Here is a 57,671-nt window from a genome sequence, read left to right as displayed (position 1 = left end):
GGAATCTGTAAAAGGTTCTCGGATTTTAATCTGCGTTTATTTCCATCCATTTGTGAAATAATGAAAGTACTGTGAAAATCGAGAAATACATAGGAGGGTTTTGGATGCATAATCATGATATATTAATTCGATTAAGATATGCGCTGGATATTAAAGATAAAGATATGGTTGAGATATTTAAACTCGGGGAGATTGAAGTGACAAGAGAAGAAGTCATGCAGATGCTCACAAAACCAAAAGATGATTATTATGATGAATATGATGAATTTGATGATGATATGGATGAAGCTGAAGATGGGGTAAACTGCAATAACATGATGCTAGAGTCCTTCTTAAATGGTTTGATCATTTTTAAACGAGGGAGACAAGAGCCAAAACCTGGTCAGCCTCAAAGTCAGGCACCGGCTGTAAAGAATAAGGAAAGTGTGAATAATATCCTTCTGAAGAAACTGAAAATAGCATTGACATTAACAAGTGAGGATATGATTGATATCTTGGAAGATGCAGGAGTCATGATAACCAAAGGGGAATTAAGCGCTATATTAAGAAAAGTGGGTCATAGGAATTATAAAGAGTGCGGGGATCGATACGCCAGGAATTTCCTAAAAGGATTAACTTTGAGATATAGGGGATAAGGGTTCTGTAACCTCATGATATTTAGGCCTTGATTTCGTGAAAAGCACTTTTCCGATTTCAGGGTCTTTTTCTATTCGAAAACATTAGAAAGTGAGAAATAATTTGAAAACAGAAGGCATCCCTTAGACACCTTCTGCACATTCATACAAATTGATTAACCTCTTAAAAAGTCTGGTTTTGCGAAATGGGGGTTGGGATAATTATAGAAGCCTTCTCCTGCTTCTCTTCCGATTTTCCCTTTATCGATATACTCTGTTTTCAATAAGTTAGCCAGCTTTTCAAACTCTGGATCACCTGTCGCTTTCGCTTTTGCAAGTGAAATATTATAAGCGGTATTGATTCCTACCACATCTAAAATGGCGAAAGGTCCAAGCGGTGCTCCTGTTGCGACCATCCACGTTTTATCGATGGTTTCCGTATCAGCCACTCCTTTTAATAAGAGCATTTGGGCAGCATCCAAAAGAGGAACCAATAAGGAATTCAAAATATAGCCTGGCTGCTCTTTATGTAAAGGCAGAGGAACCATTCCAATCGCTTTGGCAAATTCAATCACTTCATCGAACACTTCATTATCCGTTCCTGGATGTTTCATGATTTCTGCGGTATTGTTTTTCCAGATTTCATTAGCGAAGTGTAAAGCCAGGAATTTTTTTGGACGGCCTGTCGCTTCGGCAAATTGGCTTGGTAATAATGTAGAAGAGTTCGTGGCGAAAATTGTTTTTTCAGGAGCAACTTTTCCTAACTCCGTGTAAAAATCCGTTTTGATTTGAACCACTTCTGGAATCGCTTCGATCACAAGGTCAGCTTCGGCAACTGCCACAGATAAATTACTGTGGAAAGATATGCGGGCATAAGCAGTATTAAGATCTTTCTCAGTAGCGCCTATGTCTTCTTTATAGTATGGCTTCAAATTAATGATCCTATCTTTTGCACGTTCTAATGCTTCATCATTGATATCATATACTGACACGTTGAGCCCTTTGAATGCGGTTTGAAATGCGATCTGACTTCCTAAAACGCCGCTGCCGGCAATCGTGATGTTTTTATAATTCACAGCCATTCTCCTTTATTTCTTTAAATATCTCTTCTTGTTAATTATTTCACTTATCTTGAAAATAGATGCAGGAATAAACTTGATATAGTTTTTTTCCCTTTAAAAGAACGGATAAACACGCATATAGGCAGACCGTTTTTAGTGGTTTATATCATTCGTTTATGGGAAGAAGAAACATAGAGAAGCATGATAGGAGGAATGAAAGATGGCCAAAACAATTTTCATTACTGGAGCGGGCAGCGGGCTTGGAAGAGGAGCTGCACTCGGGTTAGCAAAGCAGGGGCACCGTGTAATCGCCACAACGGAAATCACTTCCCAGAAAACGGATCTTATGAGGGAGGCGCAGGAACGGGGCTTGGATATGGAAGTCTTCAAATTGAATATTGCAAATGAACGTGATCGAGCAAGAATTGATAATCATGATTTTGATGTATTTGTTGCAAATGCGGCGATCAATGAAGGAGGACCGCTCGGAGAAATGCCGATGGACCGATTCAGGGCAATCTTCGAAGTAAATGTTTTTGCTACACTTGAATCCGTTCAGTTTGCTGCAAGAAAGCTGATCAAAAAAGGAAAAGGGAAAATCGTGTTCTTAAGTTCAATGGCTGGGACCATCACGACACCATACGGAGGTCCGTATGCAGCAACCAAACATGCCATCGAGGGAATGGCATTAACCTTGAAGGATGAGCTGGAGGAGTTTGGGGTGCAGGTTGCGACCATCAATCCGGGTGCCTACAATACCGGTTTTAACGACAGGGCAGCTGAGGAAAAATGGAAATGGTTCGATGAAGAAAAGAATTTTACAAGGGCAGAGGATATGAAAAAGCAAGAAAAGGGATTAAAGAACCAATTCGATCCGGATGACATGATAGAGAAGATGATCGAAATCATCCCGGCTGACCACCATAAATTCCGAACGGTCCATCCCGAGAAAACGGAAAAACAGATGAAGGAGACCGAAAAGGAAAGGTGGGATATGGAAATCTGATTTAGCCTGAAGGTTATGGAGCACTACTGTCCTAGGAGCAGTGCGTTAGAGGGGTAATTTGTAAGTTGTGCATGAATTGTGGACAAAGGAAAAGAAATAGGGAAAATCCTTATTCTTATTCTCTTTCTCCCATTCTTTTGCATGGCTTTTTGTTTTTTTGATCTCTCTAAGTGAGACTTAATTGTATCCGAGCTGATCAACAGCTCTTTTTTATTGTTGTAATGGACTTAAGGGTCCATTAGTACAATGTAAAACAGACAAAAAAAGAGGATGATTAATCCCCTTAGTTTACTTGTCTTCATTTGTTTGTTCATCAGGTTTTTGGACGATTTCTTTTAGTTCCCCAATGTCACCTTTTGCATTGATAATCTCAAAAATCTCATTTAGGCCTTCTGAGGTTTTTTCATCTTCTGTTTTCACTATATCCCTCCTTAGTGGTTATTTGTTAATGTCTCCAAAAAACAGAAGATAAAACATCGTTCACATTGAAAATTGATGAGGATTTTCACCTCGTATTTCCGTTGATATAAGCGCATTTTAAGCGGATGTTTATTGTAAAACTACAAAAAATCCGATTTTTTTGTCCGCACAATATGGACAACGTTAAAATTATCTATTATTATGATTGTTATAACTCTTAGTATAAAGGGATTTAGGTTGATCTTGTGTGTGTTTTTGGAGAAGACACATGTATTTTCAGAAAAAAGGAAATAAATACAATGTTTTTTAAATAGGGGTAAAATATTCTACATTTATTCCAGCCATCAATGAGGGGGTATATTAAATGTCAAGTGAAGTATTAAATCAATTTTTGAAAGAAAATTTGGAAGATTTAAAAGAAAAGGGACTATACAACGTAATTGATCCGGTGGAAGGTCCAAACGGTCCGGTAATCACCATTGCAGGCAGGAAGTTAATTAATTTATCATCGAATAACTATTTAGGATTAGCAACAGATCGACGATTAATAGAGGCTTGCATAGAAGCGACGAAAACATATGGTGTCGGAGCCGGAGCCGTACGTACAATTAACGGAACATTGGATATTCACGTCAAATTAGAAGAAAAGCTTGCAGAATTTAAACATACAGAAGCCGCCATTGCTTATCAATCTGGATTTAACTGTAATATGGCAGCGATTTCAGGAGTGATGGATAAACATGATGCCATTCTTTCAGATGAACTGAATCATGCTTCAATCATTGATGGATGTCGATTATCCAAGGCGAAAATTATTCCCTTTATCCATTCCGACATGGACGATTTACGGACAAAAGCACGCCAAGCAAAGGAGTCCGGATTGTATAACAAAGTCATGATCATTACTGATGGAGTTTTCTCGATGGACGGGGATATTGCCAAGCTTCCTGAAATTGTGGAAATTGCAGAAGAGTTTGACTTAATCACGTATGTTGATGATGCACATGGATCGGGTGTATTGGGTAATGGTGCGGGAACGGTAAAACATTTTGGGTTATCGGATAAAGTGGATTTCCAAATTGGAACATTATCCAAAGCCATTGGTGTTGTTGGAGGCTATGTAGCAGGAAAGAAAGATTTGATTGATTGGTTAAAGGTGAGAAGCCGTCCATTTTTATTTTCAACGGCTGCCACACCGGGAGCAGTTGCAGCTAGTATAGAAGCCATCGAGATTTTGATGAGTAGCTCAGAACTTCAAAATAAGCTGTGGGAAAACAGCGATTACTTGAAAAAAGGCCTAAAGGAATTAGGGTTTGATATCGGGGAGAGCGAAACACCGATTACGCCTTGCATCATAGGGGATGAAGCAAAAACGCAGCAATTCAGCAAGAGGCTGAATGAAGAAGGTGTGTATGCTAAATCCATCGTATTCCCTACCGTTCCAAAGGGTACAGGAAGAGTGAGGAATATGCCTACTGCTGCTCATACAAAAGAGATGCTGGACCGTGCAATAGCCATTTATGAAAAAGTGGGAAAAGAGATGTCGATCATATAAGAGATTGCTTGTTTCAGAGTTTAAAACATAGGGAGGGATTTTTGATGAAAAAGGTACTGGTAACGGGGGCTTTAGGTCAAATTGGTTCAGAACTTACGCTGAAAATGAGAGAGATTTATGGAGCTGACAATATCATTGCAACAGATATTCGAAAAACGGACAGCGATGTTGCCCTATCAGGTCCATTTGAGATTTTAGATGTTACAGATGAAAAAGCGATGTTTAACATGGCAAAAAAACATGAAGTGGATACAATTATACATTTAGCCGCTTTATTGTCAGCAACAGCTGAAAAGAAACCTCTTTTAGCTTGGCATTTAAACATGGGCGGATTGGTCAATGCTTTGGAATCGGCACGGGAACTCGATTGCCAATTATTCACACCTAGTTCGATTGGTGCGTTTGGCCCAACCACTCCTAAAGATTGGACACCGCAAGACATCATTCAACGGCCGAATACGATGTACGGGGTGAATAAAGTATCCGGAGAGTTATTATGTGATTATTATCATCATAAATTTGGGGTTGATACGAGGGGGCTTCGATTCCCGGGACTGATTTCGTATGTCACACCTCCTGGCGGTGGAACTACCGACTATGCAGTTGAAATTTACTATGAAGCGATTAAAAATAAGCGATATACTTCTTACATTGATAAGGGAACGTATATGGATATGATGTATATGCCTGATGCTTTAGCTGCCATCATTAATCTAATGGAGGCAGATGCCTCAAAATTAAAACATCGCAATTCTTTCAATGTGTCAGCCATGAGCTTTGATCCGGAGCAAATTGCTGCCGAGATTAAAAGGCATATTCCGGAATTTATCATGAATTATGAGGTCGATCCTGTAAGACAATCCATTGCTGATAGTTGGCCGAATACAATAGATTCAACTTGTGCAAAGGAAGAGTGGGGATTCAAGGCGGAATATGATTTAGAGAAAATGACGAATGATATGTTATTGAAGCTGAGATTAAAGTCCCTTTTAGTAACAGCATGAATTAACCTGCCTGCCGAATAAAAGAGTTGCAATACTCTTTTATTCGAGTTATTTTATACAGAGGAATTTTAACGCTTAAGGGGTGGGCTGTTATAAACGATAAAAAGTAAGCGCTTTCTATCACACCTTGAACATAATTAAGATATACATGAAATTTGATAGTAATCTTTCTAACTGTCAATTAAGAGTGAAGAATGATTTTATGAGGCAGCTTTAAGAAAGATTCAAAAAAGTGGAGCCTGCTATATCATTTCTATACTAAATAGGGAGTGTATTAAGCATCTTGCATTAAATTTCGACTATTAGTAGTGTAGGGGGAAATGGAATGGCAAACAAAGATTTGAATAGGGACTTGAAAAGTCGTCATATTCAGATGATCGCTTTGGGCGGAACGATTGGTGTCGGCTTATTTATGGGTTCAGCCAGCACGATTCAATGGACAGGTCCGTCAGTGATGTTAGCTTATGCGATCTCTGGGATATTTATATTCTTAATCATGCGTGCAATGGGGGAAATGTTGTATTTAGAGCCAAGTACAGGTTCATTTGCAACATTTGGTTATAAGTACATTCATCCATTGGCAGGGTATATGACTGCATGGAGTAACTGGTTCCAGTGGGTTATTGTCGGGATGGCAGAAATTATTGCAGTGGGGACGTACATGCAGTACTGGTACCCTGATCTCCCGGGTTGGATTCCAGGTTTAATCGCAATGTTGATTCTTGGAGCAGCGAACTTAATTTCAGTTAAATCCTTTGGGGAAATTGAATTTTGGTTTGCACTGATTAAAATCGTAACGATCATATTAATGATCGTTGCAGGATTTGGACTTATTTTCTTTGGAATCGGTAATGGAGGGGAAGCCTTAGGATTATCGAATCTTTGGGAACATGGTGGTTTATTTACAGGTGGTTGGAAGGGCTTCTTCTTTGCTCTCTCACTGGTGGTTGCCGCTTATCAAGGTGTAGAATTAATCGGGATTACGGCTGGTGAAGCAAAAAATCCTCAAGAAACGATAACCAAAGCGATTCAAAGTACCATTTGGCGTATTTTAATTTTCTATATCGGTGCGATTTTCATTATTGTAACCGTTTACCCTTGGGATCAATTAAGTGCGATTGGCAGTCCATTTGTTGCTACTTTTGCGAAAGTTGGTATCACCGCAGCAGCTGGAATCATTAATTTTGTCGTAATTACGGCTGCTATGTCAGGCTGCAATAGTGGTATTTACAGTGCAGGACGCATGCTTTACACATTAGGGATGAATGGCCAAGCGCCAAAATTCTTTGCGAAAGTATCTAATAGCGGTGTACCTTTATTCGGTACGTTCGGAGTGATAGTCGGATTAGCAATTGGGGTTGTTTTAAGTTATATTGCACCAGAAAATTTATTTGTGCATGTATATAGTGCGAGTGTACTTCCTAGTATGATTCCTTGGTTTGTCATTCTGATCAGCCAAATCCAATTCAGGAAGATTAAAAAAGCTGAAATGCACAATCATCCATTCAAAATGCCTTTTGCACCTGTTACAAACTACCTGACCATCGCTTTCTTGATCATGGTATTAATCGGTATGTGGTTTAATGATGACACACGTATATCACTAATGGTCGGAATAGGTTTTCTGGCTATCGTTGCAATTAGTTATTTCGCTTTTGGAATAGGCAAGCGTGTACAAGCCGATGCTCAGACAATGGCTCAGAAGGAAGATAAAGTGGGTTAATCCATCATTCACTTTGGGTTTTGCAAAGGGTTGCTTCGGCAGCCCTTTTCCAATGAAACTAAAGGGCAGCTTAGTTAACAAGAGATGATAAAATGATAGTTGAAGATGAAAGTTGTGCCATAGATATTGCTTGTTGGATATATGAGGTGTATAGTGTGACCTTGGATATCCCGAGAAGCAACTGAAAACAGTAAGTAAGGTTCTTGTTGAGCCCCTTGTTTAATTAACAGCTTTCTGGGCTATGGTGATTGGGGTCAGTGTACGTTTCCGCCAAAGTTTAGCGTAAGTTAACTGCGATGTGATTACTTCTTAAGATAGAATGTTAAAAATCATCAGAAAAGGAGACATTGACAATGACCACTTCAAAAAAGAATTTGAGGACTTGCGAAAAGGGTCACAAATACTATAAATCCAGCGACTGTCCGACCTGCCCTGTATGTGAACAAGAACGCAAACCTGACACCGGATTTCTTTCGTTGCTTTCGGCACCAGCCAGACGCGCATTGGAAAACAATGGGGTAACCTCTTTACATCAGCTATCAACATATAGTGAAAAAGAGATTTTGAAGTTTCACGGTATGGGACCAGCTTCTTTACCTAAACTTAGGGATGCTCTGGAGACAGGTGGGTTATCATTCAAAGATTAACCACCTAGAATGTTTAATCATGCAGGAACGCCCTTTATGCCTGCTGGTTCCATACATTCAATTTCTTTCATCAAGTCATAGGGTCTTTATGTAAATAAGGGATCAGGAACATCTTTTTTATGGTCATCATCCTTGTTAAACTGATAGTAACTCTAAAAAGTGAGGTAACGAAAAATCATGAGTTCCTATACTCCCTATTATGAATTCAATCGAAAAAAGTGGGCATCTTTGCGAAACCATACCCCTCTTCCTTTAACTGAAGAAGAATTGGATAACTTAAAAGGAATTAATGAAGAAATATCCATTCAGGAAGTAGAAGAGGTCTACTTGCCCTTGACTCGTTTAATCAATTTATATGTTGAAGCATCTCAGCAGCTTAATACAGCCACTTCTTCCTTTCTAAAAACTGATGTTAAAAAAGTACCTTATATCATTGGAATTGCAGGGAGTGTTGCTGTAGGAAAGAGTACGACAGCAAGGTTACTTCAGACCTTATTATCTAGATGGGATAATCATAGAAACGTAGGTCTGGTCACTACCGACGGTTTTTTGTACCCCAATGATCTATTAGAAGAAAAAGGACTGATGAAAAGAAAAGGGTTTCCTGAAAGTTATGATACGCAAAAATTAATTAACCTAATCGGGGATGTAAAAGCAGGAAAAAATAAAGTGGAAGTTCCAATCTACTCACATTTGAAGTATGACATTTTGCCAAATGAAGTGCAGACTATCTGTAATCCGGATATTTTAATAGTGGAAGGTATTAATGTTCTTCAAGTTGATAAGGAAAATCAAGTATTCGTCAGTGACTTTTTTGATTTCTCACTTTATGTAGATGCAGACGCAAATGACATAGAGCGGTGGTATGTTGAAAGGTTCCTATTACTTCAAAAGACCGCGTTTCAAAGTCCCGAATCCTATTTTCATCGTTATATTGACTTGTCTAAAGAACAAGCCATTAAACAAGCGACCCAAATTTGGGAAGAAATTAATTTGAAAAATTTACATGAAAATATACTGCCGACAAAAGGACGGGCAAAACTCGTTTTAACAAAAGGCCCAGATCACAAAGCTGAAAATATCTATTTGCGAAAATGATAACTTAAATAATGTTTTCTTATAATAACAATAAAGGATAAAATTTCATTTATAAGGGACTATGCAATAAGTCTTAAAATTAGGAATATTTTCAATGACCGTACCTAATATTGGTTTAATTATCAGTAATTATTGGTATTGTTATAATATCTAATTATTGGGTGAAATTTATGATCCAAGTTAAAAAGGTAGTAGTTTGGCAATTTCAGGAAGGGCATTATTTTTTCGGGAAATGGTTACAGAAACTTCTAATTCCACTTCCGATATTGTCAATAAATGTGTATTTCCGTTACTTTTTCTGATGTGTCAATATTATTTCGCTAACAGTTTCTTCCTTCAATAAAGGGAAGTTGCTGAAGAAATCTTTTTCTTCGACTATCATGGCGGATAAGTTTAAGCTAATTTCTTCACAAAATCAATTTTCTAACAAAAAAAGTAATAGTAGAATATTTTAATCTATGAAATAATGATAATAGATTATGATATAGTTATAAGGAGACAGAAAAGGTGTGTTCCTAGTTCATGCCTGGCTTTTGGTTACACCTAAACAGGAGCGCCTACATCTTTTTTGCAAATATAGGGGATAAGGAAGGTTATAATGAGCAACATACAGAAACAAACAGACGTTATCTTAATTGGCGGCGGAGTCATGAGCGCGACTTTGGGATCATTACTGAAAGAGTTAGCACCGGAATGGGAAATCAAAGTATTTGAGAAGCTTGCAAACGCAGGAGAAGAAAGCTCTAACGAATGGAATAATGCGGGTACGGGACATTCTGCACTGTGCGAGCTTAACTATACATCCGAAAAATCTGACGGATCTATAGATATTAGCAAAGCAATTAAAATTAATGAACAGTTCCAAGTTTCATTGCAGTTTTGGTCGTATCTTGTAAACTGTAAGCTGATTGATAATCCGCAAGACTTTATCATGCCATTGCCTCATATGAGTATGGTACAAGGGGATAAAAATGTAGCGTTCTTAAAGAAACGTTTTGAAGCACTGTCAAAAAATCCTCTGTTCCAAGGTATGGAGTATTCCGATGACCCAGCAAAACTGATGGAATGGATTCCACTTATTATGCAAGACCGTCCATCGAATGATTCTATAGCGGCAACAAAAATTGATTACGGTACAGACGTTAACTTTGGTGCTTTAACACGCATGTTGTTTGACCATCTAAAGACTAAAAACGTCGATATCAAATATAAACATAGTGTTGATAATGTTAAACGTGCCAGCGATGGCTCATGGGAATTAAAAGTGCGTAATGTCGATACTGGCAGCGTAGAACGCCATAATGCTAAATTCGTCTTTATCGGAGGCGGGGGCGGAAGCTTGCATTTACTGCAAAAATCCGGTATTCCTGAAGGGAAACATATCGGCGGATTCCCAGTAAGCGGATACTTCATGGTATGTAATAATCCTGAAGTTGTTGAGCAGCATCATGGAAAAGTATACGGAAAGGCTAAAGTTGGCGCACCGCCAATGTCTGTTCCGCATCTTGATACACGTTTTATCGACAATAAAAAATCGTTGCTATTTGGACCATTTGCGGGCTTCTCACCGAAGTTCCTAAAAACAGGTTCAATGTTCGATTTAATAACTTCCGTAAAACCGAATAATGTTTTAACTATGTTGGCGGCAGGAGCAAAAGAAATGCCATTGACAAAATACCTGATCCAGCAGGTTATGTTATCGAAAGAACAGCGCATGGAAGAGTTACGGGAATTCATCCCGAACGCTAAGAGCGAGGATTGGGATTTAGTAGTAGCTGGCCAACGTGTACAAGTCATCAAGGATACTGCTGAAGGCGGCAAAGGTACACTTCAATTTGGTACGGAAGTTGTCAGTGCATCCGATGGCTCGATTGCAGCATTGCTAGGTGCATCTCCTGGTGCTTCAACTGCTGTTCACGTTATGCTTGAGGTAATTAATAAATGTTTCCCGCAACGTATGAAAGAGTGGGAACCGAAAATTAAAGAAATGATTCCTTCTTATGGAGAATCACTCATGCAAAATCCAGAGCTTCTGCACAATATTCAAACTTCAACTTCAGAGACTCTTGGTCTGAGCAAAAAAAAAGAGCTAGTTTATAGTTAATTTTTGGATGTGGAAGCAACATTGAAATTAAAAACAACAGAACCTTTAATCGATCTTTGATTGAAGGTTCTTTTTTGTCTTGAAGCTTACTCAATTAATGGTGCTTACTTGTAGACAAACTCGATGAAAATTGAGTTTGTCTACATTTTTTTATGCGAAATCTTTTGGGATGCATTAATTGCAACCCTCAGTTTGTAGGCAAAAGGGTTCTATCTAAAGGTTAAAACTAAGTTGATTGGAGCGGGTGTTCGAGACTCATGCTTAGAAAAGCGCGTCTAGGGGAAATGCCCTTCGTTCCAATCAACGTCCAAATTGTACAAGCGCTTCTAATGTTTATCTGAATTTATTTGGGAAATGGTCTCTTTATCACAAATGACGAAAAGCTGTGCATCGTCAGGAATTCGTTCATCTAATTTTTGGTTTATGTTAAGATCACCGCGATCTGCTACCAGTGTGGCTCCTTTATTAAGAAGATCTATGAACGCATCACGATAGGTTCGCCATTCTTCTTGTTTAGAAATCTCATACATGGTTTCTTCATACTTTTTGCTCATAAGTTCAGAATACATATGGATGACTCCATGAGAAAATAATGACCGTACTGCGGCGTGGGAGATCATTTCTTGTGTAGGAATAAACTCATCCACCTGTACACGCTCGAATAAACGAATATGCTTTTGATTGATCACTTCGGCGGTGACATGAATGGATGTACTCGTTTTTTCCTCAATGGCCGTTATGGCAGTGGCGACCAATAATGTCTTTCCATCGACGAGTAACGGGTCTTTTGTAGCATAATTATCTTGTGTTATTTGGTCAGCAAAAATGATAACGCCTTTTGCTCTAGGCAGATTTGCACGGAATAATGTTTCTTCATCGGTAGCATCACCGCGAACATAAAACAGACGCTCCTCCAACATGGGGGCTTTTTCCAAGTTATCAATGATTACAATATCAATGGTTTCATCAGATTTAAAAATTTCTTGGAGTGCTGCTTTTGACTTATCACTCCATCCAATTAGAATGATATGATTTTTACCTGTATATTTCATTTTTCCACCAACTTTACGTTTTTCGATAAGATATACAGATTTAATGATTTTTCCAATGAAAAGACTAACAAGCCCGATACCCGTGATGTAAAGACCAATGGTGAATGCTTTTCCAAGGTCGGTGACCGGCGCATAGTCTCCAAAGCCAACCGTAGCAAGCGTTGTAAGAACCCAGTAAACTGAGGTTAAATATGACTCGAACGTCTGTGGCTCTATAGAATAAGCAACATACGCAGCAACCAATATGTATAAAATGGCAAATGGAATAAAGATTCTACCTCTTAATTTAATCAGGTAATATATTATTTTTTTTACCGTAATCCTCATCATACCCATCCTAGTCTTCAAGTCATCATCAATTAAATTTTATAATTCCCCAATTTAACAATTAATTAAACGTAAGTTTGTCATCCCTAATAAGAAATCCCCCTTTAGTTACATAAGAAAAAAACAAATCAATTAACATTTGAACGCTCAAAAACTAGAATATGACCGCCCTCTAATGGTCTTGTTTTACAGGTATCGATGGCATGTCGGCTATTTTTAAAGTGAAGGTTTCCATATACTTTTTTGATTTTCATTCACTGAAATAATATTGGGGTAAACATCCATAAAAATTATTTAAAGAAAATAATGTATATTCTAAAAATTCATATTATAATACTTTATTCTTATGCTATATTATAGGGAGAATTATTTATTATCACGTATAATCTAAGAATTGGAGTGATTTGAATGAAGAAACTTGGTTTATTGAGTATGTTTTTTATTCTAACTATCTTTATCTCGGCTTGTGGAACCAATGAAGAAAAAAGTGCAGGTGAGGAAAAGGAACCTGAAAAGGTATATAAAATTGGTGTGGATACGACTTATCCTCCTTTTGAATTTAAAGAGGGGAACGAATATAAAGGTATTGATATAGAATTGATCAATGCAATCGCGAAAGACCAGGATTTTAAAATCAAATTGTCTCCGATGGATTTTGGCGGAATCATTCCGGCTATGCAAGCCAATCAGCTTGATGTGGCCATTGCGGGCATGAGCATTACAGAGGAAAGAAAAAAGGTAGTGGATTTCTCAACACCGTATTTTGATGCAGGATTAACAATAGTTGTTAAAAAAGATAATACAAGCACTAAAACTGTTAAAGACCTTAAAGGAAAAACCATTGCAGTCAAAAAAGGGACAACAGGTGCTAAATATGCACAGGATAATGCTACGGAACTAGGAATTAAAGTAGTTCAATTCAATGATAGTCCAGCGATGTTCCAGGAAGTGGCCAACGGTAATGCGGATGCTCTTATAGAAGATTACCCGGTTATCTCCTATGCCATCGCCCAAAAAGATCTTGGGCTGAAAATCGTAGGTGACCGTTTGAATGGTGACCAATATGGAATTGCTGTATTGAAGGGGCAGAACAAGGATTTATTGAAGAAAATAAATGATGGTCTGGCCAATCTGAAAAAAGACGGCACGTATGATGAAATTATTAAAACGTATCTTGGTGAATAAACAATAGAGTAAAGCTCGGTAGGCGCGCTTATGGCGCGCTTTCTTTTTTAAAGGGGTGAAAGAAATGGATATAATTGTTGCGGCATTGCCAATTTTATTAAAAGGACTTCAGGTGACACTTTATATCTTTGTGATTGCCATTATCCTAGGTTTTTTGATTGGTTTACTGGTCGCTTTGCTGCGACTTGCCCCCATCAAGATCTTGAACTGGATTGCAAAGGTTTATGTGGATGCGATACGAGGGACACCGTTCATCGTGCAGTTGTTCTTTATCTATTTTGGTGTGAATTCACTGAATTTGATTTCTTTGGACAGTACAACAGCTGGAATAATTACCGTTGCCATCAATGCAGGGGCATATTTTGCTGAAATAATAAGGGCGGGGATACAATCCATCGATAAAGGACAAACGGAAGCCGCAAGATCGATCGGGTTCACGGGTACTCAAACAATGAGGTATGTCGTGCTGCCGCAAGCCTTTAGAAGGATGCTGCCTACGATTACGAACCAATCGATCATCAGCTTGAAAGACACTTCGCTATTATCCGTCATTGGTATAGCCGATTTAACCCAGCAAGGTCAGATTCAAGCTTCGGCAACCTTTGAAGCATTCAAGATTTGGCTGGCCGTTGGTGTGATTTACTTTATCATCATCTATTTGTTAACCCTAATTGCTAATTTCATAGAAAGGAGGGTACAAGTTCGATGAGCATCATTACTGTAAAAAACCTGAGAAAATCATTTGGAACTGTCGAGGTTTTAAAAGATATTAATGCAGAAGTGCAGGAAAAGGAAGTAATTTGCGTAATAGGCCCTTCTGGATCTGGAAAGAGTACATTCCTGCGTTGCCTGAATCTCCTTGAGGAAGTTACGGGCGGTGAGGTGGTCATTAACGGACATGATATAACCGATCCTAAAAGGAAAATCAATATAAACAAAGTCCGGCAAGAAGTTGGAATGGTTTTTCAACATTTCAATTTATTTCCCCATAAAACCGTCCTTGAGAACATAACATTGGGCCCTATTAAAATTCGTGCCACCGAGAAAGCGGAAGCAGGAAGGTTGGCGCTTGAGTTATTGGATAAGGTTGGTCTTAAGGAAAAAGCAAATAGCTACCCAGGGGAACTTTCCGGCGGACAAAAACAGCGGGTCGCCATCGCAAGGGCATTGGCGATGAATCCGAAGATCATGCTATTTGATGAACCGACTTCGGCCCTTGACCCTGAAATGGTCGGCGATGTTTTGGAGGTAATGAAACAACTTGCCCAGGAAGGCATGACAATGGTCGTCGTTACGCATGAAATGGGCTTTGCCCGGGAAGTCGGGGACCGGGTCATATTCATGGATGGAGGGTATATCGTGGAAGAAAATGAGCCGAATGAATTATTCGGTAACCCTCAGCACGAAAGAACGAAAGCATTCTTGAGCAAAGTGCTTTAATGGGATGACCGTTAAAGACCATGGTACATCATGAATGAAATTGTGCATGAAGTGTGGGAAAGGAATGCGGGAAATGAGGGGCAACCCAAACGCATCAGCCTTTTCCTTATCTTTGTGCATGACTTTTTTGTTTTTTAGAGCAGGAGTCAGTCAGGCATGTTTATTAAATCATCGGGCAAGCATCAAAAAAAACCTATGCATTCGCCGCATGCATAGGTTTTTTTTTATTTACTTGGCACCGTAACTAATTAAGTTCGTCATGATTCGATATCCGCCTGGTACCTGGCTTTGAATTTGCCTATATAGGACAAGGTTGGTGTAGAGGTAGGTTCCTTTGCCGTATTTAGTCATGAGGATTCCGCCATCAAACGGTTCTTCATTTGGATCGGCCATGGAAATGAATGTTTCAAACCGTTCATCCCATTCCATTGGGAAATACAATCCTCTTTCTTGGACCCAATTGCTCCAGTCATCACTTGTTATTTTATTTGGATAGTTAAAGAGAGTAGATTCTGGTTTCAAGACGTTTACCTTGGCATTTTCATCGGTTACCCGCCAGCGAATGGAAGGATTCCCGAGGGTAAGGGGATATGGAGCTGTCTTCAGGGCATCCCATCCATCACCCGGTTTATGGTATTGAACGACGAGATGACCGCCGTTTTCCACATATTCAAGTAAGCGTGCGTTATTTGCCTTTAAATCTTCCCTTGATAGATAAGCACGGATGCCTGTAACGATCGTATCATATTGACTTAAATCACCTTTAGCTAAATCGGCTGCAGTTAACTTCGTAATGTTCAGGCCTGCATTGCTCAAATAATCTGCCACTTTATCGAATCCACTTTCAATGTACCCCACTTTTAATGAAGCTGGCTGCAAAAGCTCAAATGCAACGGTGTCGATAGCTGCTGGGTATTGGTAATAGAATGTTCCGATATGGTTATAGGAAATTTCCTGAATGGTCGAATCGAAGGTTTTCCCATTGACAGTAGCAGCTGCCTTAACCTGATATTCACCATTTTGGATTGCCTTAGGCGGTCTGAGAGTGAACTTCACTTGTTTTTCCTCTGATTTTTCATTAAATGATACAGTGGCATTTTGGGGATGAACTCCCCAATTTTCAGGAACTTTTAAAGCGACCTTAGCTGATGTTTTTCCTTCTGTGTAGTTTTTCAAGGTTACGGTCACTGGGACTTCTTCTTTTACATCTGCTGTATTTACGACTATATCTTCAGGAGATAGGGTAAGGCCAACGTCGGGAAGGACAGCGATCGTTCCGTCCAATTCTTCCTTGATGGCCGTTTTTGTGCTGCCGTATTTATATGAAATGCTTGTTGTAATGGTTGAGTGATCATAGGCATGGTAATAGGCTGCATCTTCTGGGACCTCGACCAGGTAGGTCATTGTCGCTGATTTATTTGGTGCCAGATTGACATCTTTAGCTTTTGTTTTGGTCTTCCAGCCTTTAGGCACGTTCAAAGCAGCAGTGACTTTTTTTAAAGTTTGTTTCCCTTTATTCTTCACGGTAACGGTAACATTCGTTCTTTGGCCTTTCGTAAGGATCTTTGAAGCCGCGTTAGCTTGAACTTCGAGTCCTGAAGAGACATAACTGACGTTTTGCAATTGCTCTTCTTTTAATAAGAGCTTATGAAGCAAGTCGTTCTTAATGGCAGGGCTTAGCTTTGCCTTTTTGACTTGCGCAGTAATTGAACGAACATTGGAGAGAGCATTTTGGGATGTTGAAAAAACACGTTTTTCATTTGGATAAGCCGCAATGACGGCGTCCAAATTCCGTTGCAGGTATTTAAATTCACCTTTCAATTTTGAGGCTTGGCGAGGGAGTTTTTCGGCCCATTCAGTAAAATTGTAAGGTACACCTGCAAAAAGGTCAGACTGTTTTTTTGTATCAACGGCGCTTTGCTTCAAATCCAGATGGATCTGGCGAGGTGCTGCAGGAATATCAGAACCCATGCCTTGGCTTTTATGCAGATAGCGTGATTGTTCTCCAAGCTGAGGGTAAGTCATATTGTAAATCGGGTCAAATTTACCAATTTCAATTGAAGTGGTTGCTTGATCTGCCGAGGAAACGGGTAAATATAACTTTTTCACCTGCCATACTGAGAGACCTTGTTTCAATTGTTGTGGAAACACGGTTGGGTCGGCGGCATCCTTAAAGGCACGTTCACTTAAGATTGTCATTGTTCGGTGATGTCCATGCTGGGTATCATCATTTTGAAAGGATGGCATCAATATATCCGGCTGATACGTCCGAATAAAGCGGATTAGCCTTTCATAGGTGAGTTCCTCACCCCACTTTTCCAATGTTTCCTCTGGTGTTTTAGAGAAACCGAAATCATAAATGGGATCTGAGGTAGTTTCACTTAAATGATAGGCCTTGACCCCGGTGATTTTTGCAGCTTCTATCATTTCCCTTGAACGGATGATCCCAAGAGCATTGTCCAGTTCATCCCCAATTTCATTTTGTCCTCCTTCACCACGGTTTGCAATCAGGCTGGATGTCTTAACCCCTAACCCTCTCGATAAATAAGCGAGAAAATCACTGCGTTCATCATCCGGATGTGCACCGCTGTTCAAGAATGTCACGGTTGTCTCGAGCGGCTTGACCGCATTCCATAACTCAACGTTGGTTTCCTCAGGATTTGCAGCTCTACCTCCAAGCGGCAATAAGGCAAGGACCAACAAAAGGGAAAGCAACGATAATAGAGCTTTTTTCATTATTCTTTTAACCCCCTTCAATTTTGTAAAACACCTAAAAAAATGTAGGTTAGTAATATTTTCTAACTAACCCAGACGAAAAAAACTTATCTAATAAATAACATTGATGGTTATAAATGTAAATGATGCGAAGTAACTATTAAAAATTAAACATTCTAAAAGTTCAGAAAAAACTTGTGTGCTGGATTTTTTTAAGTTATATTTTTACTTAATTAGGAAGATTTACTAACTAAATGATGTAAGGCCGTGATGTGATGAGTTTTAAAAGATCAACCAGTCATCAGAAATATGTCAATAAAAAAAGAATCATTCAATGCATCCAGGAATGTTCGCCCATTTCAAGAGCTGAAATCGCCGTTAAGCTTCAGCTAAGTAAACCAACTGTTTCTCTGGCTGTGGATGAACTTATACAGGAGAAATGGGTATTCGAGAAAGGAATAGGAGAATCCTCTTCTCAAGGCGGGAGAAGGCCTATCCAGCTCTTTTTTAATGAAAAGGCTTCCTATATCATTGGGGTCGATATAGGTGGGACGAAAGTGAAAATCATTTTAAGTGATTTAAGCGGCAACATCCTTGCCGACACTAGCTTTTCAACTAACACCTATTTACAATCAGGGCTTCTTAAACAAATGGCGATTGAAACGGAACGGTTAATTGCAAAGAATCAGATTACGAAAGGCAGGGTATTGGGGATGGGAGTCGGGATTCCTGGTATAACGCAAACGGCAAGCGGATTGGTAATAGAGGCACCGAGTTTAGGCTGGGTACAATATCCGTTCATAGCCGAAGCGAAACGGTATTTTGATTTCCCCATATTTCTAGACAATGATGTAAACGCGGCTGCGCTAGGTGAACAATGGCTGGGCAATGCCCAAAATAAGCGGAATTTACTGTTCATTGCGGTTGGTACGGGGATAGGAAGCGGCATCATCTTGAATAACCAGTTATACAGAGGAGCTTCCAGTGCAGCTGGGGAAATGGGATATATGGTAACGGACAAAGAGGATATGAAGCGTGAATTCAAGCCGGTTTTCCATAGATACGGCTATTTGGAAAGTGTCGCAGGAGGAAAGTCGATTGGCAGTCATTATACAAGGGAGGTTCTCAAGGATCCTCAGCATTCTTTATTCGAACGGGCCAAATCTTCCGAACTATCGGGGGAGGATGCCTTTTTGTCAGCAAAAAAAGGAGACGCGACAGCCATTGCCGTCATAAATGAAGCCATCGAGCATTTGGCCTGCGGCATAGTCAATGCGGCCAGTTTACTAAATCCAGAGGTGATTATTTTAGGAGGTGGTGTTTTAAATTCATCTGAATACATTTTACCTAGAATTCGGGAAATCGTTGATCGGTATCTTCCTAGTTTAGTAGAAATGAAAACTTCACAACTGGGAGAAAACGCAGGAGTACTTGGAGCGGTTTCCCTTTTCTTAAGGGAACATGATGGCATTTTGAATTTTCGTGAAGAGGGGGAGTATTAATGAAAAATAAGAAAAAGTCGCTTGTTTCAGTAATGGTCTTATCGGCTGCACTATTGATTTCGGGATGTAACGGTGCAGATACGAAAACGAATTCGGAAGCTGGCGGTGCCAAGGGAAAAAAAGGTGAGCTGGAAGATAAGATCGTTGTTTATTCACCGCATGGCAAAGATATTTTATCAAAATTCGAAAAACAGTTCGAAGATGAGTATGGTATTGATGTTGAGTGGCTTGATATGGGGTCTCAGGAAATCCTTGACCGCGTTCGATCAGAGAAAAGCAATCCGCAGGCAGATGTTTGGTGGGGGGCACCTTCCACGAACTTCAATCAAGCAAAGAGTGATGGGCTGCTGGCTGCTTATAAGCCTAGCTATTCCGATAGTCTCGATGAAGGATTCCACGATCCGGAATGGTATTGGACGGGAACGAGCCAGACGCCGGAAGTCATCATGTATAACAGCAAAGAACTATCAAAAGACGAGGTGCCGAAAGATTGGGATGAGCTGCTTGATCCAAAGTGGAAAGACGAAATCATCATTCGCTATCCGTTAGCCTCCGGAACGATGAGGACAATCTTTTCTGCGATGATCTATCGTACGTATAAGGATACTAATGATCCAAAAGAAGGGTATGACTGGTTAAAGAAGCTCGACCAAAACACAAAGGAATATTCAGCAAACCCGGAAATGATGTATAACAAGGTGGCCAAAGGAGAGGGCTCACTTTCCGTTTGGGCAATGCCGGATGTTGTCATGCTTAAGGAAAATAAAAATTATCCGTTTGAATTTGTCATTCCAGAAAGCGGAACGCCAGTTTTGACAGAAGGTATCGCCATCGTTGAAGGTGCCAAGCACCCAAAAGCGGCAGAAGCCTTTTATGAGTTTGTGAATTCACCGGAAGCCGCAAAAATTCTAGCGGATGAATTTTACAGAATTCCGACCAGAAATGATGTGAAGGATTTACCTGAATGGATCACGGAAACAGAAATTAAAGCGATGGATATTGATTGGGATGCATTCGAAGAAAAAGGTGACGAGTGGATGAAATATTGGGACGAAAATATTAAAAGTGGAGATAAAGAAATTAAAGAATAAGGAAGTGTCGTTGGGATGGCGTCAATAAAAATAGAGAATGTCCAAAAAGCCTTCGGGAAAACGATAGCTGTCGACCATTTAAATCTGGAAATAAAAGAAGGGGAGTTTTTTACCTTTCTTGGTCCAAGTGGCTGCGGGAAAACGACAACGCTTCGGATGATTGCCGGTTTTTATTATCCGACAAAAGGTGTCGTCCGATTTGGCGACAAAGATATGACGCGTGTACCTCCGGAGAAAAGAAATACTGGCATGGTTTTTCAAAACTATGCCCTCTTTCCCCACATGACTGTTTTTGATAATGTAGCGTTTGGCTTGCGTGTAAGAAAAGTTTCTTCTGCTGACTTAAAGAGGAGAGTGCTGGATGCCCTCCAAAAGGTCAGGCTAGAGAGCTACTCGAATCGGCAAGTGAGCCAGTTAAGCGGAGGGCAGCAGCAGCGGGTGGCCCTTGCGAGAGCACTGGTCATTGAACCGGAAATATTACTGCTGGATGAGCCATTAAGTAATCTGGACGCCAAGCTTCGTGATGAAATGAGAGTGGAAATCTTAAGGCTGCAGCGTGATTATAAGATTACCACCATTTATGTCACACATGATCAGGCCGAGGCATTATCCATGAGTGATCGGATCGCTGTGTTCAATTATGGTGTATGTCACCAGGTCGGGACGCCGGCAGAAATTTATAATCAGCCGGCCAATGACTTTGTGGCGAGTTTTATAGGCGAGATTAATCTATTGCCCGTTCAGGTCGAAAACGTTCAACAAGAGAATATAGAGGTTGCGCTTAAAAATAGTGAACAACCGATTAAATTGAATGTAGAAAATCAAGCTTGGGAAGGAATTTCAATCGTACAGACTGATGCTGATCTTGCTGTTTCGATTCGTCCTGAAGCAATCAGAATTCTGGATGCAGCCGAAGAAGGAACGAATATCTTTAAAGGTAAAATAAATTCCGTCCAATTCTTTGGATCTGTTGTGAATGTCATGGTGGATGTTCAAGATGTGTTACTAAGGGTTGACGTATTCAACACTCAGGATTTTGGATACTTTCATCAAGGAAAGGAAGTGTATGTCCAGCTTCCTGAGAAACAGCTGCGTCTTATCCCTATCATAAGCGGTGATGCCCCATGATTAAAAATCGTGATACGAGATTGACGATTTTGCTCCTTATACCAGTTGTTATGGTGCTCGTAGCGTATGTTCTCTACCCATCGTTGAGGACCTTTATCGAAAGTCTGCAAAAAGACGGAACGATATCCCTTGGAAATTATCAGGACTTCTTCGTGCAGGAATCGAAAACGAACCTAGAGGCGCTATGGAATTCCGTTTATATATCCTTATTGAGTGTATTGGTCAGTGCCTTGATTGGCATTCCGCTCGCATTTATCTTTAACCGTTATGATTTTCCCGGCAGAAGCTTCTTTTCATCGGCAGCGATTTTGCCGATTGTCCTTCCATCATTGGTAGGGGTCATGGCTTTTATGTTTTTATATGGAGAATCGGGATTGATTCCGAACGCCATCAAGGACCTGTTTGGTCTCGATAAAGTTCCATTTAAAATTGGCGGGGTTTCGGGAATCCTTATCGTGCATGCCTATACGATGTATGTCTATTTTTATATGACCGTATCCGCTGCAATCAATAAAATAGATCCATCACTTGAAGAAGCTGCTTATAACTTAGGAGCTAATAAATTCAAGGTTTTTTGGAAGGTGACATTTCCATTATTGACACCTGCCATCGTTGCCGCTGCTTTGCTTGTTTTCATGATATCAATGGCTTCATTCAGTGCCCCGTTTTTATTGGCTGGCGGATACAGGGTGTTGAGCCTGCAAATTTATTTTTCAAAAATAAATGGTGATATGGAAATTGCCGCTACTCAATCCGTCATTCTATCCATCGTTTCGATTTCATTTCTATTATTCATGCGTTGGTATCAGAATAGGAAAGATTATCGCATGGCTTCGAAAGGGATTGGGGCACACAGGAGCGAAGTGAAGAGCCCGATTATGAAATGGGTGATGGTCGTAACGGGCATCATTGGCGTAATTATTTTGCTATTACCGCACTTTACGATTCTTTTGCTTTCACTTGTGCCGGATGGAACCTGGACATTTCAAACGTATCCAACAGTATTTAATGTGGAAAATTACAGGCTTTTGTTTGAAGATCCTAATATCTTCAAACCGTTACGAAATAGCTTACTGATGGCGGTTATGGCAACGTTGGCAAATCTGGTGTTTGGGGTCATAGCGTCCTATGTGCTTGTCAAAAGGAAATTCGTCGGGAAAAGCTTTGTCGATATTCTGGTCATGATTCCTTGGGCGTTGCCTGCAACGGTCATAGGGATGAACTTGATATTCGCATTCAATGAACCTAGCGTTTTTTCTTTCGGTCAAATATTGGTAGGAACATTTTGGATTTTGCCTCTTGCCTATTTCGTCAGACATATTCCACTCGTTGTCCGCTCGACTAACGCCGTTCTGGAGCAGCTTGATGATTCGATTGAAGAAGCGGCCAGAAATTTGGGGGCAAAGTGGTTTTATACCTTCAGAAAGGTCATTTTTCCGATTATTATGCCTGGCGTTTTATCAGGGACATTATTGGCATTTATCGAATCTGTGGGGGAATTCCCGACCTCGGTCCTGTTGTACACTATTTCAAACAGGCCCATATCCATTGAAATCATGAATCAGCTTCGAATGTTCAATATGGGGCAGGCAGCTGCCTATGGGATGATTCAAATCACGCTGATTGTAATCGTTCTCTTTATCTCGAACAAGTTTTTTGGAATCAAAGCGGAAAAAGCTTTATAAATTTGGAGGTTTAAAGATGAGCAGGATTGAAGATTTTATCAAAAATGAAGGTAGTGTCTTTCCCGGAAAAACCTATGCTAGAGAGCTTCTGATGCCTGTTTTTAATGATCAAAGAGATTACTTATTTCATGCAATGTTCGATATTCATCGGGCACATGTCATCATGCTTTCGGAACAAAAGATCATTAAAGAAGAAGAGGCGGAAACCATGCTTGACGGGATTCGGAAAGTGGCCCAAACAGATCTCGAGCAGTTGACCTATCAGCCCCAATTCGAAGACTTATTTTTCATGATGGAGGCAAAGATAGGTGAGGAAATCGGTCATGAACTTGCAGGGAAGATTCATATCGGCCGCAGTCGTAATGATATGGGAGTCGCGATGTACCGGCTTGTTTTGAGAGGCCATATGCTCCAATTGATTGGCTATGCAAATCATTTGAGTGAGGCATTCCTGGTGCAGGCTGAAAAACATACAGAAACCTATATAACTGGTTACACGCATACCCAACCGGCTCAGCCGACTACGATAGGACATTACTTTTTAGCCATTTATGATGTGCTTCAAAGGGATATTGGCCGGTTATGGGCAGCCTATGAAACGGTTAACCAATCGCCTTTGGGCGCTGCCGCGTTAACGACCACCGGTTTTCCGATTAGCAGGAACCGTACTGCCGAACTGCTTGGATTTGATTCGGTGATAGAGAATTCCTATGACTCGATAGGAGGGGCGGATTATTTATTGGAAACCGCAACGGCCATCATGACGTGCATGGTCGATACAGGGAGATGGATTCAAGATTTCCTGCAGCATGTGACAAGGGAGTTTGGTACATTTCATGTTGCGGATCCTTATGTTCAAGTGAGCAGCATCATGCCGCAAAAAAGAAATCCGGTTTCCATTGAACATTCCCGTTCGATTGCTAGCAGTGCATATGGTGATGCACTCGCTGCAATGAATATGATCCACAATACACCATTTGGTGATATCGTCGATACGGAAGATGATTTACAGCCGCATTTATATCGAGCATTTTCGAATGCAGGACGTGTCATGAAACTCATGTATGCCGTCATATCGACTTTGCAAGTAAATGGAGAACATACAAAGAAAATGGCCGCAAAATCCAGTATAACGGTTACTGAATTAGCGGATACCTTATCAAGAGATTACGAGATATCCTTTAGAAAAGCTCATTCCATAGCCAGTCATATTGCAAAACGGTCGATAGGTGAAGGGAAGGAGCTTTATGATTGGGACACACAAGACATCAATAAGATCATCAATGAATTCGTTGCAGTGAATTTAACTGAAGACGAATGGAAAAAGATCATCTCTCCCGAATACTTTGTGGAAATTAGAAGCATTCAAGGCGGGCCCAGCCCGAAAGAGGTAACGAGGATGATCGTAAAAAGAAAACAAAAACTGGAGCAACAGTTGCACGAATATAAGGGAATCGTTGAAGCAATGAATGACGGCAGGAAGGCTTTAATGGATTACGGAAGGTACGGGAAAGAAGGATGTGAGTTTTAACAGGCATGAAATCCACGAGTAAAAGCCCGAACCTCTTAAAAAGAGTATTTTTTGTTGGCTTGGACGCAATACGATGCACTTCACTGCGAAAGCTCATATTTTATGATAAATAGTCATTCTTTATAGGGTGACTATTTATTTTGGATTTTTTATTGCAACTGAGATATCCCTAGTAACAATGGATGTATATTATTTCCTTCAGATATGCTGCTTTTTGTAAAATACACAATATAAGGTGGAATGCTAATGTCAAATAGATCTCAGTTCGGGTTTATCCTAGTTTTAATAACCTTCGTAATATCGATTACTTTATGCTTTAACCCTAAATTATTAATACCTAAAGGATATGATTTAGCTATTGATGGTCTGGTAGTATCCCGAACCTTGATGATTATTTTTTCGTTGTATTTATTAGCTAAAATAGGGAATTTGTTTATAAACAAAAAAGATTAGTAGTTTATTATGGGACTTTGTCTTTTGGCTGCTATTAACTTTCTATAATCACTCTTAAGAAAAAGGACATTATGACTTTGGATGTCGATAATAAGGAAGGCTCAGTCTTTTGACTGAGCCTCAATGTTTATCTATCCAAAAAAACAGTTTCAAATTTGTTTCATATATCGTTAATGGATTTAGGTTCCAACTGAACCGCGTGCTTTCTGAAAGCAAGACTTACCGTGATCATCACAATGAAATTGACCGCCAAGGCGATGATTCCCACATTCAAATCTTTTGCGGCTTGCGGCAAGGATGGAAACAAGGTTCCTATAGTTGAAGAACTGAGTGTAATGCAGATTACGATGAATAATCCGGTGATAATGCCGGCGATTGCGCCATATTTATTGATGGGATTATTCTTCTTCAGACTAAAGAGCAGGGACGGGAATAGCTGTGTAATGAGACTGTAGCCCATTAGAATTAATGCTGACATCGTTTCGCCGCCGTTTAAGGTGAAGTAGACGGCTATAAGGGCAATGACTGGAACAAGGAACTTTGCCAATCGTACAACGTGGCGATCGGACACTGCAGGTGCAAATTCCTTATAGACGTTTTTCGCGAGCAGTGTAGCGACGCTCATCAAAAGCATGGATCCCGGCACCAACGCGGTCAACAATCCAGCTCCGCCGATTATGCCTATAAACCATGGATCAAAGGTCTCGATCGAAAGGCGCAGCAATGAGAGGTCTGCATCTGCCCCAACAAGTCCGGGCACTTTCAATATAGCTGTAAACCCAACGAAAAAGACGAATAACAGCATGAGCGTATATAAAGGACTGATGATGGCATTCTTTCGAAATACCTTGCCGCTGCGTGCTGAAAAGACAGCGCTGAAAACTTGCGGCCACATATAGAAACCGAATACGAGCAATATTACCGTGGAGATAAACCATGATACGCTAAGTCCCTGGTCAGGGAACTTTAGAAAACCAGGTTTGGCCGCATCAATCGCTTCAAACATCGGCTGAAATCCGCCAAAGTAATGGATCGGCAGATAAATCCCCAAAAATCCTATTATGGCGACCATCATGATATCTTTAATGACCGCTGTCCAAACAGAACCGTGTATTCCGGAGATCATCACATAAATGGTAAGGCTGATCGCCCCCATCCAAACTGCCTCGGGCATTGAGATGGCACCATAAGATGCCTCTGAGACAATGATTCCCAATCCTTTCAGCTGCACGACGATCACTGGAATCATCGACACCACACCGACAAGTGCAGCCAAAATTCCTAAACTGGGACTCTTATATTTGCTCACAAAGAAATCGGATTGAGACATCAGTTTATTTTCTTTGGCATATTTCCATATTTCCGGAAGGAGCCAATAGGATAATACGTAAGACAAAGTAATGTAAATTAGAACATATAGAGCGGGTGCGCCCTTGCCATATGCCCAGCCGCTGCCGCCAAGGAAGGAGAAGGTCGTATAGATTTCACCGGCCATCAGCAGAAAGACGAAAATCGCACCAAAACCACGTCCGCCCACCGTCCATTGTTCCAAGTCCATATCTTTTCCTTTTGAAGAGCGTATCCCTAAAAATATCGATAGAAGTAAAAATGCTAAAATGATTAAGAGAGCAATATTCATTTCGGGTCACCTTCCCGATTCCTGGGATCCAGCTTATACATGATGCCCAATATGGCAGAGGTAAGGACAACCCACATAGCCATCCAGAACATATTGAAAGGCATCCCTAATACGTATGGTTCTATTTTATTAACAAAAGGTAGAAATCCTAGTATGCCTATAAAAGGAACTAGAGTAAGGATATATATAATCTTCATTAAACAAACCCCTCCGTTTTAAATAAGTGAAACGTCCATCAATGGGGTTTATTCTTCAATGCCACTGATGGCTTTGGTGAACCAAACCGGGAAGGAAAATTCATGCAAGACGGATTTACCTTCTTTTAAAAAGGTCCGATGATATATAATAGCTTACACTATTTTGATATAAAATTTAATGGAGTTGGGTGATATATTTTAGCAAAAAAGCGCCAACTGCCTAATCTTGATATGTTTCTTAGATGGAGAAAGCCTTGAATTCGAATTGAATTCAAGACTTTATTTCCTTTAGCTATTTTTTTTCCGATAGTTATATAGTATCACCAAGAGTATGAACCAGATCGGGGTCAAAAGCAGTGATAGTCGTGTAGCTTCAGCGAATAGCATAACAATAAGGATGAATAGGAATAATCCTAAAATAGCGTAATTGACAAAGGGTGTAAAAGGAGCCTTGAAAGTCGATTGAGCTCTTAGATCAGGCCTTGTTTTCGAATATTTGATATGGGAGATCAAGATGATGCTCCATACCCAAATGAAACAGATGGCACTGATGGTCGTCACCACGGTAAACGCCTGTTCCGGTATCAGCTTGCTCAATAATGCCCCTATTGATACAACGATGGTGGATGTTAATAAGGCATTGCTTGGAACAGCCTGTTTATTTAATTTTTCCAGTTTAGCAGGGGCTTCGCCATTCCTGCTTAACGTATAGAGTATCCGGCTTGTTGAAAATAAACCGCTGTTGCATGCAGAAGCAGCGGATGTCAACACGACGAAGTTGATGATTCCTGCAGCGACAGGAATGCCGATTAACGCAAAGACCTCTACAAATGGGCTGCTCGTGGCATCAAGTTGTGTCCATGGGTTGACACAGAGAATGACGAATAGGGCACCCACATAGAAAAGTAAAATCCGGACAGGGATTTTATTGATGGCAGAGGGAATGTTCTTTCTCGGGTTCGCCGTTTCCGCTGCGGAAACCCCGACCAATTCGACACCGACAAATGAGAAGACGACTAACTGTAAAGATAATAGGAATCCGGAAATGCCATTGGGGAACATGCCCCCATGATTCCATAGGTTCGTTACGGAAACCGTTCCGGTATTGGTATTGAAGCCGATGATCAAAAGAATGATTCCTACGATGATCAAGGCAATGATCGTGACTACTTTAATGATGGCAAACCAGAATTCCAATTCGCCGAATAACTTAACGGTCAATAGGTTCAACCCTAACAGAATGACTAGGCATATTAGGGCCGGAATCCATTGAGGGATATCGAACCAATATTGTATATAGACACCGACAGCTATGATATCGGCCATTGCGGTCATGATCCAACAGAACCAATATGTCCAACCTGTCACGAATCCAGCCCATGGACCGACATATTCGGTTGCAAATTCAGTGAATGATGCATAACCTGCATTGGATAATAGCAATTCGCCCAGCGCCCTCATCACAAAAAACAAAGCAATTCCTATTATCAGATAGGAGAATATAATGGAAGGTCCAGCCAATTGTATGGCTTTTCCGGATCCTAAAAATAAACCGGTGCCAATGGTTCCTCCTATTGCAATCAGTTGTACATGTCGATTTTTTAAATCTCTTTTTAATTCCTGTTTAGCCAATTCTTGCGCCCCCGTTTTTTATAGTCTTGTTAGTGAATGATTTCAACCTGCATGGTCTTGGAGAGATGGGCGTGATTTTTTGCCCTGCTTGCCTATTCCATGGTTTTCAAGAGTGTAGTTTTAAGTCCAATCACAAATTGGACAATAAAAAAAGAGATTGGATAATACCAATCTCTTAAAGGGTTCAGAATAACAATTCTATCATTCGTTACTCTTCTGTCCTTTTGCCTGAGATTGTGAATCCTTCGGCGCTGCATCTTGTACAGTCTCTCCAGAAGCTGCTCCTGCTATAGTGTCATCCATAGCATTCATCGCTTGCTTGTATGCGGTTGTGAATAAATGTCTGTCAGTGTTAATCTTCCACTGTTGGATCATTCATTATGCTTATAAAATAATATTGGAATTCTATCATCTATTTTTCGATTGGTCAACAAATTTTTTTGAAATGAAACAGGCATTATCCGCAGTTTAATAGTGGTCTGTATTTAACTTAAGGTTTAAGCAGAAATGATAGTTTTCCACTCTTTTTGAACGAACACTATTATAAAATACTGAACATCATTTTTTTAAAATGATATTTTAAGATTAGAAAAATCGACAAGATATTATTGGTAACTGTTTATTTCAAAAATACAATTGTATTTTTACAGAATATTTACTATTATAAGATAAGAAAACATAATTGAAGTGTTATGTAATATTGATTACGATAAAGCAATTCTAATTAAAAGAGAGTCGTTCGTGGCAAGGATGGAAAAGCATTACCGATATTGCATCTGGGGGAGTTAATCATGTCGAACAAGGAATTAAAGAGAGGGCTGGAATCAAGACATATTCAAATGATAGCCTTGGGCGGAACCATCGGGGTCGGGTTATTCATGGGATCTGCGAGCACGATCAAATGGACCGGGCCCTCTGTAATGCTTGCTTATGCAATCGCAGGTATTTTTATATTTTTCATCATGCGTTCCATGGGTGAGATGCTATATTTAGAACCGACTACAGGTTCTTTTGCAACCTTTGCGAGCAGCTATATACATCCCTTGGCAGGTTATATGACTGCTTGGAGCAATTGGTTTCAATGGGTAATCGTCGGAATGTCCGAAATCATCGCAGTTGGGTTGTATATGCAATATTGGTTCCCGGAGTTACCTGCTTGGATACCAGGTGTGGTCGCCATGATCATCTTGGGGGCGGCAAACCTTATTTCGGTAAAATCCTTCGGGGAATTTGAATTTTGGTTTGCACTTATAAAAATCATAACGATTATATTGATGATCATTGCTGGCCTTGGCCTTATCTTCTTTGGAATAGGGAATGGCGGGGATGCTATTGGATTATCGAATCTTTGGGCAAATGGCGGCTTCTTTACGGGAGGCTGGAAAGGATTCTTCTTCGCGCTTTCCCTTGTCGTGGCTGCCTATCAAGGCGTTGAGCTTATCGGCATCACAGCCGGAGAAGCGAAAGATCCAACCAAGACCGTAACAAAAGCGATCCAATCAATCATATGGCGCATTTTAATTTTCTACATTGGTGCCATATTCGTCATCGTGACCGTCTTCCCTTGGGATCAACTGGATGACTTAGGCAGTCCGTTTGTTTCAACCTTTGCCAAAATAGGTATCACTGCAGCGGCAGGCATCATCAATTTTGTCGTAATCACTGCAGCAATGTCTGGATGCAACAGTGGGATTTTCAGTGCAGGACGTATGCTTTACACACTGGCATTGAATGGCCAAGCCCCGAAAGCCTTTGCTAAAGTATCAAAAAATGGAGTGCCGGCATATTGCACGATCGCTGTACTTTTAGGATTGGGCATCGGGGTTATCCTGAATTACCTTGCACCGCCGCAATTATTCCTTTATGTGTACAGTGCGAGTGTATTGCCCGGGATGATTCCATGGTTTGTCATACTTATCAGTGAGCTTAAATTCAGAAAGGTGAATGCTTCTGAAATGGAGAAACATCCGTTCAAAATGCCGTTGGCCCCTTTCAGTAACTATGCGACAATTGCCTTTTTACTGATGGTGCTGGTCGGTATGTGGATCAATCCTAGCACAAGGATTTCCTTGGTTGTCGGGATCGTTTTCCTAGCCTTGGTCGCAGCAAGTTATTACATGCTGAAAATGGATAAACGAACACCATTGGATGTTAAATCCAATGATGAGATTTCCTGATAAGGTAACAAAAAGCCCTTCTCTTAACTCGAGAAGGGCTTTTTTTTTTTTTGGGATCAATTGCTGAATTCATTCACGAGTAAAACCGTTGAATTCACGGGTAAATGCGTGGAATTCACGAGTAAATGCGTGGAATTCACGAGTAAAGTAGTTGAATTCACGAGTAAAGCTGGAATTCACGAGTAAAACCGTGGAATTCACGAGTAAATGCGTTGAATTCACGAGTAAAACTGAAAAATTCACGAGTAAAGCTAAATTGACCCCATTACAAGGGAGGGCCAGCAAGAGGAATGTATCTTCCTGCCAGGTTTTTTCATAGGATGTAACATATTTACTCGAGGAAGGGGTTATCTTTTGGAAAGAACAAAGCTTACCGGGCGTATCGTTACACCTAATGATGCTGAGTATGAGCGTGCCAGGATAAATAATAACTTAAGTTTTTCTAAATTCCCAAAGGTCATTGTGTTTTGTCAAAATTCCGATGATGTGTTGAATTCATTGAAGTGGGCCCGGGAAAATCATGCACCTTTCCGGGTTAGGAGCGGCAGGCATAGTTATGAAAATTTTTCATTAGTGAATGGCGGTCTAGTCATTGATATTAGTGAAATGTACAATATCAAGGTCAATCGTGAAAAAATGATCGCAAAAATTGAAGCCGGAGCTGATTTAGGGCGAGTATATAATACGTTATGGAACTATGGAACGACGATTCCGGCAGGGACCGAAAGCAGTGTTGGTGTTGTAGGTCTTACGCTCGGCGGTGGAATAGGTATGTTAACGAGGCGCTTTGGACTTACTTGTGACAATCTACTTGAAATAGAAATGGTAAGGGCGTGTGGAAAGAGGGGCGCCAAACTCATTAAAGCAAATAGGAAAATCAATAGTGATTTATTTTGGGCTTGCTGCGGGGGAGGAGGGGGAAACTTTGGCATAGTCACTTCTCTTACTTTCAGGGTAACCCCCGTATCAAGGGTATCTATTTTCTCCGTCACATGGGGGTGGGAAGATTTCGAAGCGGTGTTTGAAGCCTGGCAGGATTGGGCCCCTCAAGCTGATGAATGCTTAACTTCAGAAATAGAGTTCAAGGCAAAGGAAGCAAACGAAATTTTTGCTAAAGGTGAATTTGTTGGAACGTCACATAGATTGAAGCAGCTATTAAAGCCTTTGACAAAAACTGGTTCACCAATAAATGTCATGATAAAGGAAGTCCCATACATTGAAGCCGTAAGATTCTTTGATTATCCAGCTGGAAATCAACCGGCGTATCGAAAGAGGTCAGGATCTTTCATTGAAAAAGCTTTTCCGCAGCAAGCAATCATGACCATGAAACATTTTTTAGGAAATGCTCCAAATGAAGATGCAGCCATTTGGCACCAATCCTTAGGAGGAGTGGCGGGGCTTAAAGATCCAAAGGAGACAGCTTTTTATTATCGCGATGCCATCATCGCCCAGGAGTATCAGGCTACATGGACCAATCCAGAAGAAGAGCGGCAAAACATTCGTTGGATCAAGGACCTGAAGCATGCCTTGTCGCCATTTACTACCGGTGACTATGTGAATTGGCCGGATACTCTAATCAAAGATTGGCCAACTGCGTATTATGGAGAAAATTTCAAACGGCTTAGGGAAGTGAAAACGAGGTATGATCCATACAATGCGTTTAAGTTCCCACAAAGTATACCGCCATTAAATAAGTGGGGGTGAAAAAGCTTGGATTCACCAAAAACATTCGTTATATAAAGGCCTATTCCTAAATTTGGATATAGGCCTCTTTCTTCTTGTTTTGAATCAATTAATCGAGATAATGCTCAAAATCATTCCGCTTGCTGAGCTTGTACTGTATTGTATACCTGATTTACGGAAGATTGGGCTTGGGCGATTTCTTGAGCAGCTTGTTTAATGGCTTCTTGTGCCAAAGTTGGATCAGAGGAAGATTTTTCAATTGCTTGTGAAAGTAAGGTTTGCGTAAGGGTAACGTTTGCTTTTGCTTGATTTAATTGGTTGATATCAATTTGTTGCTGAGGCATGTGGTTTCTCTCCTTATGTCATTATTGGAATTACTCCATTAGGATGACAGTTCTTTTCTATTTTATAAGGAGAAAAAAATATAACGTAGACAGGATGGACAGTTTGGAAAAGTTCTGAAACGGCCAAAAAGTATTCGTTTTATTTACTTAGAATCCTGAAATTTTCATCTGCATAATTACTATTACGTTCCTTGAATATCATAATGTATGAAAACGTAAAAAATATATCGTGATTTTTGGTTGTTCTGTAAATTAAATTATACTTTACTTATTGGTTTTATCAGATTAAAATCGGAGAAAGAATTATTATAAGTGGATGAGCTGATTGGACAACCGAAAGCTCCTGAACGCGAAAAGCGAACAGGAGCTTTTTGCGTTCATTTTGGAAAAGGAGTTGGCAAGATGAATATTGATCATATTGAAGCATTTATGTATGTTGTTCACCTTAATAGTTTTCATAAAGCCGCAGAAGCAATGTTTTTATCACAGCCAACTGTTTCGGCAAGAATTAAGACCCTTGAGAGTGAACTCGATTCAGTACTATTTGAGAGGCAAGGAAGAGGGATTATTTTAACCGAAAAAGGGAAAGCCTTCATTCCATTTGCTGATCAAATTATTCGTACCTTTCACCAGGGGAAAAAGCAGTTGAAAACAGGAAGCGAACTGGAGGAAATAACGATTGGGGCTAATATCATTACATCGCAATACTTTATTCCATTTGCTCTTCCTCTATGGAAAAAGGAAAACCCAAATTTACGCTTTAAATTTATTTCAGCAACAAATGATGCATTAATGGAAAAATTGCTTCAGAAACAAGTTGATATAGCCTTTATGAAGGATGTTACACATAGTGGTCTGCAAAATTACAAAACCCTTGATAATTCGATTCGTTTAGTCGTGTATCCAGGACATCCATTTCAACTTCGAACTGGGCTAACAGTACAGGAATTAGCAATGGAGCCGTTGGTATTTTTTGAGTGTGGTGCACTTGACTGGAACCACGTTCATAAAATTTTTGAAGTGTCCAATGTAGAGCCGCGCATTGATTTTCAGGTTGATCACCTGGAAGTGGCGAAGTCGCTAATTCTTAGCAGAAGCTGTATCGGATTTTTACCGTACTTATGTATTAAAAAAGAGTTAGAACAGGGAAATTTGATTGAAGTGGATGTGTCACATTTACTCAAGATAAAGCAGCACATCTATCTGACGCATTTAAATCACGGGATGGAATCCCCTTTATTATGGAAAGACATTCTTTTATCGATTCGGAAATTTGAGAAAAACCATCAGCAATTACAGATACAATCGAATTGATAGATATTTTCTATCAATACAATATTTTTTTCTATTAGTAAAACCATTGCCATTAGCATGTTTTAGATGATAGGATATGTCAAAATATAATTATTCACATAAGTAAACTTTGAATTAAAACGGAGGAGAGAATATGAGTTATAAGCTTGGCATTTTAGACCAGAGCCCGATATTTCCAGGAGCTTCAGCATTTGATGCGCTACAGCAAACCATTAATCTGGCTAGACATGCAGAAGAGTGGGGTTATACCCGTTTCTGGGTATCGGAACATCATCATGCCGAACAGCTGGCGGGGTCCTCCCCGGAAGTATTGATTTCTTATTTATTAGCCCAGACAAAATCGATTCGGGTAGGTTCCGGAGGTGTTATGCTTCAGCATTATAGTCCATATAAGGTGGCGGAAAACTTTCACGTATTATCGAATCTCTCGCCAGGCAGGGTAGACCTTGGCATCGGAAAGGCACCAGGCGGCCTCCCCTTATCAACGAAGGCGCTGCAGTTTGGAACTGTGAATGATGGAAAAGATTTCAAAGAGCGGTTATCTTTCCTGCAAGAAATAATTGGAAATTCGGTTAATGAAGCTCACCCGCTTGCAGGCATTCAAGCGACACCGCTCCCTTCCAAAAAGCCTAAGATGTTTCTGCTTGGTGCAAGTGCTGACAGTGCCAGATTAGCAGCCGATCTTGGTATAGCTTATGTATTTGCTCAATTTATCAATAGTAATGAGACTGTACTCGAAGATGCTTCACGCATTTACCAAAGTATCTATCCAACTGGAAGCTTTAAGGTATCGGTTTCAGTGATTGCTGCTCCTTCACAGCAAGAAGCAGAACAGTTAACAGGTGACCAGAAGATTGTGAAAGTTCATCTCAAAAGCGGTCGTTCTGTCACGGTCCAAACACTATCGCAAGCAGAGTTATTCGGGAAGCAGTCTGGGGAGCCTTACGAAATAGAAGAACAAGATTCCAATATCATTGCTGGAACTCCTTCTTATGTAAAAGAAGTCTTAGCAAATTTACATGAAAAGTACGGTGTAGATGAGTTTATCCTACATTCGCCGGTTTTAAAGGAAGCAGAAAGGTTCAGATCTTTTCGATTGTTGAGTCCGCTTCAATTAGCCTTATCTGAAGAGAAACACGTTACGAGCCAAAATTAGCGTAGATGGTGGATGTCAGCAAAGCTGAATACCGATTAATTAAAGGAGGAGTATTGATGTCTGAGCAGAGAAAGTTGAAATTTGGAGCGCTTATTCATGGAGTTGGAGGGAGTATATCTGGTTGGAGACATCCAGACATTCAAGCAGATGCCAGTGTTAGTCTTGAATTTTATAAGGAGCAGGCCCAGAAGGCTGAAGAGGGAAAGTTCGATTTACTTTTCATTGCTGACGGATTGTTTATCAATGAGAAGTCAATACCGCATTTCTTAAATCGATTTGAACCACTTACCATTTTATCCGCACTCGCTGCTTTCACATCAAGAATAGGACTTGTCGGAACAGTTTCCACCTCATACAGTGAGCCATTTACTGTAGCCCGGCAATTTGCTTCACTTGATCACATTAGTCAAGGTCGTGGCGGATGGAACCTTGTTACTACCCCTCTTGAGAGTACGGCCTTGAACTATAACAAAACGATTGAGGAACACCCTGATCATGCCAAACGCTATCGGATAGCATCAGAATATATACAAGTCACCAAAGGACTTTGGGATTCATGGGAGGATGACGCGTTTACTCGGGATAAAGAGTCCGGTGAGTTTTTTGATCCTTCTAAAATGCATCAATTAAAGCATAAAGGAGAATTTTTCTCCGTGCATGGACCACTCAACATTGCCAGATCTAAACAGGGGAGACCTGTCATTTTTCAAGCTGGCTCATCAGAAGCTGGCAAAAATTTTGCGGCTAAAGAAGCGGATGCAATCTTTACAGGTCAACCAACATTGGAAGATGCAAAGATTTTTTATCAAGATGTAAAAAATAGGGCTATTGCATTCGGGAGAAAACCTGATGAAATTGTTATTCTGCCAGGTATCGCGCCAATCATTGGTGCAACTGAGGAAGAGGCGGAACACAAATATCAAGAACTAGCTAACCTAGTTTCTATAGATAAGGCGCTTGACTATTTGGGACGTTACTTCGATCATCATGATTTTTCCCAATATGAACTGGATGCACCTTTCCCAAATCTCGGAGACATCGGAAAAAACAGTTTCCGAAGTACAACTGATCGAATTAAACAGGAAGCGAAGGAGAAACAGTTAACGCTCCGTCAAGTAGCACTTAAGGAGACAACACCCCGGACTTCTTTCATTGGAACTCCAGAGAATGTAGCGGATTTGATTCAGCAATGGTTTGAAGAGAAGGGGGCGGACGGATTTATCTTTTCTTCAAGTGTTCCCAATGCATTAAGTGACTTTGTAGACTATGTGGTCCCTATCCTTCAAAAAAGGGGAATATACCGTACAGAATATGAAGCAGAAACCTTAAGAGGCAACTTGGGCCTTCCATTCCCGGAAAATCGTTATGCGAAAGAAAGCATTAATCAATGATTGAAGAATCATTTGAAAAATTAAAGGAGGAATAAGAAATGGGAGAAGCATTATCTGTCGTCGTTTGGTCAAAACAAGGATGCCACTATTGCGAAGAGGTTAAACAATACTTAAAAGAAAAGGAGATCGCTTATCAAACGGTGGATGTTACCAATCATGATGATCGGCGAGATATTTTAGAAATCAAATATGGTGTTCGGTATGTACCCATTATTGAAATTGGGCGAGGTAGCGTATATGAGAGCGTTACTGAAATTGGAATTCCTCATCTTGAAAAAGTACTTAAACGTGTACAATAACAAAAATTCACGCTTTTAAATCTGAGTCTTTAAGTATGACTGATTGAATAATGAAAAATTGCAGATATAATTCCGACTATTCTTGTGTAAATAATATGTTATAGAAACGAGGAGTTAATCATGACACAGCTAATCCGTCTTGCCACTGTAAAAGATGCTCCTGAAGTGCTTACCGTTACACTTCGGGCTTATGAACCAATTAGAGAATTGAATATTAACTTTCTGGCTGCGACAGCTGATTTGCAGCTAGTGACGAATAATATTCGGCGGAATCTCACTTATGTTTTAGAACAAGAGGGCCAAATTGTTTCCACTGTGACAGTTCGTCACCCATGGAATGATCCTGATCATTTCAGTCCGTACCCATTCATTTGGTGGTTTGCAGTCGACCCCCTATACAAACAAAAAGGTTTTGGCTCGACGTTGTTAACCTGGGTGGAAGAAAATGCACTTCAAAAACAGGTGAAAGCGCCTGCTGTCTATTTGGCGACAGCTGATCGTCATCCTTGGCTTGTTTCCATTTATGAAAGAAGAGGCTATGAGATTTTTGCTGAACGAGATCACGATGGAGAAAAAATTGTGTATCTTCGTAAAATTCTAGATGAAACGTTGTTTCGCATTATTGAAAATAAAGAACCAATTGTTAGTAATTAAAAACGTCGGGGGAATTTGAGATGAGAAAAACATTATTAATTGTTATCGCACTGTTACTTACTTTTTTGGGAGCTTGCTCTTCGAAAGAAACAACGAGTACAGCAAAATCAAGTTCTGGAGATTCAAAAGATAAAAAAGTTCAGAAAATCATTGTCGGAACTGGGACGCAATTCCCTAATATTTGCTTTTTGGATAGTAATGGTAAGTTGACAGGTTATGATGTAGAGTTGGTTCGTCAAATCGATGAAAGGCTGCCTGAATATGAATTTGAATTTAAAACGATGGAATTTTCTAATCTATTATTAAGTTTAGAAACGAACAAAATAGATTTTGTTGCTCACCAAATGGAGGTGAATGATGAACGAAAAGAAAAATTTCTATTTAATAAAGAACCCTATAATGTCTTTCCGCTTCAAGTTACAGTTCATCAGGACAATAATGATATCCATTCCATTAAAGATCTAAAAGGGAAAAAAGCGATAGTGAGTGCAACGAGCAATTCTGCTGTTTTTCTTGAAAAGTATAATAAAGAGAATGATGCCGGTATTGAAATTGTTTATTCTGGCCAAGGCGCAGATGATACGAAGAATCAAATCAAAACTGGTCGGGCGGATGCTACCATTACTACACCATTTGCAGTCGACTTCTTAAATAAACAAGCAGATGCACAGCAAAAGGTTGTGGGTGAGCCGCTTCTTAATTCAAAAGTATACTTTTTGCTAAGAAAAGACGAAACGCCTTTACAGAAGAGAATTGATGAAGCACTTGTGGAGCTGAAAAAAGATGGGGTAGTTAGCGAACTAAGTAAAAAGTGGCTTGGCGCAGACTATTCAGTAGGATTTTAATTAGATAGTAGTAAGCTCGGAGGTGCTAAAGCATGGGGAAGTCATTTGATCCTTCATTAATCGTCGATTTCATTCCGACATTAATTTATTATCTTGGAGTAACATTGCAAATTCTGGCAGCATCCGTTTTATTAGGAATGATCATCGGGATAGCGGCAGCCATCCTGAGATTATTTCGTATCCCAGTTTTGAATCAACTAGTCATTTTGTATATTTCATTCATTCGGGGAACTCCTATTTTAATACAATTATTTCTAGTTTTTTATGGACTGCCTGCAATCCTTTTATTCATTAATATTGATATTTCAAGAATGGATGCTCTGTATTTTGTCATTATTACTTATGCATTAAGTAATGGGGCACATTTCGCAGAAATATTCCGAGGAGCGATTAAGGCTGTCGATTATGGGCAAACGGAAGCAGCCTATTCTGTTGGCATGAATAATAGTCAAAGCTTTTTTCGAATTGTGCTTCCTCAGGCCATAAGGATTGCCTTTCCGAATATCGCAAACTCTATTATCGGATCCTTGAAGGATACCTCGCTTGCCTTTACCATCGGCGTGATGGATATGATGGGCAGGGGAGAGACATTAATTGCTGCAACTGCACATGCTCTCGAAGTCTATCTCTCATTAGCTGTTATCTATTATGCAGTCGTGCTATTGTTTGAGAAAATATTCAGGCTTTATGAAAATCGCATTAATCGGTATCAAACTGTTGATGTGTCTGTTACTGGATAACAAAGGGAGGAGAGAAGGACTTGACGATTGATATTCTATTCATTTGGGCTGCTTTTAAGGAGATTATTAAAGCACTTCCGATCACACTTATCTTAACGATTCTTCCTCTTCTTGCAGGTTTTATTATCGGTCTCGCTGTTGCCTTGATTAGGATATATAAAGTGAAATTTCTTTGTAGAGTTGCAAATGGATATGTTTCCTTCTTTAGAGGAACACCAATTATTATGCACATAATGCTCATTTATTTCGGTTTTCCATTATTAATCGATCAAATTTCAAAAAAATTTGATTTGGGTATTCAATCTAATTCCATTCCGATCATTTTATTTGTCTTAACCGCCTTATCGTTGAGTGCGGGTGCCTATTTATCAGAAATATTCAGATCGGGAATTATCAGTGTCTCCAATGGCCAAATGGAGGCTGCCTTTTCCGTGGGGATGAATTCGTTTCAAGCCATGACGCGAATTGTTTTGCCACAGGCCATTGCTCAGTCCATCCCGAATTTCACGAATATTTTTATTGGATTCTTGCATACGTCATCTATTGCCTTCATTGTATCGCAAAAAGAAATGACAGGAGCAGCCAATATAGTTGCATCCACCAATTTGAAATTTTTGGAGTCTTTTATCGCTGCTGGTTTAATTTATTGGGGCCTCACAATCATTGCAGAGGGGCTTTCGTTTTTAATTGAGAAAAAGGCCACTGCCTATAATCGAGGAGGAGTACAATGATTTATTTAAAAGATATAAAAAAATCATTTAACCAGCAGCCTGTTTTAAAAGGGATTAATTTGAAAATAGGAAAGGGAGAAGTAGTTACCATACTTGGACCGAGTGGATCTGGGAAAACGACCCTGCTTAGGTGCTTGAACTTTCTCGAGAAGCCAGATGAGGGAATTGTTCAAGTCGGAGATATCCAGGTGAAGTCTAAAAAGGCGACCAAAAGGGAAATCTTATCCCTTAGGAGACAATCGGCAATGGTTTTTCAGCATTATAATTTATTTGCTCATAAAACTGTTTTGGATAATGTAATGGAAGGGTTAATTGTTACAAAAAAATATAAGAAAGCTGAAGCGAAACGGGAAAGCGAGCTGTTATTGGAAAAAGTAGGTTTGGGAGATAAGCATAACCATTTCCCTTCGCAATTGTCAGGAGGGCAACAGCAGCGTGTTGGAATTGCCAGGGCGCTTGCTTTAAATCCGGAGGTCATTCTATTTGACGAGCCAACGTCGGCACTCGACCCTGAGTTGGTTGGGGAGGTGCTTTCTGTCATAAAAGCAATTGCACAGGAAGGCATCACGATGGTGATTGTGACCCATGAAATGAGTTTTGCTAAAGAGATATCGGATCGCGTTCTTTTCATGGATGGCGGGGTCATTGTTGAAGAAGGGTCACCATTGGAGATTTTCAATGCTCCAAAAAAAGAGCGAACACGACAATTTTTAAACCGGATATCAAGAGATTTTTCCGTATCGTTTTTAGAAGAAAGGGCCAATTAAAGGAAGGGGCAAAAGGAGGACGTATGATTAATACAATCGTAGTCGATGAATTGATTGAAGAAGATAAAGAGACGGTGCGCCGCTTATTGGTAGAAAGTTATCAACAATATGAACATGAATATTCGAACCCGGAAGCTTGGGAAGGATATTTAAAAAATATTGAATCCTCGGTGGATAATCCACATGTTGATAAGGTGTTGGTTGCAAAGTGCAATCAGGATATCCTTGGCACATTACAGCTTTTTCAGTCATCTGAAAAAGCATATGAAAAGCCGGAACTTGGGATTTTTTCACCAATCATCCGGTTGTTGGCCGTTCATCCCGAATCAAGGGGACGCGGTATCGCTCAGGAATTATTAAAAGCTAGTGTAAATTATGCAAAATCGCAAGGTGCGTCCAGTTTGTATCTACATTCTACTGATAAGATGCATAAAGCCATTAAACTATATGAATGGTTTGGCTTTAAACGGGATCGAACGAAGGAATTTCAAAATCATGATATTTTAGTAAAATGCTATCGCTTAGATTTATAGAAGGAGGCGACTGTATGAATCGAGAGCTGGAAAAGCGCTTAATATCGATACGGCGCCATTTACATCAATATCCTGAGTTATCAAATGAAGAATTTGAAACGACAAAATCGATACAAACGTGGCTCGAGGAAGAGGGCATTGAGATCCGTCATACAGGATTGAAAACAGGTGTTTTTGCAGATATAAAGGGCGGCAAGCCCGGACCGACAGTCGCCATAAGGGCGGATATCGATGCGCTTCCGATTGAGGAACGAACCGGGCTTCCATTTGCTTCGAAAGTAAAAGGAGTGATGCATGCTTGCGGCCATGATTTTCATACTGCAGCTGCAATAGGTGCTGCCTACCTTTTAAAAGAATATCAATCAGAGTTGTGCGGGACAGTGCGATTGCTTTTTCAACCTGCAGAAGAATTAGGTGGCGGAGCGGAGCATGTGATAAAAGATGGTCAAATTGACGATGTAGCGGCTGTAATTGGCCTGCACAATAAACCCAATTTGCCTGTCGGCACCATTGGGATAAAAGAAGGACCGTTAATGGCGGCGGTGGACCGTTTTCATATTGTCCTTCAAGGGAAGGGGAGCCACGCGGCTATCCCTCAAAACGGAAAAGATCCAATAGCGGCAGCGGCTCAGCTTATTACCGCTCTTCAAACTATCGTCAGCCGGAATGTATCCCCATTAGAGAGTGCTGTGGTGAGTGTTACGAGAATAACAGGTGGAAACACTTGGAATGTAATTCCGGGTGACGTAATACTGGAAGGAACGATTCGAACCTTTGAATCTACAATTCGCGAAGAAGTAAAGGATAGGTTTTATTCGATTGTGAATCATATTGCAGCTGCTTTTTCACAGGAAGCTGAGGTTGGTTGGTTTCCTGGACCGCCCGCGCTTCTTAATCATCCGGCAGTCACAGAGATGGCACGCAGGTCTGCTTTGGAGCAATCATTACATGTAATCAATCCTGAACCTTCAATGGGTGGTGAAGATTTCGCCTATTACCTTCAACATATCCCCGGTACCTTTGCCTTTTTTGGTACAAACGGAAACGAAGATTGGCATCATCCAGCTTTTACTGTTGATGAAAAATCCATTATTAAAGCCGCTCATTTTTTATCTGAAAGTGCCAAGGATTTATTATATAACCATGGTAAGTGGTGAACATATTTGACTTAGGTGCCAGACACGATTTCGTGCTAGCACCTTTGTTGTTATAATTCCAAAGGCTTCATTCCAACTTGATTTCAAGCATAGTCATGATGCGATCATTCCCCCCAATTTTATCTACCACACATAGCCACTCTTCATTCTTTCATTCCAGCTTATCATAGACTCCTCTCTCCTTTTCTCTTCCTCTCATTGATGAATCCTATTCTGATAGCGGTAAGAAGAAAAACATGATAGGAGAGAGCTTGGTTAATTATTAGGCAAAGGCATTCCAAATTCATAAGCAATTGATAGAATTTTTTTATCAATTAAATAAATTTTTCTATCAAATAAGGTGTTGTCAAGTGCTTGTTTACAATGTTAGGATGAATTTCAATTACATTAAAACAACTAATTCGATTTGTTAACTCGGTATTAATGATTGGAGAGAAAGTCATATGAGTTTTAAGCTTGGAATATTAGATCAAAGCCCCATTTTTCCTGGGAATTCGGCAGTTGATGCACTTAAGCAAACCGTAAACCTAGCTCAAAAAGCTGAAGAATGGGGATATACCCGTTTTTGGGTATCGGAACATCATCATATGGAACAAGTTGCTGGATCTTCACCGGAAGTATTAATTTCTTATTTATTATCGAAAACCACATCCATTCGTGTAGGTTCGGGAGGTATCATGCTTCAGCACTACAGCCCTTATAAAGTCGCTGAAAATTTTCATGTTTTATCCACTCTTGCCCCGGGCAGGGTAGATCTTGGCATTGGTAAAGCACCAGGTGGATTTCCTTTATCTACAAAGGCGTTACAATTTGGAACTGTGAATGATGGAAAAGATTTCGGGGAACGTGCATCCTTATTGCAAAAGATAATTGAAAATTCAATCGATGATGATCACTTGCTCTCTGGTATTCAAGCAACACCGATACCGCCTGAAAAGCCAGAAACCTTTCTGCTTGGTGCAAGTTCAGACAGCGCTCAACTAGCCGCTAACCTCAGAATGGATTTTGTATTCGCCAGATTTATTAATAGTGATGATACCATCCTGTATGAAGCGTCTTCTGCTTACCGAAGCAAGTACCCAGAAGGTCGCTTTATCGTATCAGTAGCGGTTGTGGCAGCTCCTACCCAACAAAAAGCAGAGGAGCTGGCAAGCGAGCACAAACTATTTAAAGTTCATCTACAAAGTGGCCGGACGCTGACAGTTCAATCACGTGAGCAGGCTGAGTCATTTGAGAAGCAGGCTGGTGAAGCTTACGAAATAGAAGAGCAGACCGCAAGTGTTATTGCTGGGACTCCAGGATATGTTAACGGGATTTTAAAGGAACTTCAGAAAGTTTTTCAAGTGGATGAATTTATTTTGCATACACCGCTTCGAAAAGAAACAGAACGGATCCAATCCTTCCAGTTGTTGAGTCCGCTTCTCTTAGGGGAAGAGACTATCATATAGAAGGAAAAGAAACGATCCAGAGGGCATGAAGCAGCTGATAAATATTTGTTATTCCAATTTAAAGGATAAAAAAAGGAGCGAGAAACATTGAAGAAAATTAAATGGCTGTCCGTAACGGTTTTAACAGTAGTATTGCTGATATTGGGTGCTTGTGGAAGTAATGAGCAAACATCATCGGAGAGTAAAGGAGACAAGGATGAGGAAGTGACTTTGAAAATTAGTGCAGCCTCAATACCACATGCAGAAATTTTAGAGTTTATTGCACCGGATTTAGAAAAACAAGGCGTGAAACTGGATGTAGTGATATCTACGGATGGTATTCAAACGAATCAACAAACAGCAGACAAAGAATTGGATGCAAACTTCTTTCAACATACCCCTTACTTAGAGCAAGTAAATAAAGATAGTGGTCTGAATTTGGTTAATGTGAAGGGTGTACATATTGAACCATTTGGTGTCTATTCCAAAAAAATTAAGTCTATAGGTGAATTGTCAGACGGAGCGAAAGTAGCCGTACCGAAAGATCCAGTAAACTTTTCACGATCGTTACAGCTTTTTGCGGCAAATAATATCATTGAGCTGGATGGTTCCAAGTCAGGGGATTATACGATTGAGGACATTACAAAAAATGCTAAAAAAATAGAATTCATTCCAGTCGATTCCCCTCTTTTAGTTCACTCGCTAGATGATGTGGAAGCATCGGCCATTAACACAAACTATGCTTTGGAAGGAGGGTTAAAACCTCTCGATGATGCACTGATAATTGAAGGGAAGGATTCACCATATGTTAACATTTTAGTTGCTCGTCCAGACAATAAGGACGATAAAGCGATCCAAAAGCTTGCGAATGCACTAACGACGGAAAAGGTCAAAGAATTTATTTTAGATCAATATGAAGGAGCCGTCGTGCCCGCGTTTTAAGGGTGGCTTCTATACCAAGCTAATTAAAAAGAGGAGGTGGCCACTTTGATAGAATTTCGTCGGGTTTCAAAAGTTTTTGATGACGGGGAGAAGAAAATTGAAGCGTTAAAGGAGATTAATATAACCGTTGAAAAAGGGGATATATTCGGGGTTATCGGTTTTAGTGGGGCCGGAAAAAGTACACTTATCCGAACTGTGAATCTACTGGAATATCCTACTTCAGGTGAAGTGATTGTAGAAGGAAAAAACCTTGCCAAGATGTCTGAAAAAGATTTGCGTGAAGCTAAGAAAAATATTGGCATGATTTTTCAGCATTTTAATTTACTTAATTCCAAAACAGTCTTTGATAATGTGGCGATGCCATTATTGTTAAGTAAAAAAAAGAAAAAAGAGATTGAAGAACGAGTTAATGAGATTCTCCGCTTTGTTGGTCTAGAAGACAAAGCAATGAACTATCCAAATCAGCTTTCAGGCGGACAAAAGCAGCGTGTCGGGATTGCCCGTGCTTTGGCTACAAACCCCTCGATTTTATTATGTGATGAAGCAACATCGGCATTGGATCCACAAACAACAAAATCAATTTTGAATTTGTTGAAACGGATAAATGATGAATATAAAATTACCATTCTAATTATCACGCACGAAATGGAAGTGATTAAAGAAATTTGTAATCGGGTTGCAGTGATGGAGGATGGTAGCGTGATTGAATCAGGGAATGTGATCGATATCTTTGCCCGTCCACGAACAGAAACAACACGTAACTTCATTCGATCGGTTGTTCGAGATGAAGTGCCATCAAGTGTTTATGGATTGCTCAATGAGGATGCCTATTTCAGCCGTATTTTTAAAATTGATTTTTTGGGATTGAGATCTGGGCAGTCAATCGTTTCAAGAACAGCGAAGAGGTTTAATGTGGAAATAAACGTTCTGTTCGGCAATATTACTGAGTTACAAGGCATCCCATTTGGTAATTTAATTGTTGAAATAATAGGAAATGATGATGAAATTGTTCGGGCATTACAGTTTATAAAGAATCAAAAGGTTGAAGTGAAGGAGGTTACGAAGGATGGAAGTAAACAAAGAGCTCATTTTAAACGCCTTGTGGGAAACGCTGTACATGGTTAGTATTTCACTTTTTTTTGGAAGCATCATCGGAATATTCTTAGGCATTTTATTGGTTGTAACAAGAAAAGGTCATATTTATGAAAATAGATTTATTTTTTCTATCGTGAATCCGATTGTAAACATTTTCCGGTCGATTCCGTTTATTATCTTGCTTGTGGCGATTATCCCATTTACAAGACTAATTGTTGGTACGTCGATTGGTACCACAGCAGCAATTGTACCACTCGTGCTTCATATTGGCCCATATATTTCAAGACTAGTAGAGAATTCGCTATTGGAAGTGGATGAAGGCATTATTGAAGCAGCGAAAGCAATGGGAGCAACACCATTACAAATTATTTTCAGGTTTTTAATGCCTGAGGCTTTTGCGTCGTTAATTCTGAGTATAACAACTGCAACAATTGGTTTAGTGGGCGCTACAGCTATGGCAGGAGCTATAGGTGGCGGTGGACTTGGAGATGTAGCGATAACATATGGCTATCAACGCTTTAGCACCATTACTATATTCGTCACCGTTGTAATTCTAGTAATTGTAGTTCAGGGAGTTCAAAGTTTAGGAAATATGTTCGAACGAAAAATTAGAAGGGTGTAGGGCGGTAGTATACAGAGGGAGAGTGGAATGAATGATGAAAAAATATATTTTACCTATACTGCTTATCTTGGGGGTGTTATTGGCAGGGTGCTCAAGTGATTCAACGAATGCAGGAGGGAAACAAACGAAAGTGAAGGTCGGAATTAGAAATTCTGAACTTCGAACATGGGAGTTTTTAAAGGAACAGGCTGAAAAAGAAGGGGTGGAAATTGAAATTGTTAATTTCTCATCGGCTTATGATCCGAATGCAGCGCTAGCAGAAGGGGATATTGACATCAACGCATTTCAACATGTTGCCTATTTAGATTCATTTAATGCGAAAAACGATACAGACATCGTTCCAATTGGGACTACAATTATTGCTCCTCTTGGTTTGTATTCAAGTAAATATAAATCGGTGGAAGAGATTCCAAATGGTGCACAAATTGCTGTGCCTAATGACCAGGCTAACTGGGGGAGAGCTTTATTGTTATTACAAGAAGCTAAACTCTTAAAGGTTGTTGATGACTTTGACGGGAATGGTGGACAGGACAAAATAAAGGAAAATCCGAAGAAAATCAAAATTGTTCCTGTCGATGGTGCAAGTGCCCCACGTGTGATGGAAGATACAGCTGGTTCGGTGATTAATAATGGAGTTGCGGTAGAAGCGGGACTAAATTTAAAAGATGCTCTTATTTATGAAAGTAGTACTGCAAAGCCATATATTAATATTATAGCGGCCAGGAGTGAAGATCAAGACAATGAAGTTTTCCGAAAACTAGTTGATCTCTATCAATCAGAGAAAACGGCTAAGTTTATTGAAGAGACCTATAATGGAAACTATATTCCAACATTCATTACCTTGAAAGAATTGAGCAGTTATAAGGAGATATATTCTAATGAATAAGGAGAGATTAGAATGGCTCAAGACAGACAGATGAAGTTAGCTGCTTACTTGATTGGAACAGGCATGCATGTTGCGTCATGGAGGCATCCGGCATCAAATCCGAATGCAAGTATCGATGTAAAAGCTTTGCAAAGACTCTCAAAAATTGCTGAGAAAGGGAAATTTGATCTTGCCTTTGTGGCAGATAGTTTGGCCATTAATCATGAATCACATCCTCAAATACTTAATCGGTTTGATCCGATTGTACTTATTACAGCATTAGCTGCTGCGACAGAAAAAATTGGCATTGGTGCCACAGCTTCTACAACGTACAGTGAACCTTATGTACTCGCTCGCCAATTTGCTTCTGTTGACCATATAAGCGGCGGACGGGTGGGCTGGAATGTTGTTACGACAGCTGATGCGACCGGAGAAACGGCCTTGAATTTCAGTCGCGATAAACATTGGGGGCACGATCATCGTTATGAACGAGCGGAGGAGTTCATCGATGTTGTCCAAGGATTATGGGATTCGTGGGAAGATGATGCGTTTGTGCATAACAAAGAAACAGGACATTTTTTTGATCCTGATAAAGTACATGAGCTTCGGTATAAAGGGAACTATTTTTCAGTTAAAGGTCCGTTGAATATTGCACGCTCGGCGCAGGGACAGCCGGTTATTATTCAAGCGGGTGCGTCAATACCAGGGCAGCGATTAGCCGCTCGAACAGCCGAAGTCGTTTTCACTCATTGGGATAACATTGAAGAGTCGAAACGATATTATCAAGAATTAAAATCGTCTTTAACGGATTTTGGAAGAAGCGGGGAAGAGCTCCACATCCTTCACGGAATTTCCCCTATTATCGGAGAAACCGAAGAAATAGCCATTCAAAAATACAATAAACTCCAAAGTCTCGTTGACCCTTATGAGAGTTTGAAATTCGTTTCTGGTTATATGGGCAACGTGGATTTTTCAAAATATTCTTTAGATACACCAGCGAAGGATGTTGAGTTTCCATCAGTAAATAGCATACAAAGTAATTTTAATGAAATGAAGAAAATTATTGATGAAGAAGACATAAAAGTCGGTGAATTATATGCGAGATTTTTCAGCCCTGCCAGACGAGATAGATTTGTCGGTACACCAGCTCAAGTAGCTGATGAAATGGAGGTATGGTTTACTGAAAAAGCTGCCGATGGTTTTATGCTTCAATTTCCACTGTTACCAGGCGACTTAGAGGATTTCGTCGAGATGGTGGTTCCAATTTTACAGGAGAGAGGTTTGTTCCGTTTGGACTACGAAGGAGACACTCTCCGCGATCATCTTGGATTAAAGAATCCAATAAATCGCTTTGTTAACGAAGAAATAACAAATTAAATGGAATAGGGGATTAAATTACTCGCATTTTCATTAGAATCCATCAAATAAAGTCATATATAAGGGAAGGACTAAGGAAAGAGGGAATATGGAGAAATCCTAGTCCCTTTTCTTTTCCTATCCATATACATAAATGTCTCTTGTTTATAGAAGGGAAATATCAACAGCTGCTAAAACTAAAAAGTTAATTTCAGCCCTTTCCTGCTTGGAATCCTGGATATTTGGTCATTCCGCCATCAGCATATATGGTCATTCCCGTTACGTAGCTAGATTCTGCGGACGCTAGCCAAGCGGCACAAGCGGCAATTTGTTCTGGTTTTCCGATGTATCCCATCGGTATCAGGTCGATGACTTCTTGTTTAGCTTTTGGGTCATTGAATTTTTTTGCATTGATGGGTGTGTCGATTGCGCCAGGTGAAATATTATTAATACGAATCCCTTTGGGGGCATATTCAAGTGCAAGGGTTTCAGTCATCATCTTCACTCCGCCCTTACTTGCTGCATAGTGGACAAAATGAGGCCAAGGTATCCGGTCATGAACGGATGACATGTTAATGATATTGCCCTTGATACCATGATCGAGCATGTAACTGATTGCTTCCCTGCTTGCCAGGAACATCCCTGTTAAATTTACATCGATGACTTTCTGCCAATCTTCCAGAGTTAATTTTTCGCTGGGCACTTCATTTTCAATACCAGCATTGTTGATCATGATGTCGATCGTACCAAAGGTGTCCGCAGCGAATGAAAGCAATTTCTTCACATCAGCTTCCTTTGAAACGTCGCCTTGAATGGCTGCGGCTTTCCCGCCTGCTGCTTCAATCGTTTTGATGATTTCCTCATGGTCGCCATTTTCAGTGTGATAATTTAATACGACATGTGCTTTTTCTTTCCCGAACCTTTCGGCCATGGCTTTTCCTAACCCTTTTGCCGCCCCAGTAATGACTACCACTTTTTTCTCTAAATCTTCATACATCATTCATCGCCCCTTTGACTATTCTTTTGTAAAGCCGATCATGACTCCGCCAGCAATTACGAGTACACACCCGATGATGACGAAGGCCATTTGCTTTTTGGATTTTTTCTCTCCTAAAAGAAAGATGCCTCCTAAAGTGGAAATGACGATTCCCATTTGGGAAAATGAGAATGAGATGGCAACGCCCACTTTTGGATTAGCGAGCAGGAGACCGATATTACCGACTGCCCACATCAATCCGGTTAGAATATTCCGCCTAGCATACTTATTAAACGGTTTATGTTTGATGGAAAGGAGCAGGGCAGCCAGGAACATGCCGATTGCTTGCGGCAGGATCGCCGACCATCCGTCAACTTCATTCCATCTGACAACAATGACATATGTAACATAACCCACCGTTGAAATGGCAAGGTGAAGAACCCCTTTTTTCATGCTTCCTGCTTTTTTGTTATCACCATCGCCGGAGCTCGTCAGCAAGACACCTGTAATCAAACAGATTATTGCAACAATGCCGATAATGACTGTCATCCTGTCATTCCATTCCCTGAAAATGATAACCGCAAAAAATGCATTTCCTAGAATTTGCAGTCCTGTTGAGATTGGAACGGTTTTCGATACCCCGATTTCCTTGACGCTATTGAATTGAAATAACTGCCCGAATGCCCAGCCTATCCCGGAAATGATGCCGACAATCCACACTAGACTGCTCCATTCCGGCGGATTGATGAAAGACATCATGATGGCGAACAGTAATGAACCGATTGTAATGCCAAGTGTTTGATTATAAGAGTTGCCCCCGAGTTTTTCGGAAACAAGCACTAAGCTGCCCCATGTCAATGCAGGGAGTAGTGCAAAGAGAAAACCTTCCACAAAATTTCATCTCCTAAACTAAAAAACAATGATTTAATGAATATATAATAGGTATTTAGCAAGCTATTGAATGTATTTAGAGTTTTCCCTTTACACGGGAAAGAAAAACATGGTTTTAATTTACCAATTTGTCATTTTATTTTTCAGTGTGGAAACAATGAAATAATAAGTGTTTTATGGTACTTTAAATGTAAAAATAGTTAGGAGAAATAGTATGACGACACTGAATGAATGGTTCGAAAAGGGGATTCCTGCTAAAGAATTTGTAGCTTCGATGAAAGTTCATAAAGAAAACTTACAATCGATTCGGGAAGGTTTTACCATTTCTACAGAGGACCAAGGTTTTTTTGATGAATTAAAGAAGAAGGAACTTCGAGCCATTGTCATTACTGAAGACTGGTGCGGGGACGCGATGATGAATATTCCTATATTGTTGAATATATCTGAAGCGGCAAATATTGAAACTCGCATGGTTTTACGAGATCAAAATCTAGAACTGATGGATCAATACTTAACGAATGGAACAGCGCGTTCGATTCCCATTTTTATATTCATTGATAAGAATGGCGAAGAAAAAGCTGTTTGGGGACCTCGTGCACCAAAGGTACAAGAGTATGTAATGGAGTTGAGGTCTGACCTGCCGGCCAAGGATGATGAGCGTTTCGAGGCAGAGCAAAAGGCAGTTATTAAAAAGATAACTGCAGCTTTTGCTGAAGAAAAGCACTTGTGGGACGAAGTATACAGCAGCATCAAGGAAGCATTGGGGAGCTGCTGACAGCGGGTATGGCACTGTCCAAAAGAGGGTGGTTAAGCCCATTTTAGATTTTCTTCCATGATGTATGGCTGTTTCAAAACGTATACTGCAACCTGATTGGTTGAATATATAGTTACGATTCCTTCTATAAGAATTCACCGTTCTTGAGTCCATGGTTTTGGAACAGCCTTTTCATTTTTTATGATTCTGGAATAATTGTGACACCGATTGTTCGAATAGGAGAGTCTTGTTTAGCACTTTGATTCGTAGCTTTGTAGTATTTTACCATTAAATCGTTCAATTCATTTTGGAAGTTAATAAAGCTTTCATCATCAAGCTTTAGTTCTAAAAGGGAAAAGGTTGAGCCATCTTCCGCGCAGTCTCTTTCTTCTAATTTAGTAAGATAGTTTTGATATTGAGTCATAAGGGATAATTGATAATAAGAAAAATAGTTCACCTTTTTCTCATTAGAAGATTTTTTCCATTCTTCCCCGCTAAGTCGCGCTTCTTCTTCATTTAAAACATAGTATTTTTCAGAAACGGATCTCACTTTTTTTTCTTTTACAATGCGAATGACCCCTGAATCCAACAGAACCTGTATATGTCTATATAATGTTGCTTGGGGTACATCTTTAATGATTTTTAACATTTCCAATGGTGTTAAGCCACTTTCCCTGTTTCTCATTAAAGCTTGGGTAATCTTTATTCTTACAGGATGCATTAAAATTTCAGCTTTATTAATCATCTTCTTCTCCTCACATTGGAAATATAATCTTAAATCAATTTAGTAGGTCATGAATAATAAGTTTAACTCATCATAAATTGTAATGATTGAATCACTTTTATTTAAATAAAAATGACACAGTTCGAAAAATAATATTACAGAAATATTTTTTTGAAGTAAATCATAAGCCTTTTCGAATAAGTGTAAAAAAATAATGTCTATATTTTTATTATTATTCATTGTGATAATATTATCATTATAAATAACAATAAAAACTAAAACAATATTTTATTAAAGAAAAAAACAGGTGCAAAATTCCATTTTTCATGTTATCATTATCGATAATGATAACATTATTTCATTTTCAAAGGAGTGGTATATATGGAATTGCATTATGGATGGAATGAATTGAAAGATATTGATTTCATGTCGATTCTGCCGATTGTTTTACCGGTAATTGCTATTGGGATGATTTTAGTGCTTATAGCATTAATTGATTTATACAGAAATCGAAAGACGAGGAAAAATGTTTTATTGTGGACACTCATCATTATTTTTGCAAATACTATCGGTCCAATTCTGTACTTCGTTATTGGTAGAAAGGACAGTGAAAGAATATGAAATTAGAAATTAAAAATGTTACAAAAAAATTTAAAGAAAAAACAGCGGTCAATAATTTTTCAATGGAACTGCAATCAGGGGAATGTGTCGGATTGATAGGGCCAAATGGGGCTGGTAAATCGACACTAATAAAAGTGATTTCAGACATAATAGATCCAAGTATGGGAGAAGTATTGCTTGATGGTAAGAAAATTTCAAAAATGAAAAAGGAGATAGGCTATTTACCACAATACCCTAACTTCTTTCAATGGATGACTGCCAAAGAAACCCTCACTTTCATGGGCCAGCTCTCAGGTATCAAGAGGGAAGAATTATTAAGCGGCATTCCTGAGATATTGTCGAAAGTGGGGTTGAGCGGGGAAGAGAATTCCAAGGTGCGGACTTTTTCAGGCGGAATGAAACAAAGGCTTGGAATTGCACAGGCATTGTTACATAAACCGGCATTGATTGTCATGGATGAACCGGTTTCTGCATTGGATCCAATCGGCCGGAGAGAAGTGTTAAACATCATAAAAGAGATAAAGAAAGATACGACAATTTTAATATCGACGCATATATTAAGCGATGCAGAAGAAATATGTGAGAGGTTTGTCATTATAAAAAGCGGTAAAAAAATTGAGGACACAACAATGTCGGAATTATTAAACAGGAATAGCGGAAATAAAATCAATGTCGACATAACCTCTAAAAGTCAAAAATGGATTGAAAACGTTAAAAGCTTGAACTTTGTCAAAGGTGTAGAGGTAATGGGAAATAAATTGAAGATTGAAGTGGAAAATATTGAGTCAAACAAGAATATGTTACTGGCGAATGCTTTGGAGCATAATGTTGATCTTGTAAGGTTCGAAATAGATAACGATACATTGGAAGAGATATTCTTAAAATTGGTGGTGGAAAAATGAATAATTTTGCCGTTTTAGCTAAAAAGGAATTTGTTCAGATGTTACGTGAATATAAAGTGATTTGGCTGCCGCTTGTATTTATATTTTTAGGAATAACTCAACCAGTCGTAAGTTATTATTTACCTTCAATATTAGAGGCACTGGGCGGGGGCCAAGGGATTACCATTGATCCAAGCATGGCTGCCCAAAAAGGCGGCGAAGTTCTTGCTAGTACATTAGGGTCTCAATTCGATCAGTTAGGGGTCATGATCATCATCGTTTCCATGATGGGAGTGGTACAATCCGATAAAGCAAATGGAATGCTGGCTTTCATTCTTACAAGGCCAGTGACGGTTGGATCTTATATAAGCGGGAAAATCATTTCCAATTATCTGTTTGTTGCCTGCAGTGTAGCATTGGGATATTTGGTTTCATATCTGTATGTAGTTTTTTTGTTTACGAGTGTTGATTTTGCGGATTTAGTAGTGGCGTTGCTGTTCTATCTGCTGTGGGTCCTATTTATCGTTTCATTCACGACGATGATCAGTACCATTTTTAATAGTCAGGGTATTATTGCATTAATTTCGATAGTATTTCTCCTCGGCTGTAGAATCATAGTTGGGTTAAGTCCGGTTATAGACAATATGAATCCGGCAAGCATGAGTAAACATGCCATGGAAGTACTGATTTTAGGCACAGTGAATTCACAGGCGATTTGGGGGGCAATAGCGGCACTTGCGTTAACGGCAGTAACGATATTGGTAACGAACATATGGATTTCAAAAAAGAAATTCAATAACGAGTAAGTTGGGGATGGAAATGTGTTAATCATGAAGTGATGGGAGGATGATAACTTTGTTAAGCATCACAGATTTAGAGAAAAGCTACTCGGCCAAGAAGATTTTGAATGGTGTAAATCTAGAAATCAAAAAAGGGGAAATCTTAGGTTTTATAGGGGCAAATGGTGCAGGGAAAACGACGACGCTGAACATTATTACGGGCATTTTAGATTCTGAAAATGGAAAGGTTGAAATAAATGGCCTGACTAAAGAAGACGGCAAAGAATATAAAAAACAATTTTTCTTCATCGCTGATACTATCAATGTTTTTAACAATGTTTCGGGATTTGATTGGATTCGTTTCTTGATGAACCTATATGGAAATGATGACAAAGAACGTTTGGGGAAATATATCAATCGGTTTGGGATGCAGGAGTCCATTAAAAAGCCAATGGGAAGTTATTCTTATGGAATGATGCATAAGGTATCCCTGATAGCGGCCTTTACCATTAATCCCCCGATGATCATTATGGATGAACCGTTAAATGGATTAGATCCAAACGCCGTTTTAGTTTTCAAGGGGTTAATCAAACAATATGTTGAAACGGGCGGTACAGTGTTTTTCTCGACGCATCTGCTGGATGTGGCAGAGAAAATTTGTAATACAGTGGCTATTTTAAAAGAGGGGAAAATCATCCTGCATGATGAAATACAAAATATAATAGGTGAAAGTTCATTAGAATCTACCTTTATGGAGGCTCAGGTATATGAAGGAAAAACTTCAGTTAACTAGATTTTTCATATCTTCCTTCTATAAAATGCCCAAGCAGACAATGTTGCAGGCTGTACTGATAATAGCCGTTTTTTATATGTTTTTGCAGCTGACTGTCGTAAATGCCTTTGTTTATTTTCTTGGAGATACCGAGGTCTTCCTGTTTTATAATGTAACGATTTCCAGCATTCTCGTCTTTGCATTGGTTTGCTATTTGTCCACATCACAAATATTTGCTTATTATGAATTTAAAGTATTGGCGGCTCTGCCACTCACCTATAAAGAAATATCAAGGGCTAAGGTATTAAGTAGCTTATGGGTCCCCATCATCTTATCAATGGCAATCCAGTTGCCAACAATCGGCTTCTTGATAGTCGATCTAAAGTTTATGGAAGCGTTTAAATTATTCATATTTTTACCGATTGTCAATGGTTTGACGGCTTTGCTCCTGCTTTTTATCCTATCGTGCATTAATAGGTATTATTATAGATTCAAAAATAAAGTAGCATACTTACTTGTGAACATTGTTGTCATCCTCATGCTTGCGATTATTTCCATTGTATATTTTGCTGGAAAATCATCAATTGCCCTTTCAAAGGTCATCTCGGAAATAGATTTGAATTCTATTGAAGGTCTAAAAAACTCGTTGCAATTCATAATGGGACATATGTTTGAAACCGCAAATATGAATCCGGTGATTAAATGGATTCTGGATGCCTTTGTATCAAATGAAATAACAGTTCAATTTATAATTATTTATATTTCGATACTAGTAATTGGTTTCCTATTGTATTCATTTATTATAGAAAACATTTCCGTTAATTATTTTAAAAACGGATTATTGGGAAATAACAAAGTGAATATGAAAAACTCAAAGGTTAATATATCAAAAAATCAATGGAGTAACTATTTACAAAGAGAGATATGGATCATTAAGTCTGAAGCATATTTTAAGATGCAAATCGGTTTAGGACTTTTATTGCCGCCGGTCTTTTCGCTTGTCATGTTATTGCTAATTCAGAATGAAGTGTTCCCGAATTATTTGAATATAACGAAAGAGGGAGTCTTTGATAAATACTTTTCATATTCGATCCTTTTCTTGTGTTGTATAAATAATATAAGCGGAACCCCATATTCAAGAGAAGGAAAATATCATTATTTACTGAAAAGTGCCCCTTTTGATGAAAAATATGTTTATTTTTCTAAAGTGATATTTTCATCAATAATAGGGATTATAGCCGTATTGATCAGCTTTATGATATTTGCACTTTTTGGTTATTGGGAAATGGAAACGGCAGTCATGTTATTAATTACTTCTTGTTTAGTGGTTTGCTATAATCTTCTAACACCATTATATGATATGAAAAATCCAAGTATAGAATGGGAGAACCCATCTGCTGCCATTAAGTCAAACCCCAATGTATTAATTAGCCTGCTTTATGGATTGCCATTATTAATCGTGATTACATCCATTCATTTTGGCTTGGTTTGGTTCAGTGTCCAACCCATGATGGGAGCTCTCATAATATTAATGATCGTAATAGCGATCAATTCCGTTTTGATTAATAGGTTGAAATATAATTTATGAAAGTCGTTATATTAGAAAAGTATATAAAGGAAGTACAGAAAATCGGCACTAAATAAATTTAAAAAAGGAGTGTCTTATTATGGGGAAGCACCATGATAGAGATTTTAAAATTTATGCTGCTCGATTAGTATTGGAAGAAGGCAGAAAACCTAGGGAATTGGCTGAAGAACTTAATATCTCGACACCTACATTAAGAAATTGGGTCAATATCTATAAAGAAGCAAATGAAGAAGGCCAAGCGGACTCCAGTATTGGTTTTTCAGGCCTCAGTCAGAAAGAGGAAAAGGATAAAATAATTAAAGATTTACAGGAAGAGAATGAGATATTAAAAAAGGCAATGCACATTTTTACGAAACAGCCCAAATGATTGAACCGCATTTAAGCCATATTATATTTTTCACAAATTATAGTGAAAAATATAATATGGCTTTTTTAATTAGGATTTTTTTCATTTAATGTAACATTTTTTAAATTATTTAATACTAAATTCCCTATGAAAATATTACTAAAGAGGAAAAATAATAAAAATTGGTAAAGTTATTATGTAATGTAGATAATTTACAAATTTTTAATGGACTCGGCAAAATTCTTGTGATAAAGTGTTATCGATAATGATAATAGGTAATAATTAACCCAGAAAATGAAATAATTGTTTAAAAAAAGAAATTTTCAAGGAAAAAAATGGATAAAATTTGCTGATTTTCAGAAAAAGGAGAGGAGGAAAATTATAATTGATTGAATATTTTATGAATAAGAAAAAGATTTATAAATCTTACAT

The 57,671-nt window shown here is 39.4% G+C and carries 53 protein-coding genes and 1 riboswitch; of the genes, 42 read left to right on the top strand and 11 right to left on the bottom strand.

Going from position 1 to position 57,671, the window contains the following annotated elements; all coding sequences use genetic code 11:
* Positions 1–104: 104 nt before the first annotated feature.
* Positions 105–635, top strand: coding sequence for a YehS family protein (locus ACFRAK_RS10175; protein ID WP_387601976.1), 531 nt, complete (start codon positions 105–107; stop codon positions 633–635).
* Between the two features lie 155 nt (positions 636–790).
* Here the strand turns inward: ACFRAK_RS10175 and ACFRAK_RS10170 are convergent, their stop codons facing one another.
* Positions 791–1,690, bottom strand: coding sequence for a 3-hydroxyacyl-CoA dehydrogenase (locus ACFRAK_RS10170; protein ID WP_387601979.1), 900 nt, complete (start codon positions 1,688–1,690; stop codon positions 791–793).
* Positions 1,691–1,895: 205 nt separating this feature from the next.
* Here ACFRAK_RS10170 and ACFRAK_RS10165 point away from each other — a divergent pair, with 205 nt between their 5' ends.
* Positions 1,896–2,681: an SDR family oxidoreductase gene (locus ACFRAK_RS10165; RefSeq protein ID WP_387704372.1), complete on the top strand. Its 786-nt coding sequence runs from the start codon at positions 1,896–1,898 to the stop codon at positions 2,679–2,681.
* Between the two features lie 288 nt (positions 2,682–2,969).
* Here ACFRAK_RS10165 and ACFRAK_RS10160 read toward each other — a convergent pair whose 3' ends face one another.
* The gene (locus ACFRAK_RS10160; RefSeq protein ID WP_258832873.1) at positions 2,970–3,101 is read right to left on the bottom strand and encodes a hypothetical protein; all 132 of its coding nucleotides are present in this window, start codon (positions 3,099–3,101) and stop codon (positions 2,970–2,972) included.
* A 364-nt stretch (positions 3,102–3,465) separates the two neighbouring features.
* On the opposite strand from ACFRAK_RS10160, the gene ACFRAK_RS10155 reads away from it, so the two are divergent.
* The 6 genes from ACFRAK_RS10155 (at position 3,466) to ACFRAK_RS10130 (ending at position 11,232) form a co-directional block, all read left to right on the top strand.
* On the top strand, positions 3,466–4,656 hold the full coding sequence (locus ACFRAK_RS10155) for a glycine C-acetyltransferase (RefSeq protein WP_387601981.1): 1,191 nt from the start codon (positions 3,466–3,468) through the stop codon (positions 4,654–4,656).
* A gap of 44 nt (positions 4,657–4,700) precedes the next feature.
* On the top strand, positions 4,701–5,660 hold the full coding sequence (locus tag ACFRAK_RS10150; RefSeq protein ID WP_192207782.1) for an L-threonine 3-dehydrogenase: 960 nt from the start codon (positions 4,701–4,703) through the stop codon (positions 5,658–5,660).
* A gap of 325 nt (positions 5,661–5,985) precedes the next feature.
* A complete protein-coding gene (locus ACFRAK_RS10145) occupies positions 5,986–7,383 on the top strand; it encodes an amino acid permease (RefSeq protein WP_394571697.1) in 1,398 nt (465 codons plus the stop codon).
* 353 nt (positions 7,384–7,736) lie between these two features.
* Complete coding sequence (locus tag ACFRAK_RS10140; protein WP_076370928.1) at positions 7,737–8,030, top strand: RNA polymerase alpha subunit C-terminal domain-containing protein; 294 nt, start codon at positions 7,737–7,739, stop codon at positions 8,028–8,030.
* A 177-nt stretch (positions 8,031–8,207) separates the two neighbouring features.
* The gene (coaA, locus tag ACFRAK_RS10135) at positions 8,208–9,128 is read left to right on the top strand and encodes a type I pantothenate kinase (RefSeq protein WP_387601985.1); all 921 of its coding nucleotides are present in this window, start codon (positions 8,208–8,210) and stop codon (positions 9,126–9,128) included.
* A gap of 598 nt (positions 9,129–9,726) precedes the next feature.
* The gene (locus ACFRAK_RS10130; RefSeq protein ID WP_387601988.1) at positions 9,727–11,232 is read left to right on the top strand and encodes a malate:quinone oxidoreductase; all 1,506 of its coding nucleotides are present in this window, start codon (positions 9,727–9,729) and stop codon (positions 11,230–11,232) included.
* Between the two features lie 326 nt (positions 11,233–11,558).
* Here ACFRAK_RS10130 and ACFRAK_RS10125 read toward each other — a convergent pair whose 3' ends face one another.
* Positions 11,559–12,611, bottom strand: a complete 1,053-nt coding sequence (locus tag ACFRAK_RS10125; RefSeq protein ID WP_387601990.1) for an ion channel — start codon at positions 12,609–12,611, stop codon at positions 11,559–11,561.
* 408 nt (positions 12,612–13,019) lie between these two features.
* On the opposite strand from ACFRAK_RS10125, the gene ACFRAK_RS10120 reads away from it, so the two are divergent.
* The 3 genes from ACFRAK_RS10120 to ACFRAK_RS10110 all read left to right on the top strand — a co-directional run bounded on the left by ACFRAK_RS10120 (position 13,020) and on the right by ACFRAK_RS10110 (position 15,236).
* Positions 13,020–13,796: a transporter substrate-binding domain-containing protein gene (locus ACFRAK_RS10120; protein ID WP_387601993.1), complete on the top strand. Its 777-nt coding sequence runs from the start codon at positions 13,020–13,022 to the stop codon at positions 13,794–13,796.
* 64 nt (positions 13,797–13,860) lie between these two features.
* On the top strand, positions 13,861–14,505 hold the full coding sequence (locus tag ACFRAK_RS10115) for an amino acid ABC transporter permease (protein ID WP_076370951.1): 645 nt from the start codon (positions 13,861–13,863) through the stop codon (positions 14,503–14,505).
* Complete coding sequence (locus tag ACFRAK_RS10110) at positions 14,502–15,236, top strand: amino acid ABC transporter ATP-binding protein (RefSeq protein WP_311202579.1); 735 nt, start codon at positions 14,502–14,504, stop codon at positions 15,234–15,236. Before ACFRAK_RS10115 ends, ACFRAK_RS10110 begins: the two co-directional genes overlap by 4 nt.
* 228 nt (positions 15,237–15,464) lie before the next feature.
* On the opposite strand, the gene ACFRAK_RS10105 is transcribed toward ACFRAK_RS10110, so the two are convergent.
* Complete coding sequence (locus ACFRAK_RS10105; protein ID WP_394571696.1) at positions 15,465–17,972, bottom strand: NEW3 domain-containing protein; 2,508 nt, start codon at positions 17,970–17,972, stop codon at positions 15,465–15,467.
* A 254-nt stretch (positions 17,973–18,226) separates the two neighbouring features.
* On the opposite strand from ACFRAK_RS10105, the gene ACFRAK_RS10100 reads away from it, so the two are divergent.
* Genes ACFRAK_RS10100 through argH form a run of 5 tightly spaced genes read left to right on the top strand, consistent with a single transcriptional unit; the run spans position 18,227 to position 24,888 of the window.
* Positions 18,227–19,453, top strand: coding sequence for an ROK family transcriptional regulator (locus ACFRAK_RS10100; RefSeq protein ID WP_387601998.1), 1,227 nt, complete (start codon positions 18,227–18,229; stop codon positions 19,451–19,453).
* A complete protein-coding gene (locus tag ACFRAK_RS10095; RefSeq protein ID WP_387704367.1) occupies positions 19,453–20,544 on the top strand; it encodes an extracellular solute-binding protein in 1,092 nt (363 codons plus the stop codon). The genes ACFRAK_RS10100 and ACFRAK_RS10095 overlap by 1 nt, the downstream gene beginning before the upstream one ends.
* 15 nt (positions 20,545–20,559) lie before the next feature.
* Positions 20,560–21,672, top strand: a complete 1,113-nt coding sequence (locus tag ACFRAK_RS10090; RefSeq protein ID WP_387602004.1) for an ABC transporter ATP-binding protein — start codon at positions 20,560–20,562, stop codon at positions 21,670–21,672.
* Positions 21,669–23,357: an ABC transporter permease gene (locus tag ACFRAK_RS10085; protein WP_387602007.1), complete on the top strand. Its 1,689-nt coding sequence runs from the start codon at positions 21,669–21,671 to the stop codon at positions 23,355–23,357. The genes ACFRAK_RS10090 and ACFRAK_RS10085 overlap by 4 nt, the downstream gene beginning before the upstream one ends.
* Positions 23,358–23,373: 16 nt before the next feature.
* Entirely contained in the window at positions 23,374–24,888 is a 1,515-nt protein-coding gene (gene argH, locus ACFRAK_RS10080) for an argininosuccinate lyase (RefSeq protein WP_394571695.1), read from the top strand.
* 613 nt (positions 24,889–25,501) lie between these two features.
* Here argH and ACFRAK_RS10075 read toward each other — a convergent pair.
* From ACFRAK_RS10075 to ACFRAK_RS10065, 3 genes are all read right to left on the bottom strand, one after another.
* On the bottom strand, positions 25,502–26,980 hold the full coding sequence (locus tag ACFRAK_RS10075; protein WP_387602013.1) for a sodium:solute symporter family protein: 1,479 nt from the start codon (positions 26,978–26,980) through the stop codon (positions 25,502–25,504).
* Complete coding sequence (locus ACFRAK_RS10070) at positions 26,977–27,177, bottom strand: DUF3311 domain-containing protein (protein WP_377395003.1); 201 nt, start codon at positions 27,175–27,177, stop codon at positions 26,977–26,979. The genes ACFRAK_RS10075 and ACFRAK_RS10070 overlap by 4 nt, the downstream gene beginning before the upstream one ends.
* 288 nt (positions 27,178–27,465) lie before the next feature.
* The gene (locus ACFRAK_RS10065) at positions 27,466–28,809 is read right to left on the bottom strand and encodes an amino acid permease (protein WP_387602015.1); all 1,344 of its coding nucleotides are present in this window, start codon (positions 28,807–28,809) and stop codon (positions 27,466–27,468) included.
* Positions 28,810–29,015: 206 nt separating this feature from the next.
* Positions 29,016–29,094, bottom strand: a riboswitch (glycine riboswitch).
* A 506-nt stretch (positions 29,095–29,600) separates the two neighbouring features.
* Between ACFRAK_RS10065 and ACFRAK_RS10060 the strand changes: the two genes are divergently transcribed.
* Complete coding sequence (locus tag ACFRAK_RS10060) at positions 29,601–30,986, top strand: amino acid permease (protein WP_387602018.1); 1,386 nt, start codon at positions 29,601–29,603, stop codon at positions 30,984–30,986.
* 354 nt (positions 30,987–31,340) lie between these two features.
* On the top strand, positions 31,341–32,690 hold the full coding sequence (locus tag ACFRAK_RS10055) for an FAD-binding oxidoreductase (protein WP_387602024.1): 1,350 nt from the start codon (positions 31,341–31,343) through the stop codon (positions 32,688–32,690).
* Between the two features lie 110 nt (positions 32,691–32,800).
* On the opposite strand, the gene ACFRAK_RS10050 is transcribed toward ACFRAK_RS10055, so the two are convergent.
* Positions 32,801–33,013, bottom strand: coding sequence for a hypothetical protein (locus tag ACFRAK_RS10050; RefSeq protein WP_057278656.1), 213 nt, complete (start codon positions 33,011–33,013; stop codon positions 32,801–32,803).
* 402 nt (positions 33,014–33,415) lie between these two features.
* Here ACFRAK_RS10050 and ACFRAK_RS10045 point away from each other — a divergent pair, with 402 nt between their 5' ends.
* From ACFRAK_RS10045 to ACFRAK_RS09965, 17 genes are all read left to right on the top strand, one after another.
* The gene (locus ACFRAK_RS10045) at positions 33,416–34,327 is read left to right on the top strand and encodes a LysR family transcriptional regulator (protein WP_387602120.1); all 912 of its coding nucleotides are present in this window, start codon (positions 33,416–33,418) and stop codon (positions 34,325–34,327) included.
* A 133-nt stretch (positions 34,328–34,460) separates the two neighbouring features.
* Complete coding sequence (locus ACFRAK_RS10040) at positions 34,461–35,483, top strand: LLM class flavin-dependent oxidoreductase (protein ID WP_387602028.1); 1,023 nt, start codon at positions 34,461–34,463, stop codon at positions 35,481–35,483.
* 56 nt (positions 35,484–35,539) lie between these two features.
* Positions 35,540–36,874 carry an LLM class flavin-dependent oxidoreductase gene (locus ACFRAK_RS10035; protein WP_387602031.1) on the top strand — a complete coding sequence of 445 codons (1,335 nt, stop codon included), beginning with the start codon at positions 35,540–35,542 and terminating at the stop codon, positions 36,872–36,874.
* Between the two features lie 38 nt (positions 36,875–36,912).
* Positions 36,913–37,173 (top strand): glutaredoxin family protein, encoded by a 261-nt coding sequence (locus ACFRAK_RS10030; RefSeq protein ID WP_141992636.1) that lies wholly within the window; start codon positions 36,913–36,915, stop codon positions 37,171–37,173.
* A 120-nt stretch (positions 37,174–37,293) separates the two neighbouring features.
* Entirely contained in the window at positions 37,294–37,827 is a 534-nt protein-coding gene (locus ACFRAK_RS10025; protein ID WP_387602035.1) for a GNAT family N-acetyltransferase, read from the top strand.
* A 20-nt stretch (positions 37,828–37,847) separates the two neighbouring features.
* A complete protein-coding gene (locus ACFRAK_RS10020; RefSeq protein ID WP_387602037.1) occupies positions 37,848–38,672 on the top strand; it encodes an amino acid ABC transporter substrate-binding protein in 825 nt (274 codons plus the stop codon).
* A gap of 32 nt (positions 38,673–38,704) precedes the next feature.
* Positions 38,705–39,412 carry an amino acid ABC transporter permease gene (locus tag ACFRAK_RS10015; protein ID WP_394571694.1) on the top strand — a complete coding sequence of 236 codons (708 nt, stop codon included), beginning with the start codon at positions 38,705–38,707 and terminating at the stop codon, positions 39,410–39,412.
* Positions 39,413–39,432: 20 nt separating this feature from the next.
* A complete protein-coding gene (locus tag ACFRAK_RS10010; protein WP_387705747.1) occupies positions 39,433–40,143 on the top strand; it encodes an amino acid ABC transporter permease in 711 nt (236 codons plus the stop codon).
* Positions 40,140–40,910: an amino acid ABC transporter ATP-binding protein gene (locus ACFRAK_RS10005; protein ID WP_394571693.1), complete on the top strand. Its 771-nt coding sequence runs from the start codon at positions 40,140–40,142 to the stop codon at positions 40,908–40,910. Before ACFRAK_RS10010 ends, ACFRAK_RS10005 begins: the two co-directional genes overlap by 4 nt.
* Before the next feature lie 23 nt (positions 40,911–40,933).
* The gene (locus ACFRAK_RS10000) at positions 40,934–41,443 is read left to right on the top strand and encodes a GNAT family N-acetyltransferase (protein WP_089362828.1); all 510 of its coding nucleotides are present in this window, start codon (positions 40,934–40,936) and stop codon (positions 41,441–41,443) included.
* Positions 41,444–41,457: 14 nt separating this feature from the next.
* The gene (locus tag ACFRAK_RS09995) at positions 41,458–42,600 is read left to right on the top strand and encodes an amidohydrolase (protein ID WP_387705743.1); all 1,143 of its coding nucleotides are present in this window, start codon (positions 41,458–41,460) and stop codon (positions 42,598–42,600) included.
* Positions 42,601–43,043: 443 nt separating this feature from the next.
* The gene (locus ACFRAK_RS09990; protein WP_387705741.1) at positions 43,044–44,048 is read left to right on the top strand and encodes an LLM class flavin-dependent oxidoreductase; all 1,005 of its coding nucleotides are present in this window, start codon (positions 43,044–43,046) and stop codon (positions 44,046–44,048) included.
* A gap of 87 nt (positions 44,049–44,135) precedes the next feature.
* Positions 44,136–44,969, top strand: a complete 834-nt coding sequence (locus ACFRAK_RS09985) for a MetQ/NlpA family ABC transporter substrate-binding protein (RefSeq protein WP_377394956.1) — start codon at positions 44,136–44,138, stop codon at positions 44,967–44,969.
* Positions 44,970–45,014: 45 nt separating this feature from the next.
* The gene (locus tag ACFRAK_RS09980; RefSeq protein WP_377394953.1) at positions 45,015–46,094 is read left to right on the top strand and encodes a methionine ABC transporter ATP-binding protein; all 1,080 of its coding nucleotides are present in this window, start codon (positions 45,015–45,017) and stop codon (positions 46,092–46,094) included.
* On the top strand, positions 46,036–46,686 hold the full coding sequence (locus ACFRAK_RS09975) for a methionine ABC transporter permease (RefSeq protein ID WP_377394950.1): 651 nt from the start codon (positions 46,036–46,038) through the stop codon (positions 46,684–46,686). Before ACFRAK_RS09980 ends, ACFRAK_RS09975 begins: the two co-directional genes overlap by 59 nt.
* A 34-nt stretch (positions 46,687–46,720) precedes the next feature.
* Complete coding sequence (locus ACFRAK_RS09970) at positions 46,721–47,572, top strand: MetQ/NlpA family ABC transporter substrate-binding protein (RefSeq protein WP_394571743.1); 852 nt, start codon at positions 46,721–46,723, stop codon at positions 47,570–47,572.
* A 12-nt stretch (positions 47,573–47,584) separates the two neighbouring features.
* Positions 47,585–48,928 (top strand): LLM class flavin-dependent oxidoreductase, encoded by a 1,344-nt coding sequence (locus ACFRAK_RS09965; protein ID WP_387602053.1) that lies wholly within the window; start codon positions 47,585–47,587, stop codon positions 48,926–48,928.
* Positions 48,929–49,118: 190 nt separating this feature from the next.
* Here ACFRAK_RS09965 and ACFRAK_RS09960 read toward each other — a convergent pair whose 3' ends face one another.
* Both ACFRAK_RS09960 and ACFRAK_RS09955 read right to left on the bottom strand, forming a co-directional pair.
* The gene (locus ACFRAK_RS09960) at positions 49,119–49,904 is read right to left on the bottom strand and encodes a glucose-1-dehydrogenase (protein WP_377394944.1); all 786 of its coding nucleotides are present in this window, start codon (positions 49,902–49,904) and stop codon (positions 49,119–49,121) included.
* Positions 49,905–49,922: 18 nt separating this feature from the next.
* The gene (locus ACFRAK_RS09955; protein ID WP_387705738.1) at positions 49,923–50,774 is read right to left on the bottom strand and encodes a GRP family sugar transporter; all 852 of its coding nucleotides are present in this window, start codon (positions 50,772–50,774) and stop codon (positions 49,923–49,925) included.
* Positions 50,775–50,988: 214 nt separating this feature from the next.
* Between ACFRAK_RS09955 and ACFRAK_RS09950 the strand changes: the two genes are divergently transcribed.
* Positions 50,989–51,549 (top strand): thioredoxin family protein, encoded by a 561-nt coding sequence (locus tag ACFRAK_RS09950; protein WP_387602059.1) that lies wholly within the window; start codon positions 50,989–50,991, stop codon positions 51,547–51,549.
* 178 nt (positions 51,550–51,727) lie between these two features.
* Here ACFRAK_RS09950 and ACFRAK_RS09945 read toward each other — a convergent pair whose 3' ends face one another.
* Entirely contained in the window at positions 51,728–52,273 is a 546-nt protein-coding gene (locus ACFRAK_RS09945) for a helix-turn-helix domain-containing protein (RefSeq protein ID WP_192207813.1), read from the bottom strand.
* A 360-nt stretch (positions 52,274–52,633) separates the two neighbouring features.
* Here ACFRAK_RS09945 and ACFRAK_RS09940 point away from each other — a divergent pair, with 360 nt between their 5' ends.
* The 6 genes from ACFRAK_RS09940 to ACFRAK_RS09915 all read left to right on the top strand — a co-directional run bounded on the left by ACFRAK_RS09940 (position 52,634) and on the right by ACFRAK_RS09915 (position 57,260).
* The gene (locus ACFRAK_RS09940) at positions 52,634–52,873 is read left to right on the top strand and encodes a PLD nuclease N-terminal domain-containing protein (RefSeq protein WP_192207814.1); all 240 of its coding nucleotides are present in this window, start codon (positions 52,634–52,636) and stop codon (positions 52,871–52,873) included.
* The gene (locus tag ACFRAK_RS09935) at positions 52,870–53,775 is read left to right on the top strand and encodes an ABC transporter ATP-binding protein (RefSeq protein WP_260287430.1); all 906 of its coding nucleotides are present in this window, start codon (positions 52,870–52,872) and stop codon (positions 53,773–53,775) included. Before ACFRAK_RS09940 ends, ACFRAK_RS09935 begins: the two co-directional genes overlap by 4 nt.
* Positions 53,772–54,560, top strand: coding sequence for an ABC transporter permease (locus tag ACFRAK_RS09930; RefSeq protein ID WP_260287429.1), 789 nt, complete (start codon positions 53,772–53,774; stop codon positions 54,558–54,560). Before ACFRAK_RS09935 ends, ACFRAK_RS09930 begins: the two co-directional genes overlap by 4 nt.
* Positions 54,561–54,609: 49 nt before the next feature.
* Positions 54,610–55,326, top strand: a complete 717-nt coding sequence (locus tag ACFRAK_RS09925; protein WP_387602068.1) for an ABC transporter ATP-binding protein — start codon at positions 54,610–54,612, stop codon at positions 55,324–55,326.
* Positions 55,301–56,893, top strand: a complete 1,593-nt coding sequence (locus tag ACFRAK_RS09920) for a hypothetical protein (RefSeq protein WP_387602071.1) — start codon at positions 55,301–55,303, stop codon at positions 56,891–56,893. The genes ACFRAK_RS09925 and ACFRAK_RS09920 overlap by 26 nt, the downstream gene beginning before the upstream one ends.
* 79 nt (positions 56,894–56,972) lie before the next feature.
* Entirely contained in the window at positions 56,973–57,260 is a 288-nt protein-coding gene (locus ACFRAK_RS09915; protein ID WP_260287426.1) for a transposase, read from the top strand.
* Positions 57,261–57,671: the final 411 nt, after the last annotated feature.

The organism is Peribacillus sp. NPDC056705 (assembly GCF_043656335.1).
Note: the sequence above shows the minus strand (reverse complement) of the source record. Positions and strands in the feature narration are given on the sequence as shown.

Coding starts and splice junctions, on each gene's coding strand:
- ACFRAK_RS09995 (WP_387705743.1), top strand. CDS start 41,458: ATGAATCGAGAGCTGGAAAAGCGCTTAATATCGATACGGCGCCATTTA.
- ACFRAK_RS10105 (WP_394571696.1), bottom strand. CDS start 17,972: ATGAAAAAAGCTCTATTATCGTTGCTTTCCCTTTTGTTGGTCCTTGCC.
- ACFRAK_RS09950 (WP_387602059.1), top strand. CDS start 50,989: ATGACGACACTGAATGAATGGTTCGAAAAGGGGATTCCTGCTAAAGAA.
- ACFRAK_RS10090 (WP_387602004.1), top strand. CDS start 20,560: ATGGCGTCAATAAAAATAGAGAATGTCCAAAAAGCCTTCGGGAAAACG.
- ACFRAK_RS10115 (WP_076370951.1), top strand. CDS start 13,861: ATGGATATAATTGTTGCGGCATTGCCAATTTTATTAAAAGGACTTCAG.
- ACFRAK_RS10100 (WP_387601998.1), top strand. CDS start 18,227: ATGAGTTTTAAAAGATCAACCAGTCATCAGAAATATGTCAATAAAAAA.
- ACFRAK_RS10000 (WP_089362828.1), top strand. CDS start 40,934: ATGATTAATACAATCGTAGTCGATGAATTGATTGAAGAAGATAAAGAG.
- ACFRAK_RS10175 (WP_387601976.1), top strand. CDS start 105: ATGCATAATCATGATATATTAATTCGATTAAGATATGCGCTGGATATT.
- ACFRAK_RS10150 (WP_192207782.1), top strand. CDS start 4,701: ATGAAAAAGGTACTGGTAACGGGGGCTTTAGGTCAAATTGGTTCAGAA.
- ACFRAK_RS10120 (WP_387601993.1), top strand. CDS start 13,020: ATGAAGAAACTTGGTTTATTGAGTATGTTTTTTATTCTAACTATCTTT.
- ACFRAK_RS10020 (WP_387602037.1), top strand. CDS start 37,848: ATGAGAAAAACATTATTAATTGTTATCGCACTGTTACTTACTTTTTTG.
- argH (WP_394571695.1), top strand. CDS start 23,374: ATGAGCAGGATTGAAGATTTTATCAAAAATGAAGGTAGTGTCTTTCCC.
- ACFRAK_RS09975 (WP_377394950.1), top strand. CDS start 46,036: ATGGAAGTAAACAAAGAGCTCATTTTAAACGCCTTGTGGGAAACGCTG.
- ACFRAK_RS10085 (WP_387602007.1), top strand. CDS start 21,669: ATGATTAAAAATCGTGATACGAGATTGACGATTTTGCTCCTTATACCA.
- ACFRAK_RS10165 (WP_387704372.1), top strand. CDS start 1,896: ATGGCCAAAACAATTTTCATTACTGGAGCGGGCAGCGGGCTTGGAAGA.
- ACFRAK_RS09935 (WP_260287430.1), top strand. CDS start 52,870: ATGAAATTAGAAATTAAAAATGTTACAAAAAAATTTAAAGAAAAAACA.
- ACFRAK_RS10025 (WP_387602035.1), top strand. CDS start 37,294: ATGACACAGCTAATCCGTCTTGCCACTGTAAAAGATGCTCCTGAAGTG.
- ACFRAK_RS10130 (WP_387601988.1), top strand. CDS start 9,727: ATGAGCAACATACAGAAACAAACAGACGTTATCTTAATTGGCGGCGGA.
- ACFRAK_RS09940 (WP_192207814.1), top strand. CDS start 52,634: ATGGAATTGCATTATGGATGGAATGAATTGAAAGATATTGATTTCATG.
- ACFRAK_RS10035 (WP_387602031.1), top strand. CDS start 35,540: ATGTCTGAGCAGAGAAAGTTGAAATTTGGAGCGCTTATTCATGGAGTT.
- ACFRAK_RS10045 (WP_387602120.1), top strand. CDS start 33,416: ATGAATATTGATCATATTGAAGCATTTATGTATGTTGTTCACCTTAAT.
- ACFRAK_RS09930 (WP_260287429.1), top strand. CDS start 53,772: ATGAATAATTTTGCCGTTTTAGCTAAAAAGGAATTTGTTCAGATGTTA.
- ACFRAK_RS09970 (WP_394571743.1), top strand. CDS start 46,721: ATGAAAAAATATATTTTACCTATACTGCTTATCTTGGGGGTGTTATTG.
- ACFRAK_RS10040 (WP_387602028.1), top strand. CDS start 34,461: ATGAGTTATAAGCTTGGCATTTTAGACCAGAGCCCGATATTTCCAGGA.
- ACFRAK_RS10005 (WP_394571693.1), top strand. CDS start 40,140: ATGATTTATTTAAAAGATATAAAAAAATCATTTAACCAGCAGCCTGTT.
- ACFRAK_RS10075 (WP_387602013.1), bottom strand. CDS start 26,980: ATGAATATTGCTCTCTTAATCATTTTAGCATTTTTACTTCTATCGATA.
- ACFRAK_RS10060 (WP_387602018.1), top strand. CDS start 29,601: ATGTCGAACAAGGAATTAAAGAGAGGGCTGGAATCAAGACATATTCAA.
- ACFRAK_RS10140 (WP_076370928.1), top strand. CDS start 7,737: ATGACCACTTCAAAAAAGAATTTGAGGACTTGCGAAAAGGGTCACAAA.
- ACFRAK_RS10050 (WP_057278656.1), bottom strand. CDS start 33,013: ATGCCTCAGCAACAAATTGATATCAACCAATTAAATCAAGCAAAAGCA.
- ACFRAK_RS10015 (WP_394571694.1), top strand. CDS start 38,705: ATGGGGAAGTCATTTGATCCTTCATTAATCGTCGATTTCATTCCGACA.
- coaA (WP_387601985.1), top strand. CDS start 8,208: ATGAGTTCCTATACTCCCTATTATGAATTCAATCGAAAAAAGTGGGCA.
- ACFRAK_RS10110 (WP_311202579.1), top strand. CDS start 14,502: ATGAGCATCATTACTGTAAAAAACCTGAGAAAATCATTTGGAACTGTC.
- ACFRAK_RS10155 (WP_387601981.1), top strand. CDS start 3,466: ATGTCAAGTGAAGTATTAAATCAATTTTTGAAAGAAAATTTGGAAGAT.
- ACFRAK_RS10070 (WP_377395003.1), bottom strand. CDS start 27,177: ATGAAGATTATATATATCCTTACTCTAGTTCCTTTTATAGGCATACTA.
- ACFRAK_RS09990 (WP_387705741.1), top strand. CDS start 43,044: ATGAGTTTTAAGCTTGGAATATTAGATCAAAGCCCCATTTTTCCTGGG.
- ACFRAK_RS09920 (WP_387602071.1), top strand. CDS start 55,301: ATGAAGGAAAAACTTCAGTTAACTAGATTTTTCATATCTTCCTTCTAT.
- ACFRAK_RS09915 (WP_260287426.1), top strand. CDS start 56,973: ATGGGGAAGCACCATGATAGAGATTTTAAAATTTATGCTGCTCGATTA.
- ACFRAK_RS10125 (WP_387601990.1), bottom strand. CDS start 12,611: ATGAGGATTACGGTAAAAAAAATAATATATTACCTGATTAAATTAAGA.
- ACFRAK_RS09965 (WP_387602053.1), top strand. CDS start 47,585: ATGGCTCAAGACAGACAGATGAAGTTAGCTGCTTACTTGATTGGAACA.
- ACFRAK_RS09960 (WP_377394944.1), bottom strand. CDS start 49,904: ATGTATGAAGATTTAGAGAAAAAAGTGGTAGTCATTACTGGGGCGGCA.
- ACFRAK_RS10145 (WP_394571697.1), top strand. CDS start 5,986: ATGGCAAACAAAGATTTGAATAGGGACTTGAAAAGTCGTCATATTCAG.
- ACFRAK_RS09945 (WP_192207813.1), bottom strand. CDS start 52,273: ATGATTAATAAAGCTGAAATTTTAATGCATCCTGTAAGAATAAAGATT.
- ACFRAK_RS10095 (WP_387704367.1), top strand. CDS start 19,453: ATGAAAAATAAGAAAAAGTCGCTTGTTTCAGTAATGGTCTTATCGGCT.
- ACFRAK_RS10030 (WP_141992636.1), top strand. CDS start 36,913: ATGGGAGAAGCATTATCTGTCGTCGTTTGGTCAAAACAAGGATGCCAC.